General features: G+C 36.2%; 54 protein-coding genes, 1 pseudogene and 1 other annotated feature (2 of these 56 cut by a window edge). Of the genes and pseudogenes, 45 read left to right on the plus strand and 10 right to left on the minus strand.

Translation table 11 applies throughout. The annotated features are described in order from the left end of the window. Positions 1–5, plus strand: the 3' portion of a protein-coding gene (locus AC4PG0_RS07805) for a MarR family winged helix-turn-helix transcriptional regulator (RefSeq protein WP_194317421.1). 448 nt of this gene lie to the left of the window's left edge; the window shows 5 of its 453 coding nt (coding positions 449–453); its start codon lies beyond the left edge, outside the window; it ends in the stop codon at positions 3–5. Continuing rightward, positions 1–405, plus strand: the 3' portion of a protein-coding gene (locus AC4PG0_RS07810) for an organic hydroperoxide resistance protein (protein ID WP_003767979.1). Its footprint begins 12 nt before the window's first position; the window shows 405 of its 417 coding nt (coding positions 13–417); its start codon lies off the left edge, out of view; its stop codon occupies positions 403–405. Before AC4PG0_RS07805 ends, AC4PG0_RS07810 begins: the two co-directional genes overlap by 17 nt. Positions 406–454: 49 nt before the next feature. Here AC4PG0_RS07810 and trpS read toward each other — a convergent pair whose 3' ends face one another. Further along, a complete protein-coding gene (gene trpS / locus AC4PG0_RS07815) occupies positions 455–1,450 on the minus strand; it encodes a tryptophan--tRNA ligase (RefSeq protein ID WP_031649509.1) in 996 nt (331 codons plus the stop codon). A 66-nt stretch (positions 1,451–1,516) separates the two neighbouring features. After that, positions 1,517–1,747: a binding site (T-box leader), on the minus strand. Positions 1,748–1,789: 42 nt separating this feature from the next. Next, positions 1,790–2,131, minus strand: a complete 342-nt coding sequence (locus tag AC4PG0_RS07820) for a DUF3899 domain-containing protein (RefSeq protein WP_033533819.1) — start codon at positions 2,129–2,131, stop codon at positions 1,790–1,792. A 623-nt stretch (positions 2,132–2,754) separates the two neighbouring features. Here AC4PG0_RS07820 and AC4PG0_RS07825 point away from each other — a divergent pair. From AC4PG0_RS07825 to AC4PG0_RS07915, 19 genes and pseudogenes are all read left to right on the plus strand, one after another. Then, positions 2,755–4,434 carry a peptide ABC transporter substrate-binding protein gene (locus AC4PG0_RS07825; protein WP_003769807.1) on the plus strand — a complete coding sequence of 560 codons (1,680 nt, stop codon included), beginning with the start codon at positions 2,755–2,757 and terminating at the stop codon, positions 4,432–4,434. Positions 4,435–4,711: 277 nt separating this feature from the next. Beyond that, positions 4,712–5,641 (plus strand): oligopeptide ABC transporter permease, encoded by a 930-nt coding sequence (gene opp3b, locus AC4PG0_RS07830; RefSeq protein WP_003763520.1) that lies wholly within the window; start codon positions 4,712–4,714, stop codon positions 5,639–5,641. Then, positions 5,641–6,675: an oligopeptide ABC transporter permease gene (gene opp3C, locus AC4PG0_RS07835; protein ID WP_003763518.1), complete on the plus strand. Its 1,035-nt coding sequence runs from the start codon at positions 5,641–5,643 to the stop codon at positions 6,673–6,675. Before opp3b ends, opp3C begins: the two co-directional genes overlap by 1 nt. Before the next feature lie 17 nt (positions 6,676–6,692). Beyond that, positions 6,693–7,769: an ABC transporter ATP-binding protein gene (locus tag AC4PG0_RS07840; RefSeq protein WP_003722316.1), complete on the plus strand. Its 1,077-nt coding sequence runs from the start codon at positions 6,693–6,695 to the stop codon at positions 7,767–7,769. Continuing rightward, complete coding sequence (locus AC4PG0_RS07845; protein ID WP_003763514.1) at positions 7,766–8,734, plus strand: ABC transporter ATP-binding protein; 969 nt, start codon at positions 7,766–7,768, stop codon at positions 8,732–8,734. The genes AC4PG0_RS07840 and AC4PG0_RS07845 overlap by 4 nt, the downstream gene beginning before the upstream one ends. A gap of 319 nt (positions 8,735–9,053) precedes the next feature. After that, the gene (spxA, locus tag AC4PG0_RS07850) at positions 9,054–9,449 is read left to right on the plus strand and encodes a transcriptional regulator SpxA (RefSeq protein ID WP_003720569.1); all 396 of its coding nucleotides are present in this window, start codon (positions 9,054–9,056) and stop codon (positions 9,447–9,449) included. Positions 9,450–9,670: 221 nt separating this feature from the next. Then, complete coding sequence (mecA, locus tag AC4PG0_RS07855) at positions 9,671–10,324, plus strand: adaptor protein MecA (RefSeq protein WP_003763512.1); 654 nt, start codon at positions 9,671–9,673, stop codon at positions 10,322–10,324. Between the two features lie 126 nt (positions 10,325–10,450). Then, complete coding sequence (locus AC4PG0_RS07860) at positions 10,451–11,566, plus strand: competence protein CoiA (RefSeq protein WP_492167712.1); 1,116 nt, start codon at positions 10,451–10,453, stop codon at positions 11,564–11,566. A gap of 72 nt (positions 11,567–11,638) precedes the next feature. Beyond that, entirely contained in the window at positions 11,639–13,444 is a 1,806-nt protein-coding gene (gene pepF, locus AC4PG0_RS07865; protein WP_010991115.1) for an oligoendopeptidase F, read from the plus strand. A 311-nt stretch (positions 13,445–13,755) separates the two neighbouring features. Then, positions 13,756–14,022, plus strand: coding sequence for a DUF3116 family protein (locus AC4PG0_RS07870; RefSeq protein WP_010991114.1), 267 nt, complete (start codon positions 13,756–13,758; stop codon positions 14,020–14,022). A gap of 215 nt (positions 14,023–14,237) precedes the next feature. After that, positions 14,238–14,864: a heme uptake protein IsdC gene (gene isdC, locus AC4PG0_RS07875; RefSeq protein ID WP_003763505.1), complete on the plus strand. Its 627-nt coding sequence runs from the start codon at positions 14,238–14,240 to the stop codon at positions 14,862–14,864. A gap of 12 nt (positions 14,865–14,876) precedes the next feature. Further along, entirely contained in the window at positions 14,877–16,598 is a 1,722-nt protein-coding gene (locus AC4PG0_RS07880) for an NEAT domain-containing protein (protein ID WP_194322632.1), read from the plus strand. 86 nt (positions 16,599–16,684) lie between these two features. Next, on the plus strand, positions 16,685–17,557 hold the full coding sequence (gene isdE / locus AC4PG0_RS07885) for a heme ABC transporter substrate-binding protein IsdE (protein ID WP_492167711.1): 873 nt from the start codon (positions 16,685–16,687) through the stop codon (positions 17,555–17,557). Continuing rightward, positions 17,547–18,536, plus strand: coding sequence for a FecCD family ABC transporter permease (locus AC4PG0_RS07890; protein WP_003769796.1), 990 nt, complete (start codon positions 17,547–17,549; stop codon positions 18,534–18,536). Before isdE ends, AC4PG0_RS07890 begins: the two co-directional genes overlap by 11 nt. Next, entirely contained in the window at positions 18,517–19,296 is a 780-nt protein-coding gene (locus tag AC4PG0_RS07895; RefSeq protein WP_194317349.1) for an ABC transporter ATP-binding protein, read from the plus strand. Before AC4PG0_RS07890 ends, AC4PG0_RS07895 begins: the two co-directional genes overlap by 20 nt. A gap of 3 nt (positions 19,297–19,299) precedes the next feature. Continuing rightward, a complete protein-coding gene (srtB, locus tag AC4PG0_RS07900; protein ID WP_033533812.1) occupies positions 19,300–20,040 on the plus strand; it encodes a class B sortase in 741 nt (246 codons plus the stop codon). Positions 20,041–20,100: 60 nt separating this feature from the next. Then, positions 20,101–20,576, plus strand: a pseudogene (locus AC4PG0_RS07905) (siphovirus Gp157 family protein). Positions 20,577–20,768: 192 nt separating this feature from the next. Continuing rightward, positions 20,769–24,224, plus strand: a complete 3,456-nt coding sequence (locus AC4PG0_RS07910; protein WP_492167710.1) for a MucBP domain-containing protein — start codon at positions 20,769–20,771, stop codon at positions 24,222–24,224. A gap of 180 nt (positions 24,225–24,404) precedes the next feature. Then, a complete protein-coding gene (locus AC4PG0_RS07915; protein ID WP_492167709.1) occupies positions 24,405–29,825 on the plus strand; it encodes a SpaA isopeptide-forming pilin-related protein in 5,421 nt (1,806 codons plus the stop codon). 45 nt (positions 29,826–29,870) lie between these two features. On the opposite strand, the gene AC4PG0_RS07920 is transcribed toward AC4PG0_RS07915, so the two are convergent. Together AC4PG0_RS07920 and AC4PG0_RS07925 are read right to left on the minus strand one after the other, a co-directional pair. Then, entirely contained in the window at positions 29,871–30,218 is a 348-nt protein-coding gene (locus AC4PG0_RS07920) for a magnetosome magnetite crystal formation protein family (protein WP_003724594.1), read from the minus strand. 105 nt (positions 30,219–30,323) lie between these two features. Next, the gene (locus AC4PG0_RS07925; protein ID WP_492167752.1) at positions 30,324–30,887 is read right to left on the minus strand and encodes a TetR/AcrR family transcriptional regulator; all 564 of its coding nucleotides are present in this window, start codon (positions 30,885–30,887) and stop codon (positions 30,324–30,326) included. Positions 30,888–31,071: 184 nt separating this feature from the next. Here AC4PG0_RS07925 and AC4PG0_RS07930 point away from each other — a divergent pair, with 184 nt between their 5' ends. The 6 genes from AC4PG0_RS07930 to AC4PG0_RS07955 all read left to right on the plus strand — a co-directional run bounded on the left by AC4PG0_RS07930 (position 31,072) and on the right by AC4PG0_RS07955 (position 38,541). Next, positions 31,072–31,833, plus strand: coding sequence for an SDR family oxidoreductase (locus tag AC4PG0_RS07930; RefSeq protein WP_003763491.1), 762 nt, complete (start codon positions 31,072–31,074; stop codon positions 31,831–31,833). A gap of 177 nt (positions 31,834–32,010) precedes the next feature. Then, positions 32,011–33,084, plus strand: coding sequence for a GGDEF domain-containing protein (locus tag AC4PG0_RS07935; protein WP_492167708.1), 1,074 nt, complete (start codon positions 32,011–32,013; stop codon positions 33,082–33,084). Positions 33,085–33,189: 105 nt separating this feature from the next. After that, positions 33,190–34,557, plus strand: coding sequence for a sigma-54 interaction domain-containing protein (locus AC4PG0_RS07940; protein ID WP_003763489.1), 1,368 nt, complete (start codon positions 33,190–33,192; stop codon positions 34,555–34,557). A 229-nt stretch (positions 34,558–34,786) separates the two neighbouring features. Then, entirely contained in the window at positions 34,787–36,370 is a 1,584-nt protein-coding gene (locus AC4PG0_RS07945) for an acyl CoA:acetate/3-ketoacid CoA transferase (RefSeq protein WP_045553940.1), read from the plus strand. Beyond that, the gene (locus tag AC4PG0_RS07950; RefSeq protein ID WP_003739530.1) at positions 36,367–37,590 is read left to right on the plus strand and encodes an L-lactate MFS transporter; all 1,224 of its coding nucleotides are present in this window, start codon (positions 36,367–36,369) and stop codon (positions 37,588–37,590) included. The genes AC4PG0_RS07945 and AC4PG0_RS07950 overlap by 4 nt, the downstream gene beginning before the upstream one ends. 21 nt (positions 37,591–37,611) lie before the next feature. Then, positions 37,612–38,541: a DUF561 domain-containing protein gene (locus AC4PG0_RS07955; protein ID WP_492167706.1), complete on the plus strand. Its 930-nt coding sequence runs from the start codon at positions 37,612–37,614 to the stop codon at positions 38,539–38,541. Positions 38,542–38,585: 44 nt separating this feature from the next. Here the strand turns inward: AC4PG0_RS07955 and AC4PG0_RS07960 are convergent, their stop codons facing one another. Next, complete coding sequence (locus AC4PG0_RS07960) at positions 38,586–38,744, minus strand: hypothetical protein (RefSeq protein WP_003763485.1); 159 nt, start codon at positions 38,742–38,744, stop codon at positions 38,586–38,588. A gap of 25 nt (positions 38,745–38,769) precedes the next feature. Beyond that, on the minus strand, positions 38,770–39,159 hold the full coding sequence (gene gloA, locus AC4PG0_RS07965) for a lactoylglutathione lyase (protein ID WP_492167705.1): 390 nt from the start codon (positions 39,157–39,159) through the stop codon (positions 38,770–38,772). Positions 39,160–39,290: 131 nt separating this feature from the next. On the opposite strand from gloA, the gene AC4PG0_RS07970 reads away from it, so the two are divergent. The 10 genes from AC4PG0_RS07970 (at position 39,291) to AC4PG0_RS08015 (ending at position 47,493) form a co-directional block, all read left to right on the plus strand. Next, on the plus strand, positions 39,291–39,908 hold the full coding sequence (locus AC4PG0_RS07970; protein ID WP_033532823.1) for an MBL fold metallo-hydrolase: 618 nt from the start codon (positions 39,291–39,293) through the stop codon (positions 39,906–39,908). A 64-nt stretch (positions 39,909–39,972) separates the two neighbouring features. Further along, a complete protein-coding gene (locus tag AC4PG0_RS07975; RefSeq protein ID WP_003763477.1) occupies positions 39,973–40,644 on the plus strand; it encodes a cyclic nucleotide-binding domain-containing protein in 672 nt (223 codons plus the stop codon). A gap of 252 nt (positions 40,645–40,896) precedes the next feature. Beyond that, complete coding sequence (locus AC4PG0_RS07980) at positions 40,897–41,592, plus strand: Crp/Fnr family transcriptional regulator (RefSeq protein WP_003769759.1); 696 nt, start codon at positions 40,897–40,899, stop codon at positions 41,590–41,592. 68 nt (positions 41,593–41,660) lie between these two features. Beyond that, entirely contained in the window at positions 41,661–42,539 is an 879-nt protein-coding gene (gene gadR, locus AC4PG0_RS07985) for an acid resistance transcriptional regulator GadR (protein WP_033532825.1), read from the plus strand. 74 nt (positions 42,540–42,613) lie between these two features. After that, on the plus strand, positions 42,614–43,690 hold the full coding sequence (locus AC4PG0_RS07990; protein ID WP_003769755.1) for a Gfo/Idh/MocA family protein: 1,077 nt from the start codon (positions 42,614–42,616) through the stop codon (positions 43,688–43,690). A gap of 15 nt (positions 43,691–43,705) precedes the next feature. Beyond that, positions 43,706–44,446 (plus strand): sugar phosphate isomerase/epimerase family protein, encoded by a 741-nt coding sequence (locus AC4PG0_RS07995; protein WP_003769753.1) that lies wholly within the window; start codon positions 43,706–43,708, stop codon positions 44,444–44,446. A gap of 1 nt (position 44,447) precedes the next feature. Then, the gene (locus AC4PG0_RS08000; RefSeq protein ID WP_010991094.1) at positions 44,448–45,170 is read left to right on the plus strand and encodes a ThuA domain-containing protein; all 723 of its coding nucleotides are present in this window, start codon (positions 44,448–44,450) and stop codon (positions 45,168–45,170) included. A gap of 2 nt (positions 45,171–45,172) precedes the next feature. Further along, positions 45,173–46,141: a sugar phosphate isomerase/epimerase family protein gene (locus AC4PG0_RS08005; RefSeq protein WP_003724577.1), complete on the plus strand. Its 969-nt coding sequence runs from the start codon at positions 45,173–45,175 to the stop codon at positions 46,139–46,141. A 22-nt stretch (positions 46,142–46,163) separates the two neighbouring features. Continuing rightward, the gene (locus AC4PG0_RS08010) at positions 46,164–47,213 is read left to right on the plus strand and encodes a Gfo/Idh/MocA family protein (RefSeq protein WP_003763463.1); all 1,050 of its coding nucleotides are present in this window, start codon (positions 46,164–46,166) and stop codon (positions 47,211–47,213) included. A 94-nt stretch (positions 47,214–47,307) separates the two neighbouring features. Next, positions 47,308–47,493: a CsbD family protein gene (locus tag AC4PG0_RS08015; RefSeq protein ID WP_003722282.1), complete on the plus strand. Its 186-nt coding sequence runs from the start codon at positions 47,308–47,310 to the stop codon at positions 47,491–47,493. A gap of 157 nt (positions 47,494–47,650) precedes the next feature. On the opposite strand, the gene AC4PG0_RS08020 is transcribed toward AC4PG0_RS08015, so the two are convergent. Further along, entirely contained in the window at positions 47,651–47,992 is a 342-nt protein-coding gene (locus AC4PG0_RS08020; protein ID WP_045552838.1) for a YxeA family protein, read from the minus strand. Between the two features lie 534 nt (positions 47,993–48,526). On the opposite strand from AC4PG0_RS08020, the gene AC4PG0_RS08025 reads away from it, so the two are divergent. The 5 genes from AC4PG0_RS08025 to AC4PG0_RS08045 all read left to right on the plus strand — a co-directional run bounded on the left by AC4PG0_RS08025 (position 48,527) and on the right by AC4PG0_RS08045 (position 53,086). Then, the gene (locus AC4PG0_RS08025) at positions 48,527–50,818 is read left to right on the plus strand and encodes a ribonucleoside-diphosphate reductase subunit alpha (protein ID WP_070276927.1); all 2,292 of its coding nucleotides are present in this window, start codon (positions 48,527–48,529) and stop codon (positions 50,816–50,818) included. A 55-nt stretch (positions 50,819–50,873) separates the two neighbouring features. Further along, complete coding sequence (locus tag AC4PG0_RS08030; RefSeq protein ID WP_003724573.1) at positions 50,874–51,923, plus strand: ribonucleotide-diphosphate reductase subunit beta; 1,050 nt, start codon at positions 50,874–50,876, stop codon at positions 51,921–51,923. Then, entirely contained in the window at positions 51,920–52,357 is a 438-nt protein-coding gene (locus AC4PG0_RS08035; protein WP_160466196.1) for a flavodoxin, read from the plus strand. Before AC4PG0_RS08030 ends, AC4PG0_RS08035 begins: the two co-directional genes overlap by 4 nt. Next, a complete protein-coding gene (locus AC4PG0_RS08040; RefSeq protein ID WP_003722276.1) occupies positions 52,354–52,680 on the plus strand; it encodes a thioredoxin family protein in 327 nt (108 codons plus the stop codon). Before AC4PG0_RS08035 ends, AC4PG0_RS08040 begins: the two co-directional genes overlap by 4 nt. Positions 52,681–52,786: 106 nt before the next feature. After that, positions 52,787–53,086 carry a nucleotide pyrophosphohydrolase gene (locus AC4PG0_RS08045; protein ID WP_492167704.1) on the plus strand — a complete coding sequence of 100 codons (300 nt, stop codon included), beginning with the start codon at positions 52,787–52,789 and terminating at the stop codon, positions 53,084–53,086. A gap of 44 nt (positions 53,087–53,130) precedes the next feature. Here the strand turns inward: AC4PG0_RS08045 and AC4PG0_RS08050 are convergent, their stop codons facing one another. Further along, the gene (locus tag AC4PG0_RS08050) at positions 53,131–53,307 is read right to left on the minus strand and encodes a hypothetical protein (RefSeq protein ID WP_003722274.1); all 177 of its coding nucleotides are present in this window, start codon (positions 53,305–53,307) and stop codon (positions 53,131–53,133) included. Positions 53,308–53,505: 198 nt separating this feature from the next. Between AC4PG0_RS08050 and AC4PG0_RS08055 the strand changes: the two genes are divergently transcribed. Further along, positions 53,506–53,823 carry a nucleoside triphosphate pyrophosphohydrolase family protein gene (locus AC4PG0_RS08055; RefSeq protein WP_003763449.1) on the plus strand — a complete coding sequence of 106 codons (318 nt, stop codon included), beginning with the start codon at positions 53,506–53,508 and terminating at the stop codon, positions 53,821–53,823. A 49-nt stretch (positions 53,824–53,872) separates the two neighbouring features. Here AC4PG0_RS08055 and AC4PG0_RS08060 read toward each other — a convergent pair whose 3' ends face one another. Then, the gene (locus AC4PG0_RS08060) at positions 53,873–54,514 is read right to left on the minus strand and encodes a DUF1361 domain-containing protein (protein WP_003769741.1); all 642 of its coding nucleotides are present in this window, start codon (positions 54,512–54,514) and stop codon (positions 53,873–53,875) included. Positions 54,515–54,569: 55 nt separating this feature from the next. Next, positions 54,570–55,577, minus strand: coding sequence for a YeiH family protein (locus tag AC4PG0_RS08065; RefSeq protein WP_492167703.1), 1,008 nt, complete (start codon positions 55,575–55,577; stop codon positions 54,570–54,572). Positions 55,578–55,682: 105 nt separating this feature from the next. Here AC4PG0_RS08065 and AC4PG0_RS08070 point away from each other — a divergent pair, with 105 nt between their 5' ends. Both AC4PG0_RS08070 and AC4PG0_RS08075 read left to right on the plus strand, forming a co-directional pair. Beyond that, positions 55,683–56,537 carry a LysR substrate-binding domain-containing protein gene (locus tag AC4PG0_RS08070; RefSeq protein ID WP_003767899.1) on the plus strand — a complete coding sequence of 285 codons (855 nt, stop codon included), beginning with the start codon at positions 55,683–55,685 and terminating at the stop codon, positions 56,535–56,537. 68 nt (positions 56,538–56,605) lie between these two features. Beyond that, positions 56,606–57,622 (plus strand): PTS sugar transporter subunit IIC, encoded by a 1,017-nt coding sequence (locus tag AC4PG0_RS08075; protein ID WP_185354611.1) that lies wholly within the window; start codon positions 56,606–56,608, stop codon positions 57,620–57,622. The last annotated feature ends 49 nt before the right edge of the window (positions 57,623–57,671 follow it).

Below are 57,671 nucleotides of genomic sequence, written 5' to 3' on the forward strand. Positions count from 1 at the left end.
TATGAAACAACGGTTATTAACACTGGTGGAAGAAGCGGTGAAGTACATTCGCCAGATAACGTATTTTATTTTGACATCTCAGCACCAACAGAACTTGGTGGAGACGGTGGCGGTGGAACAAACCCTGAGCAATTATTTGCAGCAGGATATGGAGCTTGTTTCAATAGTGCATTAGAATTAGTACTTGGAAAAGCTGGAATTGAAGCTAAGAGTACTGTAACAGCGACTGTTAGCTTGTATAGCGACCCAGAAGACAATGGTTTCAAAATCGGAGTATTATTAGAAGGAACTATTGAAGGACAAGATAAAGAAAAAACAGAAGAACTTCTTAAAAAAGCACATGAAGTTTGTCCTTACTCTAAAGCTACTCGCGGTAACATTGATGTGGAAATTAAAGTAGGTTAATTAATAGTAAAAAGGCGAATACTTGGTTATCCAAGTATTCGCCTTTTATTTATTTTCTGCGTTTGCGTCCTAGTCCAACACCATTTTCCATTTTCTTCAATGTTTTATTAGCAACACGAGCCGCTTTTTCTGCCCCTGCATCTAAAATATTATCCAGTTCTTCAGATTCTAAGTAAGCGTAATATCGTTCTTGGATTGGCTCAAGTTCAGCAACAACTAACTCTGCTAAATCTGTTTTAAAGTCACCATAGCCTTTACCAACATATTTTTCTTCTATATTAGCGATTGTTTCACCTGTGATAACGGAATAGATCGTTAGTAAGTTAGAGACACCAGGTTTTTCTTCTTTGTTATATTCAATGATACCACTAGAGTCAGTAACAGCGCTTTTGATTTTTTTTCTGATTGTAGCAGGTGGATCTAATAAGAAAATCGCATTTTTTAAGTTTGCATCAGATTTACTCATTTTTTTCGTTGGGTCTTGAAGCGACATAACTCTAGCGCCTTGTTTAGGGATAAATACTTCTGGCATCGTGAAAATATCAGCATGCTTTTTATTGAATCTTTCTGCTAAATCACGAGTTAACTCAATATGTTGTTTTTGGTCTTCACCAACAGGTACTAAATTTGTTTGATAAAGTAGAATATCCGCAGCCATTAATGGAGGGTAAGTTAACAGTCCAGCACTCACACCAGCTTTACCGTCTGATTTATCTTTAAACTGTGTCATGCGTTCTAATTCGCCAATATAAACGTTACATTGTAAAATCCAAGCAGCTTGTGCGTGAGCTGCAACCTCAGATTGAATAAATAACGTTGCTTTTTCAGGATCAAGTCCAACAGCTAAATAAAGAGCGGCAAGGCTTCTTGTTTGTTCGCGTAGTTTTAGTCGATCTTGAGGTACCGTAATAGCGTGTTCGTCTACGATACAATAAAAACATTCATATTCATCTTGAAACTGTCCAAACTGTTTTAAAGCGCCAATATAATTTCCTAAAGTTAGTTGTCCACTAGGTTGAATGCCGGAAAATATTACTTTTTTCATTTTGTATTCCTCCAATTTTTTCACTGATTGCGAAAATAAAAAACCGTCCATCCCAACATATAAATGTTTAGGGACGAACGGTTATCCGCGGTGCCACCCTAAGTACCTCTTAAAGGCTCTTAGTAATAGAAAAACTCTATTAAAGAAGATAACGGTCTTTAGCCGCTGCTTGCTACTTTTCTTTCACAAACAGTCCTCAGAAGTCCATTCGATTTTGCGCTTTATCTGTTTTCACCAACCACAGACTCTCTATTACAAAGCAACAAAATGTACTATTCTTCTTATTAACGCATCAGTTATATTAAGTTCATTTTATCAGTTTACAAAACGGCTTGTCAATCATAAAAACATACAGAGAATACTGGAGAGCATAACAAGCAGTGCGCTAATTAAAATCCCAGCATACTGTAGCCCAACAAGTTCTGAAAGGAGCATATCCGAGAACTCATTTTCTTCTTCACGTTTGATTTTACGAGAAATACTTCGGAAGCCGTTATGAACTCGGTCTAAAAAACCGCTCCTCATAATATAAACTAGCAAACCAATTAATAATGTAATAAGTGAGACGAGGAACGCGACGTCTATATAACCGCTTAAACTTACACCATTTTTTCCAAAAAGCAGGATCCCAAATACAATAGCTTCTTGAATAAGTGTATAAATAGTAATTCGTAAAAACATAACTTCACCTCTAATTAAAATTCATAATTCACTTTATCACAATTCTAACAGAAACACTATATGATAGAAGGAAGCTATCATGCAATGTTAGAAATTAGACCTTTTCCGCAAAAAAATCGTTAAACTGTCTTTACATATTATTAACAAAAAAATCCCACTATACCAACGTTTTTCGAATTTATTACAAAATTTAATTAAATTTTTGATATTTTTATCTAGACAACAGCTCAAAAAAAGTATATAAATATAATAATCCTTTAAATTTTAAAGGGGTTCGATATTTTTTCTTATACAGAAAAAGATGGCTTCGTTGGATTTATACATAACTGGCCAAGTCGATTGTAAATTTATCAATTTAAATGGTTATGTTTTCTGAAAACTTAATCAAAAGGTTTAGCAAAGTATACATAATTAATTCTAGTTATTGCAAAATAATGGATAGCGTAACAATCTCTGTTCAGATTTTTCGCGCAATTTCAATTTTGCCTTAATATTTTAATAACTTGTATCTTTCATCCTTGTTTTCATTTATCTTGTAAAAATAATTTACAAAGCCAGAATTCTTAGAGTATAATAGGTATCGAAACAATTTTTCAGAAAAATAAAAAAGGGAGGTCTACTTAGTGAAAAAATCTAAATTATTTCTTACACTTGGATTAACACTATTACTAAGCTTAGTCTTGGTAGCATGTGGAGGCGGATCAGATTCCAAATCCGACGACAAAAAAGGCTCAAACTCAGGAAAAGCTTCAGGAGAGCAAGTACTTAACTTGACAGAAAGTGCATTAATTCCTTCTGCAGACAGCACAAAAGCGGATGACCAAGTTGGTTTAAACGTTGTAAACCAAACAAACGAAGGTCTATATGCGCTTAACAAAGATGGTATTCCTGCCATTGCCGGTGCTGCTGAAGAGCCAAAAATTAGCGATGACAAAACAGTTTATACTATCAAACTTCGTGAAGATGCAAAATGGTCTAACGGAGATCCTGTAACTGCAAATGACTATGTTTACTCATGGCGTCGTGCGGTTGACCCTAACACTGCAGCAACATATTCTTACCTATTTGATGCAATCAAAAACGGTGGCGATATCGTAGCTGGCAAGAAAAAACCTGAAGAATTAGGAATTAAAGCAGTAGATGATTATACTTTAGAAGTTACTCTTTCTAAACCAACTGCTTACATTAACTCACTATTCGCATTCCCAACTTTCTTCCCACTTAACGAAAAATTCGTTACGGAAAAAGGCGAAAAATATGCACAAAATAGTGATAACATGTTATTCAACGGACCTTTCCAACTTAAAGATTGGACTGGAACAAACAAAAAATGGACTTACGTAAAAAATGATAAATATTGGGATAAAGATAAAGTTAAGTTGAAACAAATCAACGTACAAGTTGTTCAAGACTCCGGTACTGGACTTAACTTATACAACACTGACAAAGTTGACCGCACAGTATTAAGTGCTGATTATGCAGCTCAAAACAAAAACAATAAAGACTATGTAACAGTGAACGATTCTTCAACTTTCTACATTAAATTTAACCAAAAACGTGCTGGCAAAGACACAGTATTTGCTAACAAAAACATCCGTAAAGCTATTGCACTTGCGATTGACAAACAATCGTACACTGACACAGTTCTTAAAAACGGATCTAAACCTGCAAACAATCTTGTACCAGAAGGATTCACTTTTGATCCAGGTAACAAAGAAGATTATACAAAAGAATCTGGTGCACATTTAGAATATGATGTAAAAGAAGCACAAAAAGCATGGAAAGCTGGTTTGAAAGAATTAGGAGTTAACGAAATTACAGTTGAATTCACTAGTGATGATACTGAAAATGCGAGAAAATCTTCTGAATTCATTCAAGACCAACTACAAAAGAACTTAGATGGTCTTACAGTTAAACTTAAAAACGTACCATTTAAAGTTCGTTTACAAAATGACCAAAACCAAGATTACGACTTCTCTATGAGCGGCTGGGGTCCTGACTATCAAGATCCATCCACTTTCTTAGATCTATTCGTAACTGATGGTGCACAAAACAGAATGAGTTATTCTAACAAAGACTATGACAAGATTTTAAATGATGCGTCTGTAACTTATGCAGCTGACGAACAAAAACGTTGGGATGAAATGGTTAAAGCAGAAAAAATCCTTCTTACGGATGATGTAGCTGTTCAACCACTTTATCAACGTTCTACTGCATACCTACAAAAAGACTACATTAAAAACTTGCAAAAAAATCCATTTGGTCCAGACTACACTTACAAAGAAACATACTTGACTAAATAAAATATTAGTCTTTAAGAAATGCTTGACGGAAAGAGAGAGTATATTTCGATATGCTCTCTCCTTTTGCTGATGATTTTGATGTGTTATAATAAAAAATTAAAGTATCCTTTTCTAGTTTATCTAGAACCTAACATTCGAAAAATGAAGTTTTTTTCCTAACTAATTTGCACTTTTGCAATAAAAGTTTAGAAACGAAGAAAAAGGCTCACTAAACTTGCGAATTTGGTTAGGAATAACTTTTTTATATATTTATTAAAACTGGGAGGTGTAGAGATAGATGGTTAAATATACGTTAAAAAGAGTATTATATATGCTTATAACGTTATTCATCATTGCTTCGGTTACGTTTGTTCTTATGAAATTCTTGCCTGGTACGCCTTACCGTAATCAGGAGAAACTATCTGACGAACAAATTCACATGATGAATGAAAAATATGGACTAAATGATTCAATTCCAGTCCAATACTTAAATTATATGACAGGTTTGGTAAAAGGAGATCTTGGTGTTTCCTTCCAACTTGATAATAGACCAGTGTCTGAGATTTTAGGTGCACTGATTGGTCCATCTGTCCAATTAGCACTTGAGGCAATGGTTTTTGGTGTTATCTTTGGTATTTTACTTGGGGTCGTAGCGGCCATGTATCAAAATAGGTGGCCGGATTACACGAGTACATTTATAGCAATACTAGGTAAATCAGTTCCATCATTTGTATTTGCGACTGTGTTGCAATACTGGTTAGGAGCTAAATTACAAATTTTCCCAGTGGCAGGATGGGGTTCGTTTGCAGATACAATTTTGCCAGCGTTCGCACTTGCTATGTTCCCACTTGCAACAGCAGCTCGTTTTATGAGAACAGAATTAATCGATGTATTTGCATCTGATTATGTTCTACTTGCAAAAGCAAAAGGGAATAGTAGAACTGAAGTAGCAGTAAAACATGCGATTCGTAATGCACTTATTCCTTTAATTACTGTTTTAGGACCATTATCGGTTGCACTGATGACTGGTTCCCTTGTTATTGAAAACATTTATAGTATCCCAGGTATCGGAAGTCAGTTCGTTTCTTCTATTCAAATGAATGACTATCCAGTAATTATGGGAACTACATTATTATTTGCTGCTATGCTTGTATTTGTTATCTTGGTAGTAGATATTCTTTACGGATTGATTGATCCACGAATCCGTGTGTCTGGAGGTAGAAAATAATGGCAGAACATAAAATTGCAAAAGAAAGATTCCAGCCAGCACACATCCTTGATGCAGAAGCGGAAAAAATTAATCGTCCAAGTTTAACATTTATGCAAGATTCTTGGCTTCGTATTCGTAAAAATAAAGCGGCTTTAGTTTCACTTATTGTATTAGCCCTTGTTATTATCATGGCGATTGTTGGACCTTATTTATCACAAAATCTAGGACCAAAAAATGATATTAATAGACAAATTACTGAAAATGCAAGTCTTCCACCGAAAGTTCAAGGATTTGAAAATATGCCATTTTGGAATGGTCATCAATCCATTGGTGGAGAAGACGTTGATATTTATAAACAAAATAACATTAAAGAGGGTACTTACTACTGGTTAGGTAGTGATACACTCGGACGTGACCAATTTGCTCGTATTTGGGCTGGTACACGTGTATCACTTATTATTGCTGTTGTTGCAGCACTATGTGATTTAATCATTGGTGTAACTTACGGATTGATTTCCGGTTATGTTGGTGGTCGAGTAGATAACGTTATGCAACGTATTCTAGAAGTTATTGGTGCAATTCCAAACTTAGTTGTTGTTATCTTAATGATGCTGATACTTGATCCAGGGATTGTTTCCATTATCATAGCAATTGCCATGACCAGTTGGATAACGATGGCTCGGGTAGTCAGGGGACAAGTCTTAAAACTTAAAAACCAAGAATTTGTTATGGCTTCCATGACTCTAGGAGAATCTACTCCGAAAATTCTTGTAAAACACTTAATACCAAATATTTCTGGGATTATTATCATTAACATTATGTTTAGTATTCCTAGTGCGATTTTCTTTGAAGCCTTCCTAAGCTTTATTGGGTTAGGTCTTCCAGCTCCAGCAGCATCTCTTGGTGTCTTGGTAAATGATGGATATAAAACATTACAAGTATTACCGTATATGATTCTTTATCCATGTATTGTACTTTGTATCATCATGATTGCATTTAACTTAATTGCAGATGGCTTGCGTGATGCCTTTGATCCTAAAATGCGCGATTAAAAGAGAGGTGAGGAAAAATGGAAAAGCTATTAGAAGTTAAAGATTTAAATATTTCATTCCACACATATGCCGGAGAAGTAAAGGCAATTCGTGGAGTTAATTTTGACTTATATAAAGGGGAAACCTTAGCGATTGTTGGCGAATCTGGTTCTGGTAAATCAGTAACGACAAAATCGATTATGCGTTTACTTCCAGAAGGTAACTCAGAAATTAAAAGTGGCCAAATTTTATTTAACGGAATGGATATCGCTAAAGCTCACGAAAAACAAATGCAAAAAATTCGTGGGAAAGATATAGCTATGATTTTCCAAGATCCAATGACATCCTTGAATCCAACGATGACAATTGGAAAACAAATTTCTGAACCACTTATTAAACACCAAAAAATTAGTAAACATGAAGCTCATAAAACAGCTCTTCGTTTACTTCAATTAGTTGGTATTGCAAATGCAGAAGAAAGAATTAAACAATATCCTCACCAATTTTCTGGTGGGATGCGTCAACGGGTTGTTATCGCGATTTCACTTGCATGTAACCCGCAAATTCTAATTGCTGATGAACCAACAACAGCATTAGACGTTACAATCCAAGCGCAAATTTTGGATTTAATGAAAGACTTACAGAAAAAAATTGATACATCGATTATCTTCATTACCCATGACCTTGGCGTGGTTGCGAATGTTGCAGACCGTGTTGCTGTTATGTACGGTGGTAAAATTGTAGAAATCGGTACAGTCGATGAAATTTTCTATAATCCGCAACATCCTTATACATGGGGATTAATTAGTTCTATGCCTACTTTGGATACAGACGATGAAGAATTATTTGTTATTCCAGGTACGCCACCAGACTTACTTCATCCTCCAAAAGGGGACGCATTTGCTGCGCGTAATAAATACGCAATGCAAATTGACCTTGAAGAAGAGCCACCACTATTTAAGGTGTCTGATACACATTATGCGGCTACATGGTTGCTTCATCCTGATGCACCTGAAGTAACGCCTCCTGATGCTGTATTACGTCGCCAAGAACAGTTTGCGGAACTTCATCCTGGCATGCAAGCTGTCCATGCGAAAGGGGTAGAAGTAGAATGACTGAACAAAAAGAAAAATTATTAGAGATTCATAATCTAAAGCAATACTTTAACAAAGGTACTGCAAGTGAAGTACGTGCTGTTGATGATATTTCTTTTGATATTTATAAAGGTGAAACACTTGGTTTAGTAGGTGAATCTGGTTGTGGTAAATCTACAACTGGACGTACGATTATTCGTTTGTATGATGCAACTGGTGGAGAAGTTATTTATAACGGTAAAGATGTGCATGCACGTAAAAGCCGTAAAGAAATGCTTGAATTCCGTCGTAAAATGCAAATGATTTTCCAAGATCCATATGCGTCTTTAAATCCGCGTATGAAAGTTAAAGATATCATTGCTGAAGGTATTCGTATTCATGGCCTTGCTAAAACGCCTGAAGAAACGAACCAACAAGTATATGAGCTACTTGAAACAGTTGGACTAAGCAAAGAACATGCAGGTCGTTACCCACATGAATTTTCCGGTGGTCAACGTCAACGTATCGGTATTGCTCGTGCGCTTGCAGTTCAACCAGAATTTATTATTGCCGATGAGCCTATTTCTGCACTGGATGTATCTATCCAAGCACAAGTAGTTAACTTATTACGTCAATTACAAAAAGAAAAAAATCTAACTTATCTATTCATTGCCCACGATTTATCAATGGTTAAATACATTAGTGATCGTATTGGTGTAATGTACTTCGGTAAATTAGTTGAGCTAGCGCCTGCAAATGATTTATATCATGCACCGCTACATCCTTATACTGAGTCACTTTTATCCGCTATTCCACTGCCAGATCCAAATTATGAACGTACTCGTGTGCGTAAAGCATATGATCCAACTATTCATAATTACAAAGATGGCGATGAAATTAAAATGCGCGAAATTGCTCCTGGACACTTTGTTTATTGTTCAGAAGAAGAAGAAGTTATGTATAAAGAAAAGCATGCTAAACTAACTGCTGAAGCTGCTGTTAAGTAAAAATAAAAACATCAATCAGGGTAAAATCTGATTGGTGTTTTTTTACAAAATTAAAATTCTCATGAAATTCTCATAAAAAAGCTGTTTTTTTCATGTGATTTTAGTTTAAACAAGTTATAGTAGGGGTATCATATACATAACGGCTTGCTAACAATGGTTTTACATATTTGGAAAGAAAAATTTTAAAATTAGTATATAGAATTTCACAAAATTAGTGTATAATGAAGTGTAAGTTCTTTAATGAATTTTCCAAATAGAGATATTGCTAGAATTTCGTTATATGAATGAAACAATACCCGATAAGGAGTGTGAATGTCTAATGGTAACGTTATACACTTCACCTAGTTGCACATCTTGCCGAAAAGCTCGTGCATGGTTGGAAGAACATGATATCCCTTATAAGGAAAGAAACATTTTTTCTGAACCACTTAGTTTGGATGAAATTAAAGAAATTCTTCGTATGACTGAGGATGGTACAGATGAAATTATCTCCACTCGTTCAAAAACTTTCCAAAAGTTGAATGTGGATTTAGATAGTCTTCCTTTGCAACAACTATTTGAATTAATCCAGAAAAATCCTGGCTTATTAAGACGTCCTATCATTATTGATGAAAAACGTTTGCAAGTTGGGTACAATGAAGATGAAATTCGCCGTTTCTTACCGCGCCGTGTACGTACGTATCAACTACGTGAAGCGCAAAAAATGGTTAACTAAGATTGATAAAAGTGGTTGCCGAGAATTCCATTCAATTGGATTCTTGGCACTTTTTTTGTAATTTAAGTAATTGTTCTTGAATTTTTTTCGTTTTTCAGCTAAGATAATAATCCACCAAGGAAAAATGGTGGTACTATTTTGTAATATGAGCTACAATGAATTTAACCAATTAAGTTTCACCCTTCATTGTCAATGACTAAGAAGGAAGGGAGAGTGTGACGATGGAAATTGAACGAATTAATGAGGATACTATCAAGTTTTATATCTCTTATCTGGATTTGGAAGAGCGTGGTTTTAATCAAGAAGATGTTTGGTATGACCGCGAGAAAAGTGAAGAACTTTTCTGGGATATGATGGATGAGCTGAAATATGAAGAAGAGTTCTCTCCTGAAGGTCCGCTCTGGATACAAGTCCAAGCCTTAAAACATGGCTTAGAAGTATTCGTAACAAAAGCTACAATTGGTGGAAAAGGCGAGGACGGTTTTGACGTCACGCTTAGCTCCCCAGATGAGCTTGCAGAAGAAAAAATCGAAAAACTACTCGAAGAAAACTTCAATCCAGTGAAGAAAGAATCACTTGGAGAAGATGATACGCTAGAGTTTATTTTAGAGTTCCGTGATTTTGAAGATCTCATTTCACTTTCACGTGCAACAGGACTGGAAAATTTAGTAACTAAGCTATATTCGTATCAAGGGAAGTATTATTTGAACGTAGAATTTCCTGAGAATAAGTATGATGAATCTAACATTGACAATGCCGTTAGTATTTTGCTTGAGTACGGTTTAGAGTCGAATTTAACTGGTTATATGCTAGCTGAGTACGGAAAAGTAATCTTTGACGTTCCTGCATTAAAGCAAGTAAGAAAATATTTCTAAAACTTTATTTAGAGGACCCATTTGAGTTGGAAAATCAACCAAATGGGTCTTTTTTGCGATTTTAAAAATAAAGCAGGAATAAAGCTGTAAGGTGTCGAATATTAGTATTAAAGAGCTAATAGGAGAGTGATATTTATTTTTACAGCTAAGAACAGCAATGGAGATACTTTTACTATTACAAAGATGAATGTAGAGCGAATTAAGCAAGAAGAAAGGTTGTTTTGTAAATCATGTGATAGTCCTGTAATGATAAAAGCCGGTGAGATTAAAATACCGCATTTCGCTCATGAGAAGGCGACTAAGTGTGCATTTGCTTCTGAAGGAGAGAGTGAGGAGCATTTATTAGCTAAGAGGCAAATTATGGCTTGGTTTGGCTTTCAAGGAATTCCTGTTGAATTAGAGCATTATTTTCCTGCAATTAGCCGGCAAGCGGATATTTATGTGAGTGATGCTACTGTAATCGAATTTCAAAGATCATCGGTCCCAATTAGTGAAATGATTCAGCGAACGATGGATTACTTATCAATTGGATTAGAAGTTCATTGGATACTCGGCCAAACAATAAAAAAAGAAAAAGGACGTATTAGTCTCACTATTTTTCAACAAGCGTTTATTCAATTTGAGCAGAAGTTGGGTTATCATTTTTGGCATTATTCTGCAAGCGACAAGATAACTACTCTTTATTATCATCTGACATTTGAAAAAGGCAATCGCTTTTTTGCTAGTGAGATGAAATTTTCTAGCAAAGCACCGATGAATGAATGGAAGCAGAAAATAGCTCGAATTATTACACGCCATGCATATGTAAAGCGAGATAGAGAATTAGAAAGGCAGAAAATATGTTTTTACTACGCGAAGTTCAAAAAACATGGACAATTCATGCAAAAATTATATAGTGCAGGTTATTATTTGCATTATTTACCGAAAGAAATTGGTGTGGATTTAGAAGAACAATTTTTAGTCATTACTCCTGCTGTAGAATGGCAATTCGATTTATGGGAAACGTTTTTTAATATGTTGGAAAAAGGCGATACTTTTAGTGAAGAATGTTTTTTAGAGAAGTTTCAATCAGTAGTAACACAAATAATGACAATTTGGCTTTCTCCAAATGAATGCTTGAAATTAGGAAAATCATACATTGCTTACTTAATAAGCGTAGGAGTATTATCAGCAGTACCAGAAAAACGATACCGAGTGAAGCGAGTTATGACTTTTTCTGGTAATCGCGTGAGTCGGGTGTAAACATCTGTTTTGCATTTTTAGTTATTTTGGCTCATAATAAAAACAAAATGACTATGGTTGGGGGTTTTTATATTGAGTAAAACGAATGCATTACCTTTAAGAGAAGAAGTTCCAGAAAATTTAACTTGGGATTTGACTACTATTTATCCAAATGATGAGGCTTGGGAAAAAGCCTTTACAGAATTACAAAAAATCACAGAAGAAAGCGATCAATTTAAAGGTCGTCTAGCGGAAAGTAGCCAAACGCTTTATGAAGCACTACAATTTCGTGATAAAGCTTATGATTTAATTAGTAATTTATATGTTTATGCTCATTTGAAAATGGACCAGGATACAGCTAATGCGAAATACCAAGGATTACATAGTCGGGCAGGAAGTTTAGTTACAAAACTAATGTCTGCATTATCTTATTATGATCCTGAAATTTTAGCGATGGATGAGAGTGTTTTAAAACAATTTTTAAATGAAAATAAAGATTTGCAACTATATGCACACTTATTAGAGGAATTAAACTTAAGCCGACCTTATATTTTAAGTGAAAAAGAAGAGGCATTATTAGCGAATGCTGGCGAAGTTTTGGGTAGTTCTTCTAATACGTTTAACACATTAAATAATGCGGACATGAAGTTCCCTACAATTAAAGATGAAAATGGCGAAGAGATTGAAATCACGCATGGTCGTTATGGTAAGTTGTTAGAAAGTAATGACCCGCGTGTTCGTAAAGACGCGTTTCTTGGTGTGTATTCTGTTTATGAAGGATTAAAGAATACCTTAGCATCTACTTTAAATGGGCAAGTGAAAAAATCTAATTTTTATGCTTCTACACGTGGATATAAGTCCGCTCGTGAGGCAGCACTTTCAGGAAATCATATCCCGGAGACAGTTTATGACTCTTTATTAAAATCAGTAAACAATAATGCTAGTTTACTTCATCGCTATGTAAAATTACGTAAAGAATTGCTTGGATTAGAAGAACTTCATATGTATGATCTTTATACACCGCTTTCTGATGATGTTAATTTGGAATTCACTTATGAGGAAGCAAAAGAGATTGTCCTTGAAGCCTTGAAACCACTTGGGGATGAATATCAATCGATTTTAAAAGAAGCTTTTGATAGCCGCTGGATTGATGTGATGGAAAATAAAGGTAAACGAAGCGGGGCATACTCTTCTGGTTCATATAGTACAAATCCATATATTTTATTGAATTGGCAAGATAATATTAATAATGTTTATACGCTAGCTCATGAACTTGGACATAGCGTTCACAGTTACTATACAAGGAAGAACCAACCATTTGTTTATGGAGATTATTCGATTTTCTTAGCAGAAGTTGCTTCTACGACTAATGAAAATTTACTGACGGACTATCTTTTGAAAAAATATGATGATCCGAAAGTACGCGCTTATTTGTTAAATCATTATTTAGATGGATTTAAAGGAACTGTATTCCGTCAAACGCAATTTGCTGAGTTTGAGCATGCTATTCATCAAGCAGATCAAGAAGGAGTTGCTTTAACAGCTGATTATTTAACAGAAACTTACTTTGATATTAATAAGAAATATTATGGTGATGCAATTGTTTATGATGCTGAAATTGGTTATGAATGGTCTCGTATTCCACATTTTTACATGAACTATTATGTTTTCCAATATGCGACTGGGTTTTCGGCAGCATCAGCTTTAAGTGCGAAAATTTTAACTGAAGGTCAAGAGGCGGTAACAGCTTATATTGACTTTTTGAAAGCAGGAAGTTCTGATTATCCAATTGATGTGTTGAAAAAAGCAGGAGTCGATATGGCAACACCGAACCCTGTGGATGACGCGTTAAAAGTTTTTGAACAAAGATTAGATGAATTAGAAAAACTAGTCAAATAATACATTGTGAAAATTACTAAAAAAAGACACGGTTGCAGATGATATGCATCGTGTCTTTTTTTTATGTTTTTGGGTAGTAGAAGCGTTCGAGTGGTAGGATAAAGAATAAGTATAAAAAACGATATGTGAACTATTGAATTATGTGAGGTTATATGGTATATTATAACCGTGAAATAAATCACAAACAAATACCCCCTTTATTTGATTGTGTGAATTTCTCCTTTTGATTGCGCTGTAAGAAGCCGTGGCATTTAGCTACGGCTTTTTACGTTATTTATGTTTACTAACTTAGAATTAAAGGAGGATTAAAAATGGAATTTGAAGATGAAAAGTTGTTACGAGAAGTCCTTCTTTTTGCTAGAAGTGTAGATACAAAAATTAATGATATGTCGCTTGAAGTGATTGATTTTGGGGATCTTCGCAATTATACAAAGAATGAAGTATTACTTACACTGTACTGGTTGGAAGAAAATGGATATTTAACGAGAAACAACAATATTACAGAAAAAAGATATACAATAACTTTAAAAGGTGAATTGTTATATGAACATTTTCTCAAGATAAGTGAGAATGAGTAGAACAGTAAATATTTATTAATCCGTGGACAAACGTTGCCGTCCATGGATTTTTTTGTTGTGAAGGCTGTTGAAAAATAAAATGTGGTTGACAATGATAATCATTATCAATTAAAATGATAGTTGACGTATGAATTTTACATAATCTTTTACTCCACAAATGTCTGTGGGGGTTTTTTATAAATAGATGTTTTTTAATAAAGAAGGGAGAGTTAAGAGTGAAAAAAGTATTAGCCTTAGTTGCTTTTGTAGTTTTGTTTAGTTTTTCTTTTCTTTCAGCTGGTGTAACGGCACAAGCTGCTCTTAAAGACGGAACTTATTCGGTTGATTATACAGTGCTTCAAGGGGATAGTGATTCAGTATCAATGGCGAATGACTATTTTGACAAGCCTGCAACAGTGACAGTAAATGGAGGGAAATCTACTGTTAGTTTGCAAGTAAATCATAGTAAGTGGATTACTGGTCTGTGGGTTGAGGGAAATGCGGTTAGTGTAACTTCAAAAAACACAGCGAGTGATACTAGAAAAGTGTCATTCCCAGTATCAACTTTGAGTAGTCCTGTTAATGCAAAAATTAAAGTGGATATTGATGATGACGGGTTAAATTATCATCATGAATATCAAATCCAGTTACGTTTTGATGAAGGGGCAGTTAAATCATCGGGTGCAGCTGTGAAATCTTCAGATAATAATGGTACAACAACGCCAGCAACTACAAGTGATTCAAATAATAAAGTAGCAAATCCAAAGTCTAGTGATTCTAGCAAAATGTTTTTATATGGAATTATTTTTGTGGCAGCGGGGACAGGGTTAGTTTTACTTAAAAGACGTGCGATTTTTAAATAAAGGGGGATTATTATGAAGAAATTATGGAAAAAAGGTTTAGTAGCATTTTTAGCTTTGACACTTATTTTTCAATTGATACCTGGATTTGCCAGTGCGGCTGATTCTCGTTTAAAAGATGGCGGGGAGTATCAGGTTCAAGTGAATTTTTATAAAGATAACACTGGTAAGACAACGAAAGAATCTTCAGAAGCGGATAAATATATTGACCATACTGCTACAATTAAAGTTGAAAATGGTCAACCATATATGTACTTAACTATTACAAACAGTAACTATTGGCAAACAATGGCGGTTTCAAAAGATGGAACTCGTCCTGCAAAACCAGCACAAGCAGAAGTTTATCAAGATAGCTACCAAGATGTTCAAACTGTTAGTACGGATGCAGCGAATAATACACGTGTAGAGAAATTCAAGCTTAGTTCTTTAGATGATATTATTTATTCTTATATGCACATTAAAGTAGATGCAATTAGTTATGATCATTGGTATCAAGTGGACTTAACAATTGATCCGAGTACGTTCAAAGTTATTTCTGAACCGGCTGTTACTACACCGGTAACTCTGGCAGATGGAATTTATACGATTCCGTTTGTAGCGAAAAAAGCAAATGATGACAGTAATTCAAGTATGCAAAATTATTTTGATAATCCTGCATGGTTGAAAGTGAAAAATGGTAAGAAAACTGTTGCAATGACAGTTAATGATAATAAAACAGTAACAGCTTTAAAAACACAAATTTCTGGAGCTTTGCAAGATGTAAAAGTGGTTTCAGAAGATAAAGATGCTAACACACGAATTGTTGAATTTGAAGTGGAGGACTTAAATCAACCACTTGCGGCTCATGTGAATTATGAAGCACCATTCAATGGTTCTGTATATAAAGGGCAAGCAGACTTCCGATATGTTTTTGATACAACGAAAGCACAAGCGGCGAGTTCTTACCCGGGTAGTGATGTAACACCTCCAGTAGATCCAGGTGAAACAAATCCACCAGTAACGAAACCAGACCCAGATCCAGGCACAACTAATCCTCCAGTGACAACACCGCCTACGACACCAAGCAAACCAGTAGTAGTTGACCCTAAAAATTTACTAAACAATCATACGTACTCGATAGATTTTGATGTTTTTAAAGACGGAACAAACGAAACTTCCATGATGGAAAGTTACGTGATGAAACCAGCTTTAATCAAAGTAGAAAATAATCAACCATATGTTTATTTAACTTTAACAAATAGTAGTTGGATTAAGACTTTCCAGTATAAACAAAATGGCGTTTGGAAGGATATGGAAGTTGTTTCTGGTGATATTAACAAAAATACCAGAACTGTAAAATATCCTGTGAAAGATGGTACGGCTAATACGGATGTAAAAACGCATGTATTAATTGAAAATATGCCAGGTTTCTCTTATGACCATGAATATACTGTTCAAGTTAAATTAGATCCAGCATCAATTAAAGATATTACAGGGAAGGATGTAACGTTACAAGAACCTGTGAAAAATGATGACCTGAATACTAGCAATTTAGCGAACAATAATAATGCTGGACCAAAATTAGCAAAACCAGATTTTGATGATACAAATTCAGTTCAAAAAACAGCGACAACAAATAACAAAGCTGAAAAAAATGCGAAAACTAGTGATTCATCGAGTATGGCATGGTATATTACATTATTTGGGGCTTCCTTCCTTTATTTAGCATATCGATTAAAACGTAAAAGATTGAGTTAATAAAACTGGTAAAAGCGAGTTAGGTTGGGGTTATCCTTTGCTTAACTCGCTTTACCGATTTTATTTTATAAATGGGGGAATAAGTGATGAAAAAAATAGCTGTCCTATTATTGGTGTTATTACTTTTTTTAGTTGGTTGCGGGAATGAAGAAGCGGTTCAAAAGTCCGAACAAAAACCGGAGAATAATCCTAAAATTGTCGCTACTACTGTAGCAATTACGGAAATTATGGATAAACTAGACTTGCCGCTTGTTGGAATTCCGACTAGTTCTAAAAAACTTCCGGAACGGTATTCTGATGTAAAGGAAACAGGGTCGCCTATGGGGCCAGATTTAGAAGTTATTCGGATGTTAAAGCCAGATATGGTTCTTTCCACAAAAACGCTAGAAGCCGACTTAAAAGCGGGTTTTGAGGGTGCTGATTTAAACGCGGACTTTTTAGATTTTACAAGTATTGATTCTATGCAGGCTGAAATTAAGAAACTTGGTACAGAATTTGATCGCACCAAGGAAGCGAGTAAACTAAATAACGATTTAACAAGTGAGATTGACAAGGTGAAGGCGAATGTAGCTAAAAAGAAAAAGCCAACTGTACTAATACTTATGGGCGTTCCGGGAAGCTATTTGGTTGTAACTGAACATGCTTATATTGGCGACTTGGTCAAACTTGCTGGTGGAGAAAATGTGATTACGAACCAAAAGGTAGAATACTTGGCTTCTAATACAGAATACTTACAAAGCGCTAATCCAGATATTATTTTACGAGCTGCACATGGTATGCCCGCAGAAGTAGTAAAAATGTTCGATGAGGAATTTAAAACAAATGATATTTGGAAACATTTTGATGCTGTGAAAAATAATCGTGTATATGACTTGGATGAAAATTTATTTGGGATGACGGCTAGTTTAAACGCTCCAGAAGCACTACGCGAAATGGAAAAGATGCTTTATGACAATTAAACAAAAAAGCTATTTTGGTGCAGTTGTTGTTTTGCTCTTTGGGACGATTTTATGGGCTGTTCAGGCGGGAAGTTTGCAGATGTCTATTCCGGATTTTTTAAGAGGTCTTTTTAGTGGTGGAAATGAGATGGTGGATGTTGTAATTGATTTGCGTTTTCCGCGGATTATTATTGCCTTGCTCGCTGGGGCGGCGCTTTCGGTTTCTGGCTTGTTGCTTCAAGCTGTGATGAGAAATCCACTTGCTGATGCTGGTGTGATTGGTATTTCAGCGGGGGCGAAGTTTTTTAGTTTTGTTATCATTTTATTTTTACCGGAATTGTATTTTTGGTTGCCACTTTTTTCTTTTATTGGTGGGGCTCTTGCTTGTTTTTTAGTCTTTTTATTTAGTTATCGTTCTGATTTTAATCCACTTCGTTTCATTATCATAGGTATTGCAATTAATGCGGTTTTTACAGGGCTGAGTGATGCGTTATCATCTCAAGTAGCGCTTGTTTCTAGCCAATCTGCGAGCAGTGCAGCTAGCCTTGCAATGAAAAAATGGTCTGATGTTGAGACATTGGTAATCTATGTAACGATTGGGCTTATTTGTGCGCTGGTACTTGCTAAATGGTGTAATGTATTAGGTCTTGAGAATAAAATGGCTAGAGGTTTTGGCGTTCCAGTTAATAAAACGAGGATATGGCTTGCGCTGATTGCTGTCCTACTTGCTTCAATTACAACAGCAGTCGTCGGTGTTATAGCGTTTGTAGGTTTACTCGTACCTCATATTGCTAGAAAATTAGTTGGTGGTAATTATCAAATTTTAGTTCCATTTTCGATTTTATTTGGTGCTTTATTGCTATTATTTGCTGATACACTTGGCAGAACGTTATTTCAACAAATGGAAATTCCAGCTTCAGTAATTATGCTCATTATCGGCGGTCCATTCTTAATCTTTTTAATGCGAAAGGGTGATTTTTATGGAAGTAAGGGACGTTAGTTTTAGTTATAATGGAACAGATGCGATTTTGAAAAATGTCTCATTTACTATCCAAAAAAATAAAATCAATACGATTGTTGGACCAAATGGTAGTGGGAAATCTACTTTATTAGAAATTTTGGCAAGGCTTCTTTCTCCTAAGTCAGGAGAAGTTTTATTAGAAGGAAAATCGATTTTTGAATGGAAAGCGAAAGAATTTGCGCAAAATGTAGCAATTGTTCATCAAAATAATATTCTTCCGAGTGAATTAACGGTCAAAGAATTGCTTTATTTTGGCAGACTTCCTTATAAAAACTGGCGAATGACACGAACAAAAGCGGATGACGTAGCTGTAGAAAAAGCTTTGAAGCAAACGGAGCTAAGTGAAAAAGCAGAGAAATTTGTTGATAGTTTGTCTGGTGGGGAACGGCAACGTGTTTTCATTGCGACTGCGTTAGCGCAAGATACGCCTATTTTGCTTTTGGATGAGCCGACGACATTTCTTGATATGTACTTTCAGCTGGAAATTTTAGAGTTGGTAAAGCGTTTGAATCAAGAGGGAAATTTGACTATTGTTATGATTTTACATGATTTGAACCAAGCGCTTACGTATAGCGATCAATTAGTTGTTATGAAAAACGGAGAAGTGGTAGCGAAAGGGAATCCTGAGACTTTACTAACAACAGAGCTAATAGCAGAAACGTATGGAGTTGTTGCAGAGGTGCTTTGTGACGCGAAAACAGGGAAATACATTGTTCCTCAGAAGCGAAAGGAGTTTTAGAACGTGAAAATGAAGTCGTTTTTGGGGAAAAGCCTGACTTTAGTTGTATTAGCTGTGTTTCTTTTTTCTGGTTGGAAAATCGGTGCAGAACTTTATGAAAATAACCATAACCGTACAATATTAGATGATGCGAAGGCGGTCTACACGAAAGAAGTGACTACGACTAATGTGAACGGCGAAGTGAGAGATGAACTTAAAGCTTTGCAAAAATTGAACAAGGATATGGCTGGTTGGCTAACGATTGCTGATACAGAAATTGATTACCCGATTTTGCAAAGTACGGACAATGACTATTATTTGCATCATAATTACAAAAATGAAAAAGCAAGAGCGGGAAGTATTTTTAAAGATTATCGGAATACGAATGAGTTTTTGGACAAGAATACGATTATTTACGGGCATAATATGAAGGATGGCTCGATGTTTGCGGATTTACGAAAATACTTGGACAAAGATTTCTTGGCGGCACATCCAACATTTTCGTATGAATCAGGCCTTGCGAATTATGAAGTAGAAATTTTTGCTGTGTATGAAACGACGACTGATTTCTATTATATTGAAACGGAATTTCCAGAACCAAAAGACTTTGACAATTATCTGCAAAAAGTGAAGCAACAATCTATTTATCAATCAGATGTCAAAGTAAGCGGCAAGGACCGAATTATTACACTTTCTACTTGCGATACTGAAAAAGATTATGAAAAAGGACGCATGGTTATTCAAGGAAAACTAGTAGCAAAATGAAAAAGCGCCAAAATAGGATAATTTTTGGGGCTTTTTTATTTTTTTGAAAGGGTGCGAACGATGAAATTATATCAATTAACCGATAATTATTTACGGGTGCAAGAACTTTTGGAAGAAAATAAAACCGAGGCTGTGGAAGATACGTTAGATGCGCTCACAGATGGTTTTCATGATAAAGCAGAAAATATCGTTAAAATAATTAAATCATTAGCAGCAGATGCCGAAATGGCAGGAAAAGAAGCAAAACGGCTTTTAAAACGAAAACAAGCATTAGAAAATAATGTTCAGAAATTAAAAAACTATTTACAAACAGAAATGGAACGAATGGAAATTAGAAAAATAAATAGTACACTTTTCACGATTCAAATACAGAAGAATCCAGCGAGTGTCGAAATAGTGGATGAAGCTTTGCTAAAACCGTTCTTTTTACTACAAGAACCTAAAATTGATAAAAAGCGAATTGCAGAAATACTAAAATCTGGTGAAGAAGTAAAAGTGCTAGGTTAGTAGAAAGCGAATCGATTCGAATAAGATAAATAAAACAACCAAAATCGTTAAAGTTTTTAATGATTTTGGTTGTTTTTGTTAATAATAACTATTTAAATAAGCTAAAACGTAAGATAGTTCACATTTTTGTAACAAACTGTCCCTTTTTTTGCATCTTGGGAACATTTCACGGTTTCCTCCTATGAAATAATTAATGTTAAGTAAACAAAGGAGGAGCGGATGTGAATCGTTTGAAAAATTTAGTAACTATATTAATTTGTACTTTGCTTATAGTGGCACTTCTTCCGTTTTCTGTTTGGGCAGAAGATAAAGAAGGAGTTGAAACGAACGTAGGGGAAGCAGCTACGGAAGAAAAGGTTACGCAGGAAACGACTTCAAATGAAACTACAGGGGAGCCTTTGAAAGAAACGACAGTAAATGAACCAATAAGCACGAAATCATTTCCCACTGGGAATTATTCTGGGGACTTTAGTATTAATTCTCAAAAAGACGTGATTGAGTCTGGTCAGACAGTGAACTATAACATCTATTTAAAAATAACTGGACCAAACACAAGTTATAAAAATGCTAAATTGGTAATCAATTTACCGAAAAATGGGGAATTCACTCAATCATTAAGTGAACTTAAGATTGCCGGAGTAGCACCTAGTTATAACAAGACAACTCGTCAGCTTGTATACAAATACCAAACACTAAATAGTGGTGTGGTTGATAAAGTCATTCTCAAGCTGTCTACGAAAAATGGTTATACGCCAAATGGAACGAAATTAGAAGTAACAGGGGAATTTAGCGCGGATAATTTATCAGAAAAAGTAACGGAGCAAGCTGAAACAACCGTGAATGCAACAGCCACAACAGCTTTGTCAAATGAATTTACGAAAGTGGAAAATAGTATCAATAATAATCCAAGCCAAGGAGATATTGGGATTTGGTCTTTCAACTTAAATATACCGAAAAAGTCTACAGGTAGCCTTTTTATTGAAGAGGGAAAGAAGATTATTATTGAATATACGTTAGCGGATAAGCTAGATTATTTGGGAGTAGCAGGGGATACACCGGAGCCAACAAAAATCGAAGGACAAAAACTAACTTGGGAAATTGCAGCACCTACATATTTGGAACAAGAAAAAGCAACTAGTTTACTTAATAAGACTTTCCAAATTAGAACGTTCTTCCAAACAAGCATACCGAATTTTTCGACTGTAGAAAACAAAGCGGTTGCAACAACGAACTTTATTACTTTAACTGATAGCATTGTGGATACTTCAAAAGCATCAGTTTCAGTTTCTGCAAGTGATCCAGCGACAATTCCGCCAACTATCGGAAGCGTCTATGCTCCAGCCCACAGAGGGCCAGTCGATGAAAATTGGGGAATTGCTACTGCGACTGGAAATCCAGATATAAAAGCATATGATAGTGCGAAATTAGGTTTTAGTTTGATGCTAAATTCGGCAATGAATGACTCACCTTCATATGACTTCATCTACTATGATGTTTACTACAATATTGATGATAATTTAAATCTAGATTATTTCCGAAGTGGCGATTTTTATTTTAAACCAAATGTTAATTATCCTGGTTGGCCGCAGCTGAAAAAATCACCTAAATATAATTTACTCGTAAAATATGATGGTGATAATGACTGGACTACGTTAAAAGAAGATATAGAGCTGAGCAAAATGTATTCAAGAAAAGATCTTGGAATTCCAGATGATAAACATGTGAGTAAAGTATGGCTTCATTTCACATATGCACCAGCTGGCATGTACAGCGCAGATTTATCTTTCTTTACAACAGTCAAAGAAGGCTATGTGGGAGAAGTTAGAAATACCACGAAAATTAATATGTACGGCGCAGATAGTCAAGGTTATATCCATTACTTCGATGATACAAATCCTTGGCCGGAAAATTGGCAAAAATATGCTGGAGACCGGACGGCTCAAATCATACCGCAACCAATTGGGAAAAATAAATTTGTCCAAGGATCGGTTGCATTTGATGATACCGATGGAAATTTGATTAACGTTGGCGATAATTCAGTTTCAGTTAATTTAGAAAGCAATAAAGCTTCTATTTCACGATTAACAGGTCCTTTTGAAGCGATGGTTCTTTTACCTTCTGGCGTAAAAATGAAAAACACGGATCAACAAGGCTTTAATGTCAGCGTGTTAAATAGTAATTACCAAAATTCAGGACGCCAATTACTAAAAGTCAAATGGGACAAAAAGACGCTTTTACCAGCAGAAAAATTAACTGCAAAAATTAATGTGACCGTATCAAAAGACACTCCAAGTAATATGTCTGTTGAAATGTTTGGATTCTTGCAGGATACAGATTTTAATGTGCCAGAAGTGACAGGAACTCCAACCATTTCTGATACAAAAATGGAAATTGACTCAAATGACATTAATCAAAATGGGAATTCAGAAGAGTCTAGAATCACATCAGGAAACCATTACATTTTAAATACGAGTAACCATTTAAAAATTAGTAAAAAAGCTAAAGGTAATCTCGATAAAGGATACAGCGGACTGGCAAATGCCACAACAAATTCCATCGTATCGTATCAATTATTACTAGAAAATGATTCGGACGAAAAAATAGCCAACATGGTATTAATGGATGTTTTACCAAGTGAAAAAGATTTAGGAATTACAGATAACAGCGAACGTGGTAGTAAATTCAATTTGGAGCTAACGAAAGCAGTAGCAATTCCAAATGAATGGAAAGATAAGGTCGAAGTAACTTATAGTACTGCCAAAAACCCTAAACGTGCGGGCGTTCTCGATAAGCACACGATTTATCCAACTGGTTCAGAACCTCTAGTTGATAACCGAGAAGCAACAGAAGCAGATTGGCTAACCGCATCAGAAGTACAAGATTGGTCCCAAATTCACTCTTTTAAAATGGAGCTAAAAGAAGGTATTGAGTGGATTCCTGGGAAATCCATGAAAATTCAATTTGATTTAAAAACACCAAAGAAAAACCAAATAGATAAGGAACTTTTAAATCAGCAAACAAAAAAAGAAGACCGAGCTGCATGGAATTCTTTTGCTGTTGCTGTAAATAATTCTCAAGTAATTGAGCCGGCCCAAGTAGGAGTGGCTTTAGATGATAGTGTTGCGCTAGTTACGGTGCAATATGTTGATCAAAACCACAAACAAATTGCCAGCCCAGAAACACTAACAGGAGCTTACGGAGAAAAATTCACTGCAAAACAGAAGAAAATTACTAACTACACCCTTGTAAAAACACCCGCGAATGTAAGTGGAACATTTAACGAAAAAGCACAGACAGTTACTTTTGTTTATCAAAAAGTGACAGCCGGAAACATCATTGTCGATTATGTTGATAAAAATGATGAAAAATTAGCTGATTCGATTGTTTTAACAGGAAAATTAAATTCAAGTTATCAAACTTCAGCAAAAAAAATCTCGGGATACAAATTGTATCAAACACCCAAAAATGCAACTGGGAAATTTTTAGATACCTCACAAAAAGTAACGTATGTGTATGAAAAAGCCAGCACGTTTTCAATATCCTCTAATAAAGGGGCTGACAATGTGGAAAAATCGGCAAAACTACCACAAACGGGAGATTCTAAGAAAACTAATTTATGGTTTATTCTTGGAATGCTATTGCTATCAAGCACTTTTGTGATTATGAAGAAAAAATGATTTCACCAGTGTTTTAAACGTTTTTTAGGTGTTTATGATTAGTTTTGTTCACTAAAAAGACACATATTATTTTATATTTTCGCAAAAAGTGATTATTGGGTGCATTTGTTTGTTACAATTCAACAAGTCTATAAGGGATTTAACAACAGTTAGAAATAGATTATAGGAGGACAAAACGCAGTGAAAAATATCAGACAATGGAAAAAACTAGTTATTGCAATGGTTATTGGCTTGCTAGTATTCCAAAACGTTTCACCTGTACTAGCTACAATGACAGACGATGAAACAGCAAAAACAACATTAAAAATTACCAAAGAAGATAAAGATACAAAAGAAAAAATCAACGGTTCTACCTTTGAAATAAAGAATAAAGAAACGGGCAAAACAAACAATTTAACAATCAGCGCAAATGGTGAGACGACTATGGATTCACTTTTACCTGGTGACTATCTTGTTAAAGAAAAAGTTGCGCCAAAAGGTTACACACTAGATGAAAAAGAATACAGTGTAACTTTAGCAGAAAAAGAAGAAGTGATTACTTCGGTTTCAGCAAAAGAGCAAGAAGAAACAACGAAAGAAGCAGCAACACCAACACCGGTTAAAAAAGCAACACAAAATGCAAATCTAAAAGCAGCCATTACAGACAATATTTTTAACAAAGTAACGCTAAAAGATGGTAATGGCGATGAAATCAACACTTCAGACCGGATTCAAAATGGTAGCGGTGTTGTGCTTAACATGAATTTTGCATTCTCTGGAAAAAATTATAAAGCGGGGGATACGTTTACAACCGTTTTACCAGATGCTTTCAACTTTGGGAATAAAAACCTAAGTGGGAACTTCTTACCTTCCACAGAAGCAGAATGGACACTTGACGTTAAAACGCGTGAACTTACGATTACTTTCTTAAAAGATGGAATTCAAGAAGGCGATTATGATGTGAATATCAGTACAGCCTTCAAAGTATTTACATCAACAGAAGAAACAATACAAGAAGTTGTTTTCAAGACAGCTGGGAAAGATACTGTTTATCAAATCGAAGTAGTTCCAGTTGTTACGTACCCAACTACAGTATCTGTTACAGCAAATCCAGGAGTTGTTAATCCAACAAAAGGACAAGTTGATGCCAAGTTCAACTTAACAAAAGAAAAAGATGCTAAGGGTGAGCTGAAACTTAATGATTATGCTTCTGGTGGAACAACAACTATTGATAAAGATACCATCAAAGTATATTCGAGTGATGTTAGTGCTGGGGGAACCTTCATTGGTACGAAAAAATTACTTGTTGAAGGAACAGATTATACATTGACATATTCTTCGACAGCTTTAGTAGTTTCGCTTAATGGTGGGCTTGCTGGGAAAGGCTACCAAGTAACATATGACCGCACAATCAATAAACCAAGTGATTCACTTTCGTACATGTCTACCCAAGCTTACACGGTTGGAGATTCTGGTATACTATCAACTAATTCTTCTTATGTCTATTTAGCGATGACCAATTACAAACATTTGGAGAAAAAAGCTACTTATAATGGTACGACACAAAGTATTGATTGGGTAATTAATTTCAACTATGACCAAGATGAAATTTCTCCTACTACTGTACTTACCGATGTGTTAGCAGATAATGATGTAGAGTATGTTGCAGATTCACTCAAAATCAAACGCGTAACATTTAATACGACAACTGGTGTGCCAATTATTGGTAGTGATGCATCAAGCGACTGGACAACATCAACAATCTCAAATAATGGGAATTTTAATTTAACGTATAAAAACACTAATACAAACGCATATCAAATCACTTATTCTACTAAAATAACTGATTTTAAAGATCGTAAAATTAAAAATGAAATTACGGATGAAAATGGCGTTTCAGCTGATGCAACCATTGCTATTCAACCTGATTTGCTGAAAAAAGAAGCAGGAAGCATTGATTACTTCAATAATACAATGAGTTGGAAAATCACTGCTAATTCAGACAAAATTAAAATGGATAATCTTAACATTACAGATAAATTTTCTACAGGTATAAAAAGCCTGAAAAGCTATACTGTTCGTGCTTATACAGATAATTTCACTAGCGTAGTATTAACAGAAGGAAAAGACTTTACTATTAATGAGAATGTCACTCCAGCAGGGTTTTATATACAATTAATTGGTGATTATGCTTCTACAGATAAAAAAATTGTAGTAGATATTGTTACTAATATTGATTTGTCTGATGTGACGAAGACGATTGATAATAAAGCGTTTATCTCTTACTATGATGGGGGAACTATCAAATATGTGGAAGAAATAACTGCTTCAGCTACACCAGATGCGAAAATGATGACAAATGGTGGGAAATACGGTGCGTACAATTCAACAACAGGAAATATAGATTGGATTGTTTCTGCAAATGCGATGGCGAAAAGCTACGATAACTTGATTTTTGATGACACAATCCCGACTGGATTAACATATGTAGAAGGCTCTTTACAATATCGTAATGTGGAGTCATCAACTGAAATGATGAGTTTACAAATTCCACTTAATTCTACTGGGACATTGGCCAAAGCAGGGGATAAAAATTATCCAACCAAAGTAGATACAACTGGCAATAAAATACATTTAGAATTTGCCAATTTAGACAACACTCGTGTATTTATTAAATATAGTACAAAACCAGATGAAAATTGGTATTTCTATAAATATGTGACGAATATAGCAGAAGTTACTGATAATGGTACAGATAAGCACACATATTCTTATCAAGCCTATGCGAGTAAAGTTTTCAATGCGATGACAAAAACAGCTTCCATTGATTCAACTTATAATAATAAAGTTAACTGGACTGTAACACTTAATAATATTTCAAAAGATCGTCCTATTAATAACCCAACAATTACTGATACGATGAAAAACGGAACAACAGGAGCGCAAGTTGTAAAAAGTAGTTTTAGAGTAATTAATGAAACAACTGGGGACGATATTGACTCAAAATACTATGATATAACGTTTACAGATAAAGATTTCACCATCCAGTTTAAAGATTACAAAGCAACAGACCCAATCAAAGTAACCTATAGTACAGTTAGTTTGATGTCAGGTTTGATTAGTAACACGGCTACAACAGCATCACCTGACTATGGTAGTCTCCCAATGTCATACAAATCTAGAACAACGAATATTTCTCCAGCCTTCACCATTGGTAGTGGCAGCGGGACGGCGACAATTGGTTCACTTGAAATTACCAAAGTTGATAAAAAAGATAATACGAAAAAACTAACAGGAGCTAAATTCCAACTTTACACGCCTGAAGGAGATAAAGCTGGGCAAGAAGCAACAACTGATTCAGAAGGGAAAATCGTCATGGACGGCCTTCAATCAGGAAAATATAAACTAGTTGAAACAGCAGCGCCAACAGGATATACAATTAGTGATGAATACAAAGATGGTAAAGAAATCACGATTACTGCTGATGTAGCGACGAGCGTTACAATTGAAAACACAGAACAAACTGGTAGCGCGGTTCTGCAAAAAGAAGATAGTGTAACAAAAGATGCTATCTCTGGCGCAGAATTCGAATTGCAAACAGCAGACGGAACTAAAGTATCCGAAAACTTAGTAACAGACGCAGACGGTAAAATCGAAGTAAACGATTTAGCACCAGGGGATTATCAATTTGTAGAAACGAAAGCACCAACAGGCTATGTACTTGATGCAACACCAACGAAATTCACGGTGGAATTCAACCAAACAGCGGCAGTAGTTGTAACAAAAGAAAACACAGCCAAAGCTGGCAGCGTAGTTCTAACAAAACAAGACAGCGCAACAAAAGCTACGATAGCCGGAGCAGAATTTGAATTACAAAAAGCAGACGGAACTAAAGTATCCGAAAACTTAGTAACAGATGCTGACGGTAAAATCGAAGTAAATGATTTAGCACCAGGGGATTATCAATTTGTAGAAACAAAAGCTGCGGCAGGCTATGTATTAGATTCAACACCAAGCGAATTCACAATTGAATTTAACCAAGATAAAGCAGCAGTTGTAACAAAAGAAAACACAGCCAAAGCTGGTAGCGTAGTTCTAACAAAACAAGACAGCGCAACAAAAGCTACGATAGCCGGAGCAGAATTTGAATTACAAAAAGCAGACGGAACTAAAGTATCCGAAAACTTAGTAACAGATGTTGACGGTAAAATCGAAGTAAACGATTTAGCACCAGGGGATTATCAATTTGTAGAAACAAAAGCTGCGGCAGGCTATGTGTTAGATACAACACCAACGAAATTCAAAGTGGAGTTCAACCAAACATCAGTAGTAGATGTAACAAAAGAAAACACAGCCAAAGCTGGTAGCGTAGTTCTAACAAAACAAGACAGCGTAACAAAAGCAGCGCTATCTGATGCGGAATTTGAACTACAAACTGCTACTGGAACTAAAGTAAAAGATAATCTTACTACGAATGCAAGTGGTGAGATAGAAGTAGCTGATTTAGCACCAGGCGATTACAAGTTTGTAGAAACAAAAGCACCAACAGGCTACGAATTAGATGCTACACCAGTTACATTTACTATCGAATTTAACCAAGCGACTGCAGTCAAAGTAACGAAAGAAAATGTTGCGAAAACTGGTAGTGTAGTTCTTACTAAACTAGATAGTAAATCAAAAAGTAATTTAGCTGGGGCAGAGTTTGAATTACAAACAAAACTTGGTGTCAGTTTGAAAGATAAGGTAGTGACAGAAGCAAATGGTCAGTTGCAAATTGATAACTTAGCACCAGGCGACTACCAATTAGTAGAAACAAAAGCACCAACAGGTTATGAGCTTGATGCAACACCAGTTGAATTCACCATTGAATTTAACCAAAAAGATGCAGTTCAAGTGACTAAAACGAATAAAATGTCTACTGGATCAGTTGTGTTAACTAAAACTGATGGGCAAACAAAAGCCCCTCTTGCAGACGCAACATTCAAATTAGTAGACGCAGATAATAACGTCACAGAAAATCTAACAACAGATGCTTCTGGTAAACTGGAAATAACTAATTTAGCCCCTGGTGATTATCAATTAATTGAAACGAAAGCACCAAAAGGTTATGAATTAGATACCGTTCCAGTCGATGTGAAAATCGATTTTGATCAAAATCAAGTGCTTCAAGTAACTAAAACAAATATTAAAACTGTTGTAAGCGGCAAGGTAATAGCTGAATTTGTTGATACAAAAGGAAATGTATTAGCAGAACAAGAGATTCATACAGGTATAGTCGGGGAGGAATATGTAACCAAAGCGAAATCCATCGCAGGTTATAAACTAACGAAAGATCCTACGAATAAAGTTGGCCTATACAAAGAAGCAGATCAAAAAGTAACCTTTGTATATGAGAAAAATAAATCATCACTCGTTGTTGATCCTACTAAACCAATTAAACCTTCTAAACCAACTAAACCAGTAAAACCAACAGTAAACCCTTCAAAACCAGCTACAGTGAAAAAAGCACAAAGTCTCCCTTCAACAGGAGATAATTCACTAGCTAATCTAATCATTACAGGATTATTCGCTAGTGCACTTGGATTTTTCTTACTAAGAAAATCAAAAAAAGTAAACAAATAAAACAATAAAAAAGCTATCCTAAGAAATTTAGGATAGCTTTTTCATTTAAATCCAAGCATCTTCTTCATTTTTCGTTAAAAGCATTTGAATACCTCGAACAATATTAAAGATAAACAATCCAACAATAGCTATTAGTGTAAATATAAATAAGCTACCGGTAACGAAAAATGATACATTTGCGAGTAAGCCGCCGTTTGTCAAAGCTGTAACGAAAACACTGGAGAAACATAGAACACCAGCGATAGTCGGAATAATGTGAGTTAGTAATGCAACTTTAGCATGATGAGTAACATCCTCTGATTTAGCAAAAATCCAAATCAATACTGGCACAATAACTGGTGCAAAGAGGATACTAAAATAACTTAAAGCATTTAAAATACGATGATCATTCATAATCAACACACCTTTCTAAGATGTCTTTATTATAGCAAGGCTAGGATTATGAAGCCCTCGTTTCAAGTTACAAAGAAGGAAAATAATATAACAAATATGTAAGAATTATACGACTTTGTTTTTAGCCTGAATAATATGAAGAAGTTGCTCTGACATAAACGCCGGCGAATGAGCAAAATTTTCTTCGGCCCAAAAAACAATCATGCCGAAAATCGCATGCGCTTGATAAGACGCAAGTAACATGGGCTCTATACTCGAACTATCAGCTGAATAATCAAAGTCATTCAAAATCAGTTCTCGAATAACGTCACAAACTTGATTTTGAAAACTGGGACGGATTGTAGATTTTATAACTTGTGTATAAAAAGCTTGATGACCATAAACATGATCAAAAATTTTTATCATGGAAGGTGTAAGTGTTTGAATGGAAAAAGGCGTCTTATGTGTATACGGGTCTTGATACGCTTTTTGTAAATCAGCCAGCACTTCATCAATGATGCTATCTAAAAGTTCTTCTTTGTCACGGTAATGTTTATAGAACGTGCCTCGGTTAACATCTGCTACTGTAACAATATCCGTAATCGTAATCTGTTGAAAAGGTCTTTCATCAAGAAGAGTAAATAAAACTTGGTTTAAGGCTTGCTTTGTTTTTTTAATCCTTCTATCCATCATTTGAAACTCCCATCCGAGAAAAATTTCCTATTACTATACATATAACGCAAAAGTGTTGCTTAATCAACAAAACAGGCTTTCTTTACATATTGAAAGCGCTTTATATCGGGGCTATAATTGAAATAAGAAGGAGTGAAATTTTATCCTTTTTAGCGTATCAAAAGTGAAGGAGGAAGTAATAATGGGGAAATTAGCTGGAAAAGTAGCAGTTGTAACAGGGGCAGCTTCTGGAATGGGGCAACAAATTGCGGTTCTTTTTGCGAAAGAAGGGGCGAAGGTTGTTGTTGCGGATTTAAATTTAGAAGCGGCACAAAAAACAGTAGCATTAATTGAAGAAGAACAAGGGACAGCACTTGCGGTTGTTGCGAATGTCACGAAACAAGATGATATTGAAAGCATGATTAACAAAGCTACTGAGACATACGGAACGTTAGATATTTTAGTAAACAATGCGGGCATCATGGATAATTTTGTCCCAGCCGGCGAATTAACAGATGAGCTTTGGGATAAAGTGTTTGCGATAAATACAACTGGAGTAATGCGAGCAACTAGAAAAGCACTTCATATCTTTGAAGAAAAAGGACAGGGAGTTATCGTTAATATCGCATCTGCTGGAGGATTGTTTGGTTCAAGAGCAGGGGCAGCGTATACAGCTTCTAAACATGCTGTCGTTGGTTTTACAAAAAATGTTGGTTTCCAGTATGCTAATAAAAATATTCGCTGTAATGCTATAGCACCTGGAGCTGTAAATACAAATATAGGTACTACTATTTATGCTCCAGATCAATTTGGGCAAGAACGAGCTATGATTGGAATGGGAACAAACCCTCGCGCTGGTGATGCTTCTGAAATCGCCAAAGTAGCTTTATTTTTAGCTTCGGATGATGCTAGTTTTGTAAACGGAACGGTAATTACAGCAGACGCTGGTTGGACAGCTTACTAAGAAATAACAAATCCGCATGAGAGAATTATTTTCTTTTGCGGATTTTTTATGAGAAAATAGAAAGATGGATATTTTTTAACAACTTCGCATTTAGGGGTTGTTTCTTTGTATAGAGAGAATGAATAGTTGTGAGCATAATGGGGTATTAAATAACAAAGTGAAAGGCGGGGATGCTTTTTGGTTGAACAGTTGGTAAGTAATGCAGCGATATTACTCGCAGGATTTTATATTATTTCTTTAGTCTATAAAGAGCCAATTACGAAAGAATTATCGATAAATAGAAAAATGGTGATAGGTGTATGGGCAGGGCTGCTAGGATTTGCACTAATGATTTTTGGGATACCGATTTCAAATAATGTAATTGTTGATTTGCGTCATATTCCTATTATTATGGTGGGCTTTTACGGCGGGCCCATTCCGGCAATTGTTTCGGCGATCATTATTACAACTTCACGCTTTTTAATTTCAGTGAATTCTGCAGCAGTGATGGCTGGTGTAATCATGATGTTGATTGGCATTATAACAGCTCTTTTTAGCAAACGCTTAGAAAAATATAATATTTGGGGCGTTTTTATTTTGAATATTATTGCGTGCGGTTTTGTAGTCGTTAACTTACATTTGATTTTAGCAAAAGAGCCAGACTTCTGGGTTAATATGTTTACATTTGTATCTATCGCGCTTGTAATTGGCGCTGTTTCCGCAGGTTTAATGAAGAATATGATTAAATCAAAGCAATTGTTTCAAAAATACGAACAAGACTCTACGCTCGATTATCTGACGCGGTTATCGAATGTAAGGCAATTTGATGAAAAAATCAACCATGTGATGGACGCCGGAAGTAGACAAGTGACATTAATGTTAATTGATATAGATTACTTTAAAAATATTAACGATACATATGGGCATGATGCTGGTGATGCCATTTTGAAACAATTAGCTATTATTTTAAAACGAAACACATCAGATGGTTCTGAGGCATTTAGAAACGGCGGGGAAGAATTTTCTATTGTCTTATTAGATTGTCCGATTGAAAAAGGTAATTTTTTTGCTGAACAAGTGCGAAAAGAAACGGAAGAGCACGATTTTATGATACCTAGTGGAGAACTAGTGAAAATTACGATTTCAGTTGGTGTTAGCAGTAGTAAAGATGGTGCTAATACAAGTGAAGGTTTGTTTAAATCTGCCGATGAAGCCCTGTATAAAGCAAAATTAACCGGACGAAATCGTGTTTGTATTGCAGATGGAAATTAGCTTGTCGCAAAAAAACGAGTACTTCTAGCAGACGTCTTATGTTATAATAGATTGTGTAATGATGAGCAAATAACTAGGAAACTAGTCCAAAAGGATGAGCTTTTAATGTTTGACTTAATGGATAACTTGCTGGGAGTACAGTCATTTGGTGAATTAAATAAGGACATGCCGACGACGCTTTTTGTCACAGATGCAGACGGTAATATTTTAATTTCTAATAAATTCACTGCGCTTACGGTCGGAATGTCGCTTGAAGAATTACTTCGTTGTAATGTAAGGGACTTAGTGGAAGACGGTGTGTACAATGATTCTGTCACGCTAGAAGCAATCCGAACCAAACAAAAGAAAACAAAAGTTATCAATACGAAGAAAGGTTTTAGTATTCGTTCGACTTCTACGCCAATTCTCTATCCAGATGGCACCGTGCATTTAGTTGTTACGATGTCAGATGAAACACAACCAGATAGTTTTAAAACATGGCGTGGTGAGGCAATTTCGGGCAATAAAGAGTCACTTCTTCTTGAAGATTATAAAGAAAATGATGGCACCGTGATAGTAGCGGAGAGCGTCGCGATGAAACAGATAGTTCGAGTATGCAATCAAATAGCCCCGTTTGACAGTAAAGTCTTATTATACGGGGAGTCCGGTACTGGTAAAGAAGTCTTATCGCGCTATATTCATGAAAAAAGTGAACAAGCTGCTGGACCATTTATCTCGATCAACTGTGCGGCAATCCCTAAAGCATTATTTGAATCTGAGCTTTTCGGACATGAAAAAGGCTCATTTACCGGTGCGGATATTGAAAAACCCGGGATGCTTGAGCTAGCTGATGGCGGCACACTATTTTTAGATGAAATTTCTGAAATGCCGTTAGAGCTTCAAGCGAAAATGCTCCGAGTGCTTGAAACTGGCGAGGTAAGAAGACTGGGCTCAACAACTGAGACGAAACGGCGCTTTAGACTTATTTCAGCGACAAATCGAAACCTTGGCGAAATGGTTGAAAAAGGAACGTTTAGGCGTGATTTATATTATCGTATTAATGTAGTGCCGGTTCATATTCCAGCACTTAGAGAGCGACCGCAAGATATTATTGGCCTTGCACGTCAGTTCATTCAAAAATTTAATCAAAAGTATCAAAAAGATTTTCAATTAAGCGGCGATAAAACGAAAGAATTACTTTCTCATAACTGGCCAGGAAATGTACGTGAACTTAGAAACCAGATTGAACGCTTAGTTGTTATGTCTGGTAATAAAGAAGTGACAGTTTCTGAAACAGATGATTTTGCGCTAGACTTACATTTTAAAGAGCAAACGAAAAAAGAATCACTTCATTTAAAAGATTATTTACAAGACGTGGAAAAACACTTTATATTGCGAGTGCTCGAAGAAAGTGATGGAAACGTGACAAAAGCGGCTAGTGTGCTTGGGATTCACCGCTCTGTTTTATATCGAAAACTAAAAACACTTCATTAATTTAGAAAACCTAATCAGATATGTCGATTAGGTTTTTTTGTTGCATTTTCGCGACTATTTTTTGTAACAGTGCTAATTTTTATGTCGCTTTTTTGCGACGATTAATAATGCTTAAATTTAAAAAGGTTGATATAAAGCCATTTTAAATGTTGGCATGAAAGTTGCTTTATAAGTAAGTGCGTATCATTACAAATATATGTGAATAATTGAACAATAAGGAGTGAGGAATTTGTCAAAAGTAATAAAAGCAAGTGAAGCAGCAAAATTAATAAAAGATGGCGATACTGTAGCTTTTAGTGGTTTCGGTTTAGCTTGTGTTAATGAAGAAATGGCTATCGCGGTTGAAAAGCGTTTTTTAGAAGAAGGGGCTCCGCGTAATCTAACCGTTATGCATGCTAGTGCGCTTGGTGATCGCAGGGAAAAAGGAATGAGTCACTGGGGACATGAAGGATTAATTAAACGCTGGATTGGCGGAATTGCGATTGCTTCTCCTAAAATGGCGAAACTAATTGAAGAAGACAAATGTGAAGCATACAATTTACCACAAGGTGTAATTACGCAACTTTACCGGGAAATCGCAGCTAAGCGACCAGGCGTTATTACAAAAATTGGTATGGGAACATTTGTAGACCCGCGTATTGAAGGGGCAAAAATGTCCGCGAGTTCTAAAGATAACTTAGTAGAGCTATTGACGATTCACGACGAAGAATGGCTATTTTATCCAAGTTTCCCAATTCAAGTTGCACTCATTCGCGGAACTGTGGCAGATGAATTTGGGAACTTAACTTTAGAAAAAGAAGGCTTACATATGGAAGTCTTGCCAATTGCGCAGGCTGTTCGAAATTCAGGCGGAATTGTTATCGCTCAAGTAGAATCTGTTGCGAAAAAAGGATCGCTTAATCCTAAAGATGTAAGAGTTCCAGGAATTTTAGTTGATCATATTGTTATTTCAGAACCAGAAAATCATTTCCAAACTGAAAATACACAGTATAATCCAGCTTTCTCTGGACACATTCAAGTTCCTCTTGGCGATATTGAGCCACTTGCGTTAGATGACCGTAAAGTGATTGCGCGTCGTTCTGCAGCAGAACTAGAACCACAAACCATTCTAAATTTAGGTGTAGGAATTCCAGTAAACGTTTCTACTGTTGCAGCGGAAGAAGGCGTGAGTGACCAATTAATACTAACAACCGAAGCAGGATCTGTTGGCGGTGTTCCAGCTGGTTTAGCAGATTTCGGTCATGCGTATAACAGTGAAGCTATTGTCGATCATCATTCGCAGTTCGATTTTTACGATGGTGGCGGACTTGATTTATCCGTACTTGGTTTGGCGCAAACCGACGAATCTGGTAATGTGAATGTCAGCAAATTTGGCTCAAGAGTTGCTGGCTGTGGTGGATTTATTAATATCTCCCAATCAGCGAAAAAATTAATTTTTGCCGGAACTTTTACAGCAGGTGGATTAAAGACGCGTGTAGCTGACGGCAAACTAGAGATTTTACAAGAAGGAAAAGCTAAAAAGTTTATCAAACAAGTTCAACAAATCACATTTAGTGGTGAATATGCTTCAACGACCGACCAAACAATTCTCTATGTGACAGAACGAGCTGTATTCCGTTTAGAAAATGGCAAAATGGTTCTAACAGAAATCGCACCAGGCGTTGATTTAGAAAAAGATATTCTTGGACAAATGGAATTCGAACCCGTTATTGCGAGTGATTTAAAAGTAATGGATAGTGGTATGTTTAGCGAACAATGGGGTGGCTTAAAAGCTATTATTGAAAAACAAACAAGAGAGGGAGTATCTATATGACAAAAGAAATAAACCGTTGGGGAGTCTTGATTGGCTCTGTTGGTGTTCTGCTTTGTACCGGTGCGGTATATGCATTTAGTGTTTTTGCTGGACCGCTTAGTGCTGCTCATGGTTGGACAATTCCACAGGTTATGATGGCATTTACAATTAATGCGGCGATTGGGCCGATTCCAACTATTTTAGGTGGAATTTTAACGGATAAAGGGAAAGCAAAATGGGCCATTTTAATTGGGGGAATCCTCTTTGGGCTTGGTTTTGCACTGACAGGTTTTGCTACTTCAACGACGATGCTTTACTTGTCTTATGGTGTTCTTGCTGGGCTTGGACAAGGTTTTGCGTATTCAGGTTGTCTTAGTAACACGATTCGTCTTTTCCCAGATAAACGTGGTCTTGCTTCTGGACTTATTACTGCAGGAATGGGTGGAGCGACAATTATTGCTGCACCGATTGCGAACCACTTAATTGAAACATATAACGTAATGACAGCATTTAAAATTATGGGAGCTGTTTATATCGCAGTTGTCATTGGATGTAGTTTCCTTATTCGCGTCGCACCAGCTGGCTATGCACCAAAAGGCTGGACACCACCTGCTGGAAATGCAGCTGGTATGGTAAATGTACCTTGGACGGGAATGGTTCGAACAGTTACTTTTTATCTGATTCTTTTAATGCTAGGCATTGGCGCATTCTCAGGTCTGATGATTGCTTCTAATGCATCTTTAATTGGTCAAAATATGTTTGGCTTAACGGCTGCATCGGCTGCTGCTTACGTTAGTATTTATTCACTAAGCAACTGTTTAGGTCGAGTAGTTTGGGGCGCTGTATCTGACCGTCTAGGTAGATCTAATACATTAATGATTATCTATACAGTTATTGCTTTATCTTTACTAGCACTTGCAACGCTTCAATCGGTTGTTGGGTTTGTTATCGGAATCATTGGACTTGGACTTTGCTTTGGCGGGACAATGGGCGTTTTCCCATCTATCGTTATGGAAAATTACGGTCCGAAAAATCAAGGCGTCAACTACGGAATCGTCTTCATTGGTTATTCCACAGCAGCCTTCTTTGCACCAAAAATGGCAGCACAAATTGCCGGTCAAAACGGTGGCGACTTCACACAAGCTTTCTATATAGCTATTGCACTTGCTGCTGTAGGACTTTGTATTAATATTGTTTATAAATTACGTGAGAAAAAACAACCAACGAAAGAATTAGCGTAAAAATAGAGAGGAGAAAAGAAAATGAGTTTAACTGAAATGCTACAAATCAAATATCCAATTTTACAAGGGGCAATGGCACAAATTGCCACATATGAATTAGCTTCCGCGGTATCAAATGCAGGTGGGCTAGGAATTATCGCATCAGGTGGAATGTCAGCAGACACGTTACGAGAACAAATTCGCCTTTGTAAAGAAAAAACAACGAAACCGTTCGCTGTAAATATCATGCTGATGATGCCAAATTGTCTAGAACTTGTCGATGTCATTATTGAAGAAGATGTGCGCGTTGTTACAACTGGGGCAGGAACACCTAAACCATTTATGGAAAAATTTAAAGCAGCTGGAATTAAAGTTATCGCCGTTATCCCGTCTGTAAAAATTGCACAAAAAATGGAAGAAATCGGTGTCGATGCAGTTGTTGCAGAAGGTACAGAAGCAGGAGGGCATGTTGGTGAAACAACAACGATGGCGCTAGTTCGTCAAGTCGTTTCAGCAGTAAATATCCCCGTCATTGCAGCAGGTGGTATTGCAGATGGCCACGGAATGGCAGCAGTTTATGCATTAGGTGCAAGCGGTGTCCAAATCGGTACACTTTTCCTTGTTGCTGAGGAATGTCCGGTTCCTGCTAGCTTCAAACAAGCCGTACTTGATGCCACTGATACGAGCACAACTGTAACAGGCCGCCGAAATGGTGCGCCAGTTAGAAGTATTAAAAACCCAATGATTAAGAAATATGTAGAACTAGAAAACGAAAATGCTTCTAGAGATAAGTTAGAAGAATTAACACTTGGCTCTCTTAGAAAAGCAGTCCATGAAGGTGACGTTGAAAATGGTTCCGTTATGGCTGGGCAAATTTGTGGAATGTTAACTGAAATTCGTTCCACAAGTGATATTATCGAAAACCTGATGAAAGAGTCAAAACAAGTCGCAAGTAACCTAGTCATTCAATAATAAAAAAGAGCCAGCAGAATCTATTAGATTTTGCTGGCCCTTTTTCATTTGCGTCGATACATTTTGGTTAAATCTACCATTAAATAAACGAGCAATACTGCTGTAATGATAACAGCGATAAGATTAGCTACATCATTATGGAATAGAAAACTAATCCCATTGATGGCTAATGCAATTAAAATAATTATGAAATATTTTATCATTAGAAGTCTCCAGTTCTCTTCCTAATTATAAAGCGCCATCTTGAATGATTTCTGTTTTATAACCATCTGGATCTGTTAAGAAGTAATAGAATGGATCTTCACCTGGAAGTCCTTTTAAGTCTGTGACAGTGTAGCCAGCTTCTTTATGTTCCTCAAGTAAAGCACGTACATCAGGAACACCAACAGCTAAATGACCATAGCCGTTTCCTAAATCGTAAGCTTCTTTTTGATCATAGTTGTAAGTTAATTCTAGTTCAAAACCGCCTTCTTCAAACGCCATATAAACTAAAGTAAATTCGAAATCAGGGAAATCTTTACGACTAACTTCTTTTAACCCTAATGCTTTTTCATAAAAAGCAATGGATTCAGTCAGATTTTTTACGCGGATACACGTATGTAACATTTTTGCAGTCATTTTTTCTTCCTCCTTTTAAACTTCTTTCTTCATTGTAGTATATCTCGGAAGTGAATACAAACAAGGAATATTGATGGAAGTAAAGCCAGTTTTTCGGTATAATGATGAATGTGAAGAAAGGCGGAAGTGAAATGACAAAAATCAAACGAATTATGACAGGAATAATCCAAGAAAATTGTTATATCATTTATCAAGATAATTTAGCTTTAATTGTTGATCCGGGCGATGAAGCTAATAAAATTGAAGCGGAAATTGCTAGTTTGGGAGTGAAACCAATTGCTGTTTTACTGACGCATTGTCATTATGATCATATTGGCGCTTTAGAAGAAATTCGCTCGACTTATCAAATTCCGGTATATGTTAGCCCATTAGAACAAGAATGGCTTTCAAATCCAGATTTAAACCTATCTGCGCATATCGCGGGAAAAGCAATTGTTGCACAACCTGCTGAATACGAATTTACATTAGGTGACTATAATATAGAAGGTTTTCGTTTTAAAGTGGTGCCAACACCGGGACATTCTATCGGTAGCGTAAGTTTTATTTTCGATGATTTTGCAGTGGTTGGGGACGCGCTCTTCAAAGGAAGCATTGGCCGAACTGACTTATATACAGGTGACTTTGACACGTTAATCAATAGTATTAAAACAGAGTTATTTGTACTGCCAGATGATTTGCCAGCATATTCAGGACACGGAGATGCAACTACAATCGGTCATGAAAAGAAAACAAACCCATATTTCAACTAAAAAGAACTTGCAGAAGCACCTAGTCTGCAGTTTTTTTGTAATTTAATAGAGAGGATGTTAGAACATGCATTCAGATGAAGAAATTTTCAAAGATACAACAACTAAAGCCCTACTCCAATTACTAAAAAAAGATATAGACTTTCATGAATATTGCTACCAAGAAATTTTCCCAAGAGGCAAAGAAATCAAAATGAACGACAACAAAAACTTCAAGATTTACTTAGTTGAAAGTGGATATTTTGCCTATTGTCTCAAAAATGAATATGGCGACTTTGGCATTATTAGTTTTGTTGGTGGTGAGATTGCCATCAATTTAATTCCGCTAATCAAAGAGGAACCGGAAGACGCTTTTTTACGGTGTTTAACGCAAGTTCGTTGCTGGGTGCTTGATCCTGATTTTGTAGGACGAGTGTTAGACGAAAATAATCAAAAAGCTAAATTTTTATTATCGAATTTACTTTATACAAGAAAAGTTTATTTTAAAGCGAGCAAACGTACTTTTATGAAAAAAGAACTTCGCATTAGAGCTTGTCTGAAAGAAATTGGTTTGTACATGGGACGAGTAACAAAAGATAAAGATTTTATTTTGCCAGATGAAATTAATAATTCTATTTTGGCTCAATACGCAAATACGACAAGAGAGTACACGAATATTATCGTACTCAAACTAAGAAAAGAAGGAATTTTAGACGATAGCCATAAACCGTGGGTAATAAAAAAAATCGATGAACTATAATTTATAAAACTTAATATTTATTGATTTTCTGTGCATAAAAGGTGGGAAATTTAAAAAAACATCTAAAAAAACGTGAGAAAAACTGTCACAAAAAGTACTTATTTGGCTGTTTTTCGCCTAAAAAATGTTTATTTTTAATGCGTAATAGTAAAAAAAATCTTGTTTTTTGATAATAACGTTATTTTATTTGGTTTAAGCCTTCTCTAGGGTGTTTTCATTCTGTGATATTATACTTTAGAGGAGGAATTTGCAATGAACACATTAGAAAAAAGACAACATGAAATCTTGACCAATCCGCTTCATTTTTGTAAGAAGTCTGGAGATTTTGCTAAACATAGTATGAGTATTAAGCTTTCTAAAAACGAGCTGTTTGATGTTGATTTTGTAACAGGGATCTATTTTGTTGAAAAAGGGATTGTTATGAAAGGAACACAAATAGATGATTATATAGGATACGATCAATTACTGAAACATGGTGATGTATGCAATTTTTCATCTTTTATGTCCTCAGATTTAAAACGTAATATTAGCGCAAAATTATTATCGCCTAGTTCTAGTGTGATTACTGCAGTTGATAGAGATTTTTTTATTTTTATGGTGGAAAAACATGTGAGCATTGAAGAATTTATGCTTTTTCAATCTAAAAAAGAAATTATGATCCTGCAACGTCGCTGTTTACTTAACACACTCAAAGTAAAAGATCGCGTCAAGCACGTGATTGCTGCGATTGGCTATGAATATGGCATTTCAAACGGTGACAATATTCAAATACCACAAGAATTATCAACTACATTTTTATCTAAATTTATGGGAATCACAAGAGAATATCTTAGTCTAACTCTTAGCGAACTCAAAAAAGAAGGATATTTATTAAATACTAAAATTCCTGTAATTATCAATGTAGAAAAACTATTCAATGAAATTCCATATGAATCTTTAATTTTATAAATAAAAGAAGATAGTCTACCGGCTGTCTTCTTTTTTATGCTAAAATGAAAGAAAAAAGGGGTTCCGCAATGAGTGAATACTTGGAAATTCCAGAATTAAATAAAGCATTTCCGTTTCGATCTTTTGTTAATGAAGGAGAAGTCCTTGTTTATCCTCATTGGCATAAAGAAATTGAGATTATTTATGCACTAAAAGGCAGCCTAAACCTTGGAGTAAATGATATGCCCATCCAACTTAATGAAGGAGAAATTCAAATCATTAATGGTGGAGATGTACATTATTTTTTAGCTTCACCAAATAGTGAGCGTATTGTTATTCAATTTGATTTAAGCCTATTTCAAGAAGAAATGCAAATGGACGGACAAAATGGCACCCTTCGAGAAATGCTCACGGAGATGGCTCATTTAAGCCGAGAATGGCCAGAAGAAACGACGGCGAAGGTCCAATCGCTTATTAGAAATATCCATTTAGAATCGAGTAATGATTCCCCGGGCAAACATTATATACTTAAAGCCGATCTGCTAGCGATTATTGGTTTAATTTACCGTGAAATACCACAGAAAAAAACGCAACCTGATAGCGTCATTTCCGAACAAGCTGTACTTAAATCAAAAGAAACACTCCAAAAGCTAGATCAGATTTTTTCATATGTAGAAAAACATTATCAAGAACCAGTTAGCTTACAAGAAGTTGCGGATTATACTGGATTTAGTACGTATTATTTCACGAAATTTTTCAAGCGAAATACTGGTATGACGTTTGTGACTTTTTTAAATGATTACCGTTTAAATAAAGCGAAATGGATGTTGTTAAATGAAGCGTTCCCTGTAACCGAAGTAGCTGAACTTGCTGGATTTAGTAGCGTTAAAACATTCCACCATGCTTTCAAAAGAGCGATGGGGGTAGCGCCTCTTAAATACAGAAAGACAATATACGGGAATAATTAAGCAATAAAATAGGAAGAATTACCTTCAGTAGTTTTGTATGATGTAACTATCAAAACTATTGGAGGTTTTTTATTATGACATTAAAAGTTGGAATTATTGGTTGTGGAGGCATTGCAAACGGGAAGCATATGCCAAGTTTATTAAAAGCTGAGAAAGCAGAAATGGTTGCTTTTTGTGATATTGTTCTAGAAAAAGCGGAAGCGGCAGCAAAAGAATTTGGTAGCGAAAATGCAAGCGTATACACAAACTATGTAGAATTACTCCAAGATAAATCCATTGATGTCATCCATGTTTGTACACCAAATATTTCTCATGCAGAAATTTCTATTGCGGCTATGGAAGCTGGAAAACATGTTATGTGCGAGAAACCAATGGCAAAAACAACAGCAGAAGCGAAAAGCATGATTGAAGCTGCTAATCGTACAGGGAAAAAACTAACAATTGGTTACCAAAATAGATTCCGTAAAGACTCTGATTACTTGCATCAAGTTTGCGAAAATGGTGAATTAGGAGATATTTATTATGCAAAAGCTAAAGCGATTCGTCGCCGGGCAGTACCAACTTGGGGCGTATTCTTGGACGAAGAAGCTCAAGGTGGCGGACCACTTATTGATATTGGAACACACGCACTTGATTTAACACTTTGGATGATGGACAACTATAAACCAAAATATGTCGTAGGAAATAGCTACCATAAACTTGCGAAAAAAGAAAATGCAGCGAATGCGTGGGGTTCATGGGATCCAAGTAAATTTACAGTAGAAGATTCTGCATTTGGTTTTATCACTATGGAAAATGGCGCAACGATTGTTTTAGAAGCAAGCTGGGCGCTAAACACATTAGATGTTGGTGAAGCGAGAACATCACTTTCGGGAACAGAAGGTGGCGCTGATATGGAAGATGGATTACGAATTAACGGTGAGGCACACAGCCAAATGTATGAAAAGAAAATCCAATTAGAAGCAGGCGGCGTTGATTTTTACGATGGAACAGGTGATGATCCAGCCTTAATCGAAGCAGAACAATGGTTAGAGGCAATTTTAAATGATACTGATCCAGTTGTAAAACCTGAGCAAGCTCTTGTCGTAACACAAATTTTAGAAGCTATCTATGAATCCTCAAAAACAGGACAACCAGTTTATTTTAATTAAGGAGGAAGTGCTTTTATGAAAGCAAAAATAGCTTTGCAGTTATGGAGTGTTAAGGAAGCTTGTGAAGACGATTTCTTTGGAACTTTAGAAAAAGTGGCGGAAATGGGTTATGACGGCGTGGAATTTGCTGGCTATTATGGTAAATCCGCGAGTGAAATCAAAGCGAAATTAGCCGAACTTGGACTAGAAGTAGCGGGATCACATATTAGTAAAGAAGAGCTTCAAGCCAATTTAGATAACGTCATTCTTTTTGAACGGGAATTAGGTAATAAATACATTATTTGTCCATATGCCGATTTCGACTCAAAAGAAGGATGGCTTGAATTCAGCGTAGAGCTAAGTAACATCGGAAAAGCAATCCGACAATCCGGAATGGCGTTTGGCTATCATAATCACGCTCACGAATTAGAAAAATTAGATGGCGAAATCATTTTGGACAATTTACTTGAGAATGTTCCTGAAATGGTTGCAGAATTAGATACTTACTGGATAGAGTACGCTGGTGTAGGAGTCATTCCTTTTATCGAAAAATATCGTAATCGAGTACCGCTAATCCATATTAAAGATAAAGCGAAAACGAATAAAGAAAGCACCATTATCGGCGAAGGAATTCTCGATGTTCCAGGATACGTGAAAACAGCGCTTAATGCAGGAACAGAATGGTTAATTATTGAGCAAGAAGCATTTGTTGAAGATCCGTTAACAAGTGTTGCAAAAGGTTATACGTATTTAGCGAATGTATTGGAGGAGAAATAATATGACGCGCGTGACAGTGTGGAACGAATTTTTACACGAAAAAGAAGATGATGCTGTGCTTGCAATTTATCCAGATGGAATTCATGGACAAATTGCTAGTTTCCTAGAAAAAGCAGGAATTGATACGAAAACAGCTACTTTGGAAGAACCAGAACATGGGCTTACAGAAGACGTTTTAGCGAATACAGATGTCCTAATCTGGTGGGGACATATGGGGCACGACCGCGTAGAAGATAAAATTGTCGATCGTGTGCAAAAACGTGTTTTAGAAGGTATGGGGCTTATCGTACTTCATTCTGGACATATGTCAAAAATCTTTATGCGTTTAATGGGTACGAGTTGTGATTTAAAATGGCGTGAAGCAAATGAAAGGGAGCGTCTTTGGGTAGTTGACCCGACGCATCCAATCGCAAAAGGTATTGGTGAATTTATTGAATTAGATGAAGAAGAAATGTACGGCGAGCATTTTGATATACCAGCACCAGATGAACTCATTTTCTTAGGATGGTTTGAAGGCGGAGAAGTTTTCCGAAGCGGTATCACATACAAAAGAGGCAATGGGCGGATTTTCTACTTCCAACCTGGCCATGAATCTTATCCAACGTATCACCACCCGGATATTCAGCAAGTAATTATTAACGGCGTTCACTGGTGTGCAGAAGGTCGAAAAACATATCCAAAATATGGAAATCATCAACCACTTGAAAAAATAGGGAGGAAATAAACATGAAATTAGGCGTATTTACACCATTATTTGCAAATTTATCATTAGATGAAATGTTAGATAAAGTAAAAGCGGCAGGACTTGATGCTGTCGAAATCGGGACTGGCGGGAACCCTGGGAATCATCACTGTCCAACCGATGAACTTTTAGCGAGTGAAGCAGCGCGCAAGGAATATTTAGAAAAATTTACTAGTCGAGGATTAACAATTAGTGCTTTTAGTTGCCACGATAATCCGATTTCTCCTAATAAAGAAGAAGCGGCTGCATCTGATGAAATTTTGCGCAAATCAATCAAACTAGCTTCTTTAATGAACGTTCCGGTTGTTAATACATTTTCTGGAACAGCGGGAGATAGTGATGATGCCAAAGCGCCGAACTGGCCGGTAATTCCTTGGCCGACTGTTTATAGCGATATTAAAACATGGCAATGGGAAACTAAGCTAATTCCTTACTGGAAAGAAATTGGCGAACTTGCAGCGGCTTCTGGTGTTAAAATTGGTATCGAATTGCACGGTGGTTTCTTATGCCATACACCATATACCATTTTAAAGCTGCGTGAAGAAACAAATGATGCAATCGGTGTTAATTTAGATCCAAGTCATTTATGGTGGCAAGGAATTGACCCAGTTGGCGCTATCAAAATCTTAGGAAAAGCTGGAGCAATCCATCATTTCCATGCCAAAGATACGTATTTAGATCAAGATAATATCAATATGTACGGTTTGACTGATATGCAACCATATGGCGACGTTCAAACAAGAAGTTGGACATTCCGTTCGGTTGGTTGTGGTCATAGTTTGACAGAATGGTCGGATATTATGAGCGCGCTTCGAACATATGGTTATGATTATGTAGTCAGCATCGAACACGAAGATCCATTAATGTCGATTGACGAAGGTTTCGATCGTGCTGTTACAAACTTACAATCGATCTTAATTAAAGACAAACCACTGGATATGTGGTGGGCGTAACAATAAGAAAGGATGTCTTAGAATGAAAAAATATCAATTAGTAATTGTTGGTTACGGCGGAATGGGAAGCTATCATGTAACGCTTGCATCGGCTGCTGATAATTTAGAAGTTCATGGCGTATTCGACATTCTAGCAGAAAAACGCGAAGCCGCCGCTCAAAAAGGTTTAAAAATCTATGAAAGTTTTGAAGCCGTTTTAGCAGATGAAAAAGTAGATGCTGTTCTTATTGCAACACCAAACGATAGCCATAAAGAGCTTGCAATTAGCGCACTTGAAGCAGGGAAACACGTTGTTTGTGAAAAACCAGTAACAATGACAAGTGAAGATTTACTAGCAATTATGGACGTGGCTAAAAGAGTAAATAAACATTTTATGGTTCATCAAAATAGACGTTGGGACGAAGATTTCCTTATTATTAAAGAAATGTTCGAACAAAAAACGATTGGTGAAATGTTCCACCTGGAATCACGTGTCCACGGAGCAAATGGTATTCCAGGAGATTGGCGTCATTTGAAAGCACATGGCGGCGGGATGGTACTTGATTGGGGCGTACATTTACTTGACCAATTGTTATTCCTAGTGGATAGCAATGTGAAGTCCGTATCTGCTAATTTAAGTTTTGCGCTTGGGGATGAAGTCGATGATGGCTTCGTAACGTTCATTACTTTTGAAAATGGTATTACTGCTCAAATCGAAGTAGGCACAACGAACTTCATTAAACTACCTCGCTGGTATGTCAAAGGCACAGAAGGAACCGGAATTATCCACGATTGGGATCTAAGTGGGGAAATCGTCAAACCAACCGCACTTGCTAAAACTTCAGAGCCAACGCCAATTAAAGCAGGGCAAGGACTGACAAAAACAATGGCACCACCAAGCGAAGAAGCAACCAATACATTATCACTTCCGGCACCTGCCAAATTAGCTCCATCTTTCTATAATAACTTTGTCGATGTTTTAAATAATACGAGTGAACCAATCGTTCAAAACGAAGAAGTTTATCAAGTTTTAAAATTGATTGAAGCCATATTTGAAGCGGCTGAGACCAATCGAACCGTTCATTCTATTTAAAAAAGATGTTTTAGCTTTCTATAATGTGGAAAACACTACTATGGAGATAAAGATTCTTCATTAGAAAATAAATTCTAATTAGGAGGCAATATCAATGAGCGAAGATAAAGGTATGAAAGACAAAGCAAAAGGACTTAAAGACAAAGTAGTAGGTGACGCAAAAGACAAGTTCGGTAAAGCAACAGATGATAAAGGCAAACAAGTAGAAGGTAAAGCTCAAAAAGCTAAAGGTGAAGTAGAAGATAAAACGGGCGACGCTAAAAAGAAATTATCCGAATAAGTTAAAAAACAGGCTTGAAATTTTCAAGCCTGTTTTTTTGTCAATTAATGGCAAAAGGTTTTGTTCCAAACGAGATAGGTTTATGCGGAGTCAGATTCAGCCTTCAATAAAAAAACACTTTGTTTAGCCTATTAATTAGGCTAGAACAAAGTGTTTTTTATTTTTCAGCTAGGTATTTAATTTTATCAGGGACGTTTTTGATTTTTTTATAGTTAACAACCATTTTGTTTTCGCCGATTAATACTTTAAACTGGTCATCTTTAGCTAATTTCTTTTCAGAATAGAATGTAATGTTTTTTTGTTTTCCTTTATCATCATAGACTTTGGAAACATATTTATAACCTTTAAATTGATTTTTTGTTACAGCTTTACCATTTTCTTCTACTTTAAGGTAATAGGATTTGACTGCGGCATCGGTTGGCATCGCATACTCCCAAATAGCACAGACAGCTAGAAGAACTGCCGCTAACACCATCAAAACTCTTTTTTTAGTAAACATTTCTCCCTCATCCTTCCTTTGCTTTATTACATTAAGTTTACAATGAATACAGAATAATATCCTGTTTGTTAACTAACAATATCCTCATGTAACCTTACAATTTTGTCAGAATGGTGACGAAATCGAATCATAAGTTTGTGAAGTTATAAAAAACAGTTTTTTTACCTACTAAATGTAGAAATGAAGAAAAAAATAGACACTATAAGTAGTGGCTTTTTAAGAGAATAAATGTGCAAGAAAACACATGAATTCACTCGAAAAATTTTTTTATTTGCTAAAAACCTTGTTGTAATCGTCGTTTTGGAGATTTCACAGATAAAATCAAAGCACTATATCTTGCATTCACAATGAAAAAGTTATACTATATATAGTATCGAAAGCGAAATATTGCTTCATCGCCTTTTAACTTTTATTGAGGGGAATTTGCTCCTTTAAAAGTTAATTTTTTTGCTCCATGGAACGACCATAAATAGTTCAGCGGACGAATGAAAAAGCGCAAAATGAATCAGATATTTTTACAACGAGGAAAAAAGGATGAAATGGGGATTGCAAATGACAACTTACATAGTAAAAGACGGGGGAAACAGAAAGCTACCTTTTGACAAAAGCCGATTGGATGGATATTTAGAGAAAATCCATGAAGAATTTCCAAAACTTGATTTAGAAGATTACAAACGTAAGGTTTTTAATTTTGTTGAGAAGAAGGAAGATTATGCGGCTGACGAATTAGTTGATTATCTAATTAGGGAAGCAGAAGCTCGTACAGATATTCATATTCCTGAATGGGAACATTTCGCGGCACGTCTTTATTTAAATAAATTATATAAAAAAGCGAGTAAAAATCGTTTTTATAATGACGATGATAAATATGGTTCATACGTTGGACTTCAAGAAAGTTTAGGCGAGCGTGGTATTTATTCTGGTAATATCCTAAAAAATTATTCTAAAGAAGATTTAATTGCTGCAGGGAAATTAATTGACCCTGAAAAAGATAAATTATTTACTTATAATGGTTTGTATTTACTTGCGACACGTTATTTAGCAACTGACTCCGAACGTAATGTGTATGAGTTGCCACAAGAACGCTGGTTAACTATCGCACTTTATTTAATGCAAAACGAACCAAAAGAAAAGCGTATGAAGCTAGTTGAAGAAGCTTACTGGGCGCTAAGTAATCTATATATGACAGTTGCGACTCCGACACTTGCAAACGCTGGAAAAGTTGGCGGACAATTGTCTAGTTGCTTCATTGATACAGTAGATGATAGCTTACAAGGGATTTACGATAGTAATACAGACGTTGCTCGCGTTTCTAAGCACGGCGGTGGTGTTGGAGCATATCTTGGTTATGTTCGTTCAACAGGAGCTGCTATCCGCGGCGTAAAAGGCGCAAGTGGTGGCGTTATTCCTTGGATTAAACAATTAAACAATACCGCGGTTAGCGTAGATCAATTAGGTCAACGTAAAGGCGCGATTGCAGTTTATTTAGATGTTTTCCATAAAGACATTGAATCTTTCCTTGATTTGCGATTAAACAATGGTGACCAACGTTTGCGCGCACATGATGTGTTCACTGCGGTTTGTATCCCTGATATTTTCATGGAAGCTGTAGAACGTCGCGGCGAATGGTATTTATTCGATCCACATGAAGTAAAAGCGAAAAAAGGCTGGTACCTACAAGATTTCTACGATGAAACAAAAGGAGAAGGTACTTTCCGCGAAAAATATGACGAATTAGTAGCTGATGAAACAATCAGTAAAAAAATCGTTAAAGCAATTGATATCATGAAACGTGTCATGATGAGTCAATTAGAAACAGGGAATCCATTCATGTTTTACCGTGATGAAGTAAACAGAATGAACCCAAATAAACATGAAGGCATGGTGTATTCTAGTAACTTGTGTACTGAAATCATGCAAAATATGAGCCCAACAAAAATGATTCAAGAAATTATTTCTGGAGATCAAATCGTCATTACAAAACAAGCGGGAGATTTTGTTGTATGTAACTTATCTTCTGTTAACCTAGGTCGTGCGGTTGTTGCTGAAGAAGGTACTTTAGAACGTTTAATCGAAGTAGAAGTACGCATGCTAGATAACGTTATCGATTTAAACGAACTACCAGTACCGCAAGCTACTATTACAAACCAAAAATACCGTTCTATCGGACTTGGAACATTTGGTTGGCATCACCTGCTTGCTCTTAAAAATATCGCTTGGGACTCAGAAGAAGCTGAGAAATATGCCGATGAATTATATGAACAAATTAACTATTTAGCTATTCGCGCTAGTAACAAATTAGCTCAAGAAAAAGGTGCTTATAAAGTCTTCAAAGGCAGCGACTGGAACACTGGAGAATATTTCGCACGTCGTAACTATAACTCACCTGAATGGCAAGAATTAGCGAAAGACGTAGCAGAAAAAGGCTTGCGTAATGCTTACCTTGTAGCTGTTGCACCAAATATGAGTACTGCGCAAATCGCTGGTTCAACTGCTTCGATTGATCCAATTTACAGCGCATTCTATTATGAAGAGAAAAAAGACTATCGTCGTCCAGTAATTGCACCGGACTTAAACCTAAGCACATACCCATACTACGAAAAAGGTGCTTACAAAGTTGACCAATTCGCAAGTGTTCGTCAAAACGGTCGTCGTCAACGTCACGTAGACCAATCACTAAGCTTTAACTTCTATGTACCAAGTGGTATTAAAGCAAGTAAACTACTTGAACTACACATGACTGCTTGGAATGAAGGACTTAAAACAACTTACTATGTCCGCTCCAACGATATTGATGTTGAAGAGTGTGAATGGTGCTCAAGCTGATAAATCTCTAAAACATTTTATCAATAACACAATAAGAAAGGGAGGGCTTGCCTAGATGGCTAACCAAAAAGAACAACTGACACGTATTAAAATTTTAGAACCTTTATTTCCTAATCGTTCTACTTCAATCATAAACGGAGAAACTAGCGGGATTTTAAATTGGAACGACATCCCGTATCCTTCTTTCTACCGTGCGTATAAAGAACTTTCTACTAACTACTGGATTCCAGATGAAGTAGATATGAAAAGCGATGCAAAACAATATCCCGCTCTTTCAGAACAAGAAAAATATGCTTTTGATGCAATTATTGGTTTGCTAGCAACACTTGATTCGCCGCAAACACGTTTTATCTATAACATTGCGGAATACATTACCGATCCAGCAGTTCATGCGAATGCAGCGATTATCGCGCAACAAGAAGTTATCCATAATGAAAGTTATTCGTATGTACTTGCTTCTATTACAAATTTACAAGAACAAAATCGTGTTTTTGAACTTGCGAGAACACATCCGACAATCATCAAACGTAACGAGCCAATCATGGACGCATATGATGATTTCATGAATAACAAAACCGGCGAAACACTTGTAAAAGCTTTAATTCAATCTTCTATTTTAGAAGGAATTAATTTCTATAGTGGCTTTGCTTACTTCTACAACCTAGTTCGTCAAAATAAAATGACAGGAACAGGGAAAATCATTAGCTTTATCAATCGTGATGAACTAGCTCACTCGAAGTTCATTTCAGAAGTAATCCGGGCAATCCTTGGGGAAAACCCAGAATTACAAACAGAAGAGCTAGTAGAATATACGCATGATGCTTTCCGCCACGCTGTTGAACTTGAAACAGAATGGTCTGAAGAAGTACTACAAGGTATTGAAGGTATTGATGTGGAAGAAATGGTTGACTACGTGAAATATCGTGCCAACAAAATGCTAGGAATGCTTGGTATTCCTGAACTTTATCCAGGACATAGTGATAACACAATGACATGGATTAAAGCCTACGCAGATAACTTTACAGAAACAAAAACCGACTTTTTCGAAATGCGCAATTCAAGCTATAAAAAAACGAATATGGATAACGGATTCGACGATTTATGAGAATCTTGTTAGCCTATGATTCTCTAAGCGGCAATACGAAAATGGTGGCTGATGAAATTGAAGAGATTTTGATAAGCGAAGGACATGAAGTTGTGTCCTTTCGCGTATCTCCTCTAGCCGAGTATCCGCTTGATGAGGATTTTGACTTGTACGTGTTGGGGGCATGGACAGTCGATTACGGAAGAACACCGCCAGATATGAAAGATTTTATCGCGGAACTAGCCGTTAAGCCCAAGAATGTAGCCATTTTTGGCACTGGGGAAACACAATGGGGTATGGAGTTTTATTGCGGGGCTGTTGACCGAATGGCAAAATACTTCGGCACAAGCTACCCAACTTTAAAAATAGAGCAAATGCCACACACAGAACAAGATGTGGCTGATATAGACAATTGGGTCAAGAAAATTTTAGCGTTAAGGAGTGGAATCAAATGACAAGTATTGAAATTAAATCACCTGAAGAGTTCCAAGCTCATATTAATGGGGAAGAATTAGTATATGTAGATTATTGGAAAGATAATTGTCCTAATTGTAAAATGCTTGATCTTTCGTTTGCTGAATTCAAAAACTCTGAAATCGCAAGCAAAGTGAAAGTATTAAAAGTAAAATTAGAAGAAATGGGCGAAAACTTCTTTTTTGATCGTGATGTACAACAAACGCCAACACTTGTACTATACAAAGGCGGCGAAGAAATCCACCGTTTAAACGGATTTATCCCACCAAACAAAATTGAAGAAGCAGTTTCATTAAACGCATAATTTAATGAGTAGCAAGTCTCCTTATAAATAGGCGGCTTGGTGCTCATTTTTTTATAAGAGTTTGAACTATTTTTCACAAATAAATTCTTCTAAAGGAGCTAAAACAGTGAGACAACTACAAGATGAAATTACTGCTTTTCTAAAAGAACGTGATTGGCTAGATCAATACAATCATCCAAAAGATTTAGCAATTTCGTTGTCACTTGAAGCAGCAGAATTACTTGAATGCTTTCAGTGGAAAACAGATGAAATAGCGCTAAAAGAAAATCGGGAAGAACTTTTAAAAGAAGTAGCTGATGTGCTTATCTATGCTCTTCAAATTGCAGAAAGTATGGGAGTGGACGGCGAGGAACTTGTTCGAATGAAATTAGCAGAAAATCGTATGAGAACTTGGCCGAAAAAATAGAAAAAAAGCTGCTTTACCAAATAATGATAAAGCAGCTTTTTATTTTAATAGGAATAAGAACGTTTACGGCGTTTTTTGGAACGAATCATTGTAAAAATTCCTGCTATAACTAAAATAATAGAAATGATACATACACCAAAACCGATAAGTCCGGTAATGCTAAACGAAAAGCCAAAACCAATCAAACCAATCAGAAGTAACACTAAGCCAGCTAGTTTCATTTGAAAACTCCTTTCAGAAATCTTATCTCTATTATATAGGAATTATCTGAAAAAAATAAGACTTTAAAGATAAAAAATTTTTAAAGATGAAATGCATTGATAGAGCACCAGTTCGCATAAGTTGGAAATAGTCAAGACTGCAAAGGAAAAAAATTATCTGTTATAGTAAGAAAGTGAGAGAAGCAAGGAGGAAAACATATGGATTTTAAAGAGTATCAAATTTTAGCAAATAGAACTGCTGCAACACACGAACAGGCACTAACAAATTACGGACTTGGTATTACTGGAGAGGCCGGTGAAGTTGCCGATTTGATTAAGAAATATGCTTTTCATGGACATGATTTAGATAAGGAGTCTCTAACAAAAGAGCTAGGAGATGTACTTTGGTACGTATCGCAAATTGCTAAATGGGCAGATATAAGCATGGAAACAGTAGCAGAATTAAATATCGAGAAACTAAAGCGTCGTTATCCTCAAGGTTTTTCAAAAGAGCGAAGTAAGCTCCATATCGATTAAAAAAACGTTTGTATTTAAGAAAATTAATTTTCCTAAAATACAAACGTTTTTAGTTTTTTAGTGAGCTAGAAAACCTGCTAAATAGCGTATAAATTACATATTGGATAATCGAAAAGTAAAAGACAAAATTCCAAAATGGCCAGTGAAAAACACTTAACATAATTTGCAATGAATCAATTGGCTGCGTAAGTAAATGGATGGAATGTAAACGAGAGAACCGTCCAATGTATATCGCATAACTAGATAATAAAATTAACCCAATCAAAAGTAATTGATAACTTAGTAAACTAGTCCAATTAAATCGTCTTCTTATTTCAGCAAGCATTTTTGCGAAAGACCAGAATCCAATAAATAATCCAAAGAACACACCGACGATAATATAAGTGAAATGTCGCCATAACCAAGGTGCTGTTGAAAGTATTCCTTCTGCCCCGTAAATTTCTAAACGTTGTAAATGAAGTAAATCAGTTAAAAGATACGGTGCATTTGGGAAAAATACTAGCCAAACAACTCCTAGTGGCCAAAAAATCCACCAGACGCGAGGTTTTTTTGTGAGAAATACAGCTATTTCGAAAGGTATATAAGCAAGCCCGACATTTAAAATTAGAAAAGTGTAAGTATCTGCAGTGAAATGCAGCACAAGAAAGTATCCGAGTAAGAACGCTCGGCAAGTCCAAATTGCTTTCGTCATGAAATAGTCACCTCGTGTTTGCTATTGTATCACAAATCGAGGTGACGAGGACATCTTAACCTGCTAAATGAAACAAAAGTACTAAAGCTAAACCAAATGCTGAAAGGAAAACAGAACCGATTAACGCCGCAGCAAAAGGTTTTCCACCCATTTTTCCGAACGATGGTAAGTGGACATTTAAACCAAGTCCGCCCATTGACATAGCAATGAGGAAATATGCACAGATGACAAGAAAATCGGTTACAGATGTTGGAATAATTCCAAAGCTATTAATTGCACTAGTTGCTAAAAAGCCGAAAATAAACCATGGTACAGGAAGTTCAGCCCATGAAAAGCGATTTTTAGTCCCAGCATTAACCATTTTTGCGACAACAAAGCAGACTGGAACAAGTAAGGCTACACGTGTTAGTTTAACGATAACCGCCATATCGACAGCAGATGAGCCGCCTGGATCTGCAGCTGCAATAACGTGGGCAATTTCATGAAGTGTAGCACCTGCAAAAATCCCATAACCATCTGGTCCAAGTGGCAGAATTGGATAAATCAACGTATAGATAACGGTGAAAATAGTTCCAAGTAATGCAATAATCGTAGCAGCGACAGCCGTTTGGTTGTTATCAGCTTTTACTTGTGGAGAAATCGCAACTACTGCAGCCGCACCACAAATCCCCGTACCACAAGCGACCAAAATAGCTAGTTTTTTATCCACTCCAAAAAGTTTAGCTAAGAAATAAACAATAGTAATACCAAAGCTTAGGCATAAGGCAGCAATTAGAAACACGCGCCAGCCAGCATGATAAATATCAACTAAGTTCAAGCGAAAACCAAGTAAAATAATCCCGGCACGAAGAATGACCTTGTTGGAAAACTGAATACCAGTAAACCATTTTTCCGGAACTGGGAAAAGTGCACGAATGATAATACCAATTAAAATAGCAGTTACAAGTTGTCCGAGAATCATTAAAAATGGCAACTTCGCTAAAAAATAAGATAAGGTAGCAATACAGAAAGTAAGCGAAATACCATACCAAAAAGTCTTCGTTTTAAATAAAATTTGACTCATATTCATCCCCCTTTCGTTTATACTTTTACTTTACCATTCCTGATTTTATTAGTAAAATTTATATTAATTATATTATTGATAAGTTATTTTTATGGAGGTGTTACGATGGATGAGGCATTAAGAACATATATCCGAGTAGTAGAATTACAAAGTTTTACAAAAGCAGCTGAAGAATTACATATTTCGCAACCCGCAGTATCATTGCAATTAAAGAAATTAGAAGAGCTTTACGAAACAGAACTTATTTACAGACAGGCTAAAAAGTTTATTTTAACAGCAACAGGAGAAATTTTATACCACCGTGCCAAGCAATTAGAAGGACTATATAAACAAGTGGAAGATGAAATAAGTTTATATCACCATCATTTAAAAGGTCGGCTTCGCATTGGTGCTAGTTTTACGATAGGAGAGTATTATCTTCCAGAAGTGATTGCGAAGTTTCATGCCCTTTATCCGGATATTACAATAGAACTTATCATTGAAAATACCGCAAAAATTGCTGATAAAGTTGAACTTCTTCAAGTGGACACAGGGCTGATTGAAGGCCAGGTTAGTAAGAAAGATTTGGAGATAAGTGCTTTTTCGGATGATGAAATGTGTATCGTTGGTCGAGCAGATGGTTCGCTTACAGAAATCGAGCAAGGGGCGACTTGGATTGCGCGAGAAGAAGGTTCAGGAACGCGTGAATATTTGGATCATGTATTAAGTACCAATGGCTGGAACGTCGCTGAAAAAGTTGTTGCCTGGAGTAATATGGCAGTCAAACAAATGGTTCTTGAAGGGATGGGCTACACAGTTATTTCTAAGTGTGTTGTTCAAGCAGAAATTACAGCGGGAAAACTGCAGACATTTAATGAGGCTGGGAGCTTAATGCGGAAGTTTTCGGTACTAAAAAACAGACAAAGACTTGAAAATCGAATTGCTGAAACCTTTTTAACATTTTTAAAGGAAAATCGGTAAATAAAACTAGCTTTTTAATTAACTAGTGATTACAATGAGAAAGAATACATTTTAGAAAGGGAGAAGCAATGAAAGAATATTTTATAGATCGTTCCTATAAGGCTTCTATGGGGATTGCGAATGCGGTTCTTGTAACGCTTGGAATTGGACTTCTTTTGCAGACAATTGGGCAGATGACAGGAATTTCGTTTCTTGTAACAGTTGGCGCAATTGGTAAAACGATGTTAATTCCAGGAATTGGTGTTGGTATTGCGATGTGCTTGCACGCGAATACGCTTGTGACGATAAGTGCGGCTGCATCTGCTGTTATTGGCGGCGGGGCAGTGGCGACGTTAGCTGGTGGCGGAGTTGCTATTACTAGCGGAGAACCAGTCGGAGCTATTTTGGCTGTTATTGTTGCAGTTTGGACTGGAAAAAGAGTAACTGGGAAAACAAAATTTGATATGATTTTAATTCCTGGTGTTTCCCTTCTTGCAGGCGGGGTAAGCGGTATTTTATTTGCAAAGATTATGGCGCCGATTTTGGCTTCTGTAAGTCTTGGAATTAGCTCGTTAATTGGTGGCTCACCGCTGATTTCATCAATGGCTATCGCTTTTGTGTTTGGACTACTTATTCTTAGCCCGGCTTCCTCTGCTGCGCTCGCAATTGCACTTCAACTGGATCCAACAGCAAGTGCTGCGGCGTTGATTGGTTGTTCGGTTCAATTCGTGTCATTTGCGGTATTAAGTTACCGAGATAATAACTGGGGCGCATTTTTTGCCCAACTTATCTGTACACCAAAATTACAAACACCCAATATCATTAGAAAACCTAGCCTTATGTTAGTACCACTACTAACAACACTGATTGCTGGACCTCTTGGCGTGATGGTATTTCACATTCAAGCCGCAAGTGAAGTCGCTGGTCTCGGATTATGTGCCTTTGTTGCACCACTTTATTTAATAGCAAATTACGGATTCAGCACACTGGCTGCTTTTATTTTGGTAGCAGTTGTCTTGCCAGGTGTTATTGCACTTATTGTCAGACCGTTTCTTATTAAAAAGGAACGCCTCAAAACAGGTGATTTAACGATTGAATTGCAGTAAATTCAGGTAAAAAGTAGGGCTGTATAGTCCTACTTTTTATGTTGCAAAG

It is taken from the genome of Listeria sp. MAN/IMW/UF464 (assembly GCF_058683955.1).

Excerpts from the sequence above, each read along its gene's own strand:
- AC4PG0_RS07820 (WP_033533819.1), bottom strand. The coding sequence starts at position 2,131 with ATGTTTTTACGAATTACTATTTATACACTTATTCAAGAAGCTATTGTA.
- AC4PG0_RS08035 (WP_160466196.1), top strand. The coding sequence starts at position 51,920 with ATGAGAATCTTGTTAGCCTATGATTCTCTAAGCGGCAATACGAAAATG.
- AC4PG0_RS07970 (WP_033532823.1), top strand. The coding sequence starts at position 39,291 with ATGACAAAAATCAAACGAATTATGACAGGAATAATCCAAGAAAATTGT.
- AC4PG0_RS08065 (WP_492167703.1), bottom strand. The coding sequence starts at position 55,577 with ATGAGTCAAATTTTATTTAAAACGAAGACTTTTTGGTATGGTATTTCG.
- AC4PG0_RS07890 (WP_003769796.1), top strand. The coding sequence starts at position 17,547 with ATGACAATTAAACAAAAAAGCTATTTTGGTGCAGTTGTTGTTTTGCTC.
- AC4PG0_RS08040 (WP_003722276.1), top strand. The coding sequence starts at position 52,354 with ATGACAAGTATTGAAATTAAATCACCTGAAGAGTTCCAAGCTCATATT.
- AC4PG0_RS08075 (WP_185354611.1), top strand. The coding sequence starts at position 56,606 with ATGAAAGAATATTTTATAGATCGTTCCTATAAGGCTTCTATGGGGATT.
- AC4PG0_RS08030 (WP_003724573.1), top strand. The coding sequence starts at position 50,874 with ATGGCTAACCAAAAAGAACAACTGACACGTATTAAAATTTTAGAACCT.
- AC4PG0_RS07895 (WP_194317349.1), top strand. The coding sequence starts at position 18,517 with ATGGAAGTAAGGGACGTTAGTTTTAGTTATAATGGAACAGATGCGATT.
- AC4PG0_RS07955 (WP_492167706.1), top strand. The coding sequence starts at position 37,612 with ATGAGTTTAACTGAAATGCTACAAATCAAATATCCAATTTTACAAGGG.
- AC4PG0_RS08020 (WP_045552838.1), bottom strand. The coding sequence starts at position 47,992 with ATGTTTACTAAAAAAAGAGTTTTGATGGTGTTAGCGGCAGTTCTTCTA.
- mecA (WP_003763512.1), top strand. The coding sequence starts at position 9,671 with ATGGAAATTGAACGAATTAATGAGGATACTATCAAGTTTTATATCTCT.
- AC4PG0_RS07990 (WP_003769755.1), top strand. The coding sequence starts at position 42,614 with ATGACATTAAAAGTTGGAATTATTGGTTGTGGAGGCATTGCAAACGGG.
- AC4PG0_RS08005 (WP_003724577.1), top strand. The coding sequence starts at position 45,173 with ATGAAATTAGGCGTATTTACACCATTATTTGCAAATTTATCATTAGAT.
- opp3C (WP_003763518.1), top strand. The coding sequence starts at position 5,641 with ATGGCAGAACATAAAATTGCAAAAGAAAGATTCCAGCCAGCACACATC.
- AC4PG0_RS08000 (WP_010991094.1), top strand. The coding sequence starts at position 44,448 with ATGACGCGCGTGACAGTGTGGAACGAATTTTTACACGAAAAAGAAGAT.
- gadR (WP_033532825.1), top strand. The coding sequence starts at position 41,661 with ATGAGTGAATACTTGGAAATTCCAGAATTAAATAAAGCATTTCCGTTT.
- AC4PG0_RS07975 (WP_003763477.1), top strand. The coding sequence starts at position 39,973 with ATGCATTCAGATGAAGAAATTTTCAAAGATACAACAACTAAAGCCCTA.
- AC4PG0_RS07870 (WP_010991114.1), top strand. The coding sequence starts at position 13,756 with ATGGAATTTGAAGATGAAAAGTTGTTACGAGAAGTCCTTCTTTTTGCT.
- AC4PG0_RS07925 (WP_492167752.1), bottom strand. The coding sequence starts at position 30,887 with ATGGATAGAAGGATTAAAAAAACAAAGCAAGCCTTAAACCAAGTTTTA.
- AC4PG0_RS07880 (WP_194322632.1), top strand. The coding sequence starts at position 14,877 with ATGAAGAAATTATGGAAAAAAGGTTTAGTAGCATTTTTAGCTTTGACA.
- AC4PG0_RS07950 (WP_003739530.1), top strand. The coding sequence starts at position 36,367 with ATGACAAAAGAAATAAACCGTTGGGGAGTCTTGATTGGCTCTGTTGGT.
- trpS (WP_031649509.1), bottom strand. The coding sequence starts at position 1,450 with ATGAAAAAAGTAATATTTTCCGGCATTCAACCTAGTGGACAACTAACT.
- AC4PG0_RS08050 (WP_003722274.1), bottom strand. The coding sequence starts at position 53,307 with ATGAAACTAGCTGGCTTAGTGTTACTTCTGATTGGTTTGATTGGTTTT.
- AC4PG0_RS07980 (WP_003769759.1), top strand. The coding sequence starts at position 40,897 with ATGAACACATTAGAAAAAAGACAACATGAAATCTTGACCAATCCGCTT.
- AC4PG0_RS07845 (WP_003763514.1), top strand. The coding sequence starts at position 7,766 with ATGACTGAACAAAAAGAAAAATTATTAGAGATTCATAATCTAAAGCAA.
- AC4PG0_RS08055 (WP_003763449.1), top strand. The coding sequence starts at position 53,506 with ATGGATTTTAAAGAGTATCAAATTTTAGCAAATAGAACTGCTGCAACA.
- AC4PG0_RS08025 (WP_070276927.1), top strand. The coding sequence starts at position 48,527 with ATGAAATGGGGATTGCAAATGACAACTTACATAGTAAAAGACGGGGGA.
- AC4PG0_RS08070 (WP_003767899.1), top strand. The coding sequence starts at position 55,683 with ATGGATGAGGCATTAAGAACATATATCCGAGTAGTAGAATTACAAAGT.
- gloA (WP_492167705.1), bottom strand. The coding sequence starts at position 39,159 with ATGACTGCAAAAATGTTACATACGTGTATCCGCGTAAAAAATCTGACT.
- AC4PG0_RS08010 (WP_003763463.1), top strand. The coding sequence starts at position 46,164 with ATGAAAAAATATCAATTAGTAATTGTTGGTTACGGCGGAATGGGAAGC.
- AC4PG0_RS07920 (WP_003724594.1), bottom strand. The coding sequence starts at position 30,218 with ATGAATGATCATCGTATTTTAAATGCTTTAAGTTATTTTAGTATCCTC.
- opp3b (WP_003763520.1), top strand. The coding sequence starts at position 4,712 with ATGGTTAAATATACGTTAAAAAGAGTATTATATATGCTTATAACGTTA.
- AC4PG0_RS08015 (WP_003722282.1), top strand. The coding sequence starts at position 47,308 with ATGAGCGAAGATAAAGGTATGAAAGACAAAGCAAAAGGACTTAAAGAC.
- AC4PG0_RS08060 (WP_003769741.1), bottom strand. The coding sequence starts at position 54,514 with ATGACGAAAGCAATTTGGACTTGCCGAGCGTTCTTACTCGGATACTTT.
- AC4PG0_RS07840 (WP_003722316.1), top strand. The coding sequence starts at position 6,693 with ATGGAAAAGCTATTAGAAGTTAAAGATTTAAATATTTCATTCCACACA.
- AC4PG0_RS07940 (WP_003763489.1), top strand. The coding sequence starts at position 33,190 with ATGTTTGACTTAATGGATAACTTGCTGGGAGTACAGTCATTTGGTGAA.
- AC4PG0_RS07960 (WP_003763485.1), bottom strand. The coding sequence starts at position 38,744 with ATGATAAAATATTTCATAATTATTTTAATTGCATTAGCCATCAATGGG.
- AC4PG0_RS07995 (WP_003769753.1), top strand. The coding sequence starts at position 43,706 with ATGAAAGCAAAAATAGCTTTGCAGTTATGGAGTGTTAAGGAAGCTTGT.
- isdE (WP_492167711.1), top strand. The coding sequence starts at position 16,685 with ATGAAAAAAATAGCTGTCCTATTATTGGTGTTATTACTTTTTTTAGTT.
- AC4PG0_RS07930 (WP_003763491.1), top strand. The coding sequence starts at position 31,072 with ATGGGGAAATTAGCTGGAAAAGTAGCAGTTGTAACAGGGGCAGCTTCT.
- spxA (WP_003720569.1), top strand. The coding sequence starts at position 9,054 with ATGGTAACGTTATACACTTCACCTAGTTGCACATCTTGCCGAAAAGCT.